This window comes from Photorhabdus aegyptia (assembly GCF_000612035.1).
GTDB classification, from domain to species: domain Bacteria; phylum Pseudomonadota; class Gammaproteobacteria; order Enterobacterales; family Enterobacteriaceae; genus Photorhabdus; species Photorhabdus akhurstii.
The window spans coordinates 1-57,671 of record NZ_JFGV01000011.1; the positions used below are offsets into that span (position 1 = coordinate 1).

Here is a 57,671-nt window from a genome sequence, read left to right on the forward strand (position 1 = left end):
AGGGAAAGCCTTATTATTCTGAATACTGGTATATTGGTGAAGTTAACTAAAGGTAAGAATTTATGTTTTAAATATAAATCTCGGCCAACAACGCCGAGATTTTACTTTATATACCAGCTAATTATCCTTCATTAGCCAGCCGGATAATCAACTGCCCCCGTTCAACGGTGATGTTCACCGCCTGTCCGGTCGCAAAGCCCGCTTCTTGCAGCCAGTTCCCTTTTAAGTGCACACTGACAATGGCCCGGCGGGAAAAACTGGCCTTCGGGGGCGAAAAGCGTGTCAGGGAGTTTTAGGTTCGGCGACAAAGCAGCACTGGAAAAAATGGGTTGTAACTGACTGAAGGCATTAAGAAAATCGTCGTTCGGCGGTCAACTTCGCAATGGAATGCGTTGTTGTGGACAATAATCATCTAAGCGTTGACCAAAATCGTTCAAGGAGTTAGGAACTGGTCAACTGTCAGGAGGATACCAGTTGTCGTTCTGTTGTCAGGGATAAGTATCGCCAAGAGGTAACTCTTTTTACTCAGAACATTGGTATCTTGGTGAAGTAGACAATAGATGCTAATACCTCATCGATGATGAAAGTTATCTTGAAAAATGCCGTTAAAGAGCTAGCTTCTTCGCGGTAATACGCAGTTTAAGGATAAGTGAGCATGATTGCATATATTCCGTTGATTTTGATGGTTTTGAGTCTGTTGGGGTTTCTTGCCTGCTTCATCTGTTTTGGCTTGAGCAGGAAAGTTTCACTAAGAAGTGTAAAATCTCCATTGCTCTTTTTTGATTTTTGTTTTTTTAATAAAAACAAACTTACTAATTTTTCCATGATAATATTATTTGTTATTTATATATCTGGAATTTGGTTTGAATTTATTAAAAATGGAAACTTAATTTCCTTTGCTGGCTATTTTATTGGAGTATTTGCAATTCTTATTTTTCTTATTCATTGCAGGTTTTTCTCAAAAAGAAAATTTGCACATAGAAATAATATTGAATTCATAAAAGAGTTTGTTTTTGAAATGGAAATAAGCCTTCAAAATACGTCATTATGGTTATCTAGGTTATTTTATATTGTTTGGCTTTATTTGTTTTTTTCTACGTAATTGTTGTAGACAGTAATGCATTTAATATGGGAAGTCTGTTTGGTTATAAAGGAGGAGAAACTCAGTTTGATCTTATGGGGCAAAGGACCGATACATTTACTAATGAACGGGCTATTCAAAAAAATAGGAGAACAAAATGGTTATCTTAGCTAACAATAACAAGATTAATATCAATAGGCACTTAATTATACTTAATCGAAAAATCATTAAAGCGATAGAAATTGATAATGGTTCTGTTCTTGTCTTAATTGATATTCCTATAGGAGATGATGGACTAAATAATTTATTTTCTTATACAAAGAACGGAGAGTTTCTTTGGCAAATAGAGCCCTCGAATTTACAAAAAGAAGGTCAAACAAGTTACCCATACGAAGGGTTGAATGTTGTTGAAGGGCAATACTTTGTTGTTGATTTTTATGGAAGAAGAATATTTTTCGATCCTTATACTGGTCTATTCTTATCACGAGATGTTGTAAAATAAGATATGGATAATAACGCATTAGCGATCAGTTTGATTCATACATGAGCTAATATAGGTATTTAACATACTTCTAATGGTAGTATTAATTTCAATTATGTTGTTTTTGTGCATTGGACTGGCTCAAGCTATGTAAAATGTGAGGTTTAAAGAATGATCGAGTAAAGTTTTTCTTTATTAAAAATATCATATGGATATTAGTTATATTTTTATGAATCTAACTATTCCTTTATTATCAGATTATTGTCTTGGTTTTTTATAGATAGAATATTTATTTTCACCTGAAAATATAAATAATTCCATTAGAAATAGGGGTATTTATCGAACTAATAAGTTATTGGTTTATATACTATCACCTGTATGGTTTACGTAAATTAATAATCAATCTTTTGATTGAAGTTATTATTTGGAGGAGTTTTATGAAGTGTATTAAATGTGAAAACCCAGCATTACATGAATCAGAATTTTGCGCAGTATGCGAAGAGAAAGAACTGAATGGAATTGGTGGATTTCTCTATTTTCCGGCAATAAATATTATCTTTTCAATATTCAGCTCTTTATTTAGTGCATATAAAACAATGACAATCTTGATCTCTGGTTATGACTTTCTAGGTGAATTACGTATCCTTATAGAATTTGAGTTTATTTGTTTTACCATTATTTTTGGAATTGCACTTTATACATCTATTATTTTCTTTAAGAAAAAGAAAAGAACACCTTTATTTTACATTATCCTTTTAGTTTTTACTTCATTATTTGTAATCACTGATTTAGCATTAGCTCATTATGTATATGAAATAAAACTGGATTATAATTATCTCTTCTTGCTTTTTAAAACCATGATTTATTCATGTATATGGGTTCCTTATTTTATTATATCTATTCGAGTTAAAAGAACATTTATAAAGTAATGATTAAAATTAAATTATTTTGCAAATAATATTCAATAAGAGTAAGTGAATTTTTTGTAATTAATATTTATACCCAATGGATTTCAAGATGCATCGCGACGGCAAAGGAGCGAATCCCCGGGAGCATAGAGAACTATATGACCGGGGTCAGTGAGTGCAGCCAACAAAGAGGCAACTTGAAAGATAACGAGTATATTCAAAAAATATGATAGTCAAAACTACCTTGGTCTTATGAATTGTTCCCCGAAATTAAACAATTTAAATCACGCGTTCATTAAGGTCTGAATCCTGTATTTTACTGGGCTCAGACTGTTTAATTTCTACTTGATTCGTAAGCGTGCGGCGAAAAATCTTACTCATTCTTATTAATCAGTGAACAATTTACCCAAGAACGATAATACTCTTGCGGGATTAAGATGGCTCACCTATCCAGTGAGCCATTTTTACTTTTATTACTTAGCGTTATAGCAAATTAATCAGGCAAATTTCCCCTTGCCAATTGTGGTATCTGCCCAAGCCGTGGTAATAGCCATTTTCTCCCTGCTATCCAACCCTTCGATAAAACCGTTATCACCGGCTGTTGGGGCAAAACTGCTCATTGCCTGAATCAAGGTGTCAACTGCATTGTCTGAAAGTGCCGTAAATTCACGCTCTCCTGATGCATCCTTACGCCCCATCTGCATCACTAATTTGGCACGGTTGCCATTAAAGTAATGACTAAAGGTGACTGAACCCACCGATTCAAACAGGCTCTGAGCGGTTTTATCCTGAGTACGGCGATTCACTGATAACACGAGATCGTATCCACTGCGCTGGAACCACAAGTTTTGCCAGTCAATATCGTTAAAGACAATCATATCTTCTGCATTGATATCATCAATCTGACCGTCAATCACCTTACTACTGACCACAAAGCTGTCTACCCCCGCACCACCCCGGAAGTGGTTCTGGTATCCACCCAAAACCAGTAGATCTTGACCATCACCGCCATCAAACTGGCTGAATTTCGAAATTGTGGCCGCGATCAGGTGGTCATCACCCTCTCCACCATTAATTACCGCATAATAGCCCATCAGTTTAATTACATCGTCACCCATGTTGCCGTCAATTCGGTTGTCATTACCAAACACCCGGCCAAAGTCATTGCCTTCACCTAGTTCAACCCGGTTGTTATTACCGATAGTCACAGCATAATCCTGTCCTTCCCCAGTATCTACCCGGTTGTAGTTACCAGAGGTGACAACGTAGTCCTGCCCGTTACCGGCATCAATAAAACCATCTTCGCCAAAAACAAACGTCTGATCATTACCTTCTCCCATAAAGACTTGGTTAATGCGTCCAGCTACCACTGCGGTATCATCGCCGCTACCGCCAAACATCCAGTTTTCACGTCCCATCAGAACGCCGAGGTCATCACCTTCTCCGCCGGTAAAGATGTTGGAGGTGCCGATTGAGTAATAAACATCGTCACCGCGTCCCCCCCAGAAGTTGTTGTTATCTCCCAGATAAGCACCGAGATCTTTACCGTCACCGCCCCAGTTGAAGTTGTAGTTCCCCAACGATATATGGATATCGCTATCCCCTTGCAAATGACCGCTGTTACGCAAGAAATCAAACGTTTTCTGCTCCATGTTGAGCAAATCTGCGGTTAGATTCTCTTTTAAGTTGGTCACTAACGATTTCATCTCTTGTTGTTTATCTTGGCTGAATATCGTCGCAAACAGGTTAGGTAAGTTCAGCGAATTAAAGCCCAATGCACGCTCAGGTTTGTTATTAGCCTGAATATTCCCACTGTTGATGGCGCCCGGTACGCTTTTTTCCCGATTTTCATCAGGCGCTTTCTCTTTCAGCCCATGACTGACAAGAAATGATTCAATACCATCAGCACTCATATCTGCGTGCTGTTTCAAACCATCAATCAATTTATCCGGATCAGTGAAGACACGTAGTTGCTCACCACCAAACTTGTGAATAACTTCCAGCATCTCTCGCAAAATAGCCTTGCCATCAACCGGCTCACCAGTACGGGCGACAATCTGCCCCTCCGGGGTGTAATCCACACCAAAAATATCCGCTAAAGTGGTATCTGCATTCACACTGGATAACCGACCAAGCAGTTTGTTTTTAAGCTGACGCGGTAAGTCCTGTAGATTGTAAGTAAATGTTGTCTTCGCCAGACCCGTCGTTGAATATTGCTGCGTCATCAGACCAAACAGAGAACCTAAGTTGGTATCCAGAATCGATTGAATATGGTCGCCGAACATAAAGTTCCAGCTACCGGTTGTAACCTGAATGTCCGCCCCCTGACCACCTACCGCAAAATTGAAGGCTAATTTTTCATTGACCTGACGAAATTTATCCGCACGGCTCATTTTACTGGTATCAATATTGCTGCCGTGACCACTTAACCATTGGTGGTATTTTTTGTTCAATGCCGCTTCCGTGTCACTTTTCAAACCACGGCTACTGCGCTCAAGCTGCGAATCCAGATCAACCAAAGTCTTGTAATCCACACTGCTGGTTTGGTCTAAACCAGACATATCCCGCACAAATTTTTTCGCGCCAGATAGCGTCCACTGTTGATTCTGCGCCGCCAACCAATCCCACTCTTCGCCGGAATGAGCAATAGATTTCAGTACACCGGTAATACGAGCAGCGCCATCAAATGGATTAACTAACGGCGGCGTAGGGATGGATTTATCCATCATGACAATCAAGTCATTACTGCGACCTTGGTTGAAGCTGACGTTACGGTTGCCAATAAACATCTGCGCCCCTTCAAATGCTTGATAACCACCCAGATTAACGCTGTGCTTACTGTCACCATCCCCAATGTGAACCATCACATTGTTGTCGCCAAAGGCCAGTGACTTAAAGCCGCCAGTACCTACTTTGATACCTACGTTTGATGTTCCCCAGTTGATCGCGGTAAATTCACCGTCACCCACGTTTACCTGTATATTCCCGGCGTAATTCAGCGACTGATCCGATTGAGGATTTGAACCGAGCGCTATCCTGTTTTTGCGCTTCCCTGGCGCGGTGAAAATATCATGGTTATTCGCAATTGCCCCTTTGGTTACTGAATCAGCTTCTGTGTACCCCACTTTGGCAAGGTTGATATCGCTTTCAGCCACGCCACGACGCAATTTTTCTGTTGTAGTCGTTAGCTCACCCTGTTCATTCCAGCGTAACACCAGTTTGTTATCGTTCAACTTGTTAACCCACTGATTATTTTTATCACGGGTAAATTTACGACCTGTTGCATCAACTGCCACTTCACTACGACGCGCTGAAACATCACTACGGATGCCCTGTTTATCTAAAGCGGCAATAAAACGATAGGCAAAACCATTCCGTTTATCATCACTAATCAGTGAACAACCCACGATGCTGATACGATCAGGTTTACCTGCCTGATTAAAGTTCTGACTGAACTGTTTTAGTTTTATTGCCAATTCATCAGCACTATAACCACTCAAGCGAGTGTTATTTTGTGCCGATTCGTTACGGCCGTGACCAACAATCTGCCAACGTAATTTGCCTGATAATCTGGCAGGATCACCATAAATGACATGATATTTGCCATCAGCATCAAGTTTAACCACTACGCTGGATTCTGGGTGTTTACCCGCCAGATTGATCGCTGCTTTTGCTACAATCGGGTCATTTTCCATTTGAATAATGAGCTGACCATCAAAACGTGTCCCACGATTGTCACTCTTTTGCAGCGAGTTATTCACCACAGCCCGATTTTTATTTTGAGAGCCGGAGAGCGTTGATACAATCCTATCAGCATATTGGCTCATCAAAGCACCGCTCTCGACATGACCATAAAAGGTTTGTTCACCCGATACGCGATAACCAGAAGCGGTCAATCTTGTACGCAGCTTTTCCCCTTCATGCCCTAAACCTTGATTGTCGGTTAACAACATGATCGGCGTATTGATCGGCAGACCTTTGAGGTTTTTTTCCACTGAAAATTGTCCATTCATCGCTTTTGCCAATGCCCCAATTATGCCGCCAGGGTTTGGTATGTCATGGGCGGCTATGGTTTTAGTCATACTCGATATTGGCCTGTCGAGTAACAGCCCTGACACCGCTTGATTATTTTGCGCCGCATATCGGGCAAGATCAGCCGCCACCGGCCCACCGACGGAATAACCATGAATGATAATATTACCCGGCTTAATACCGCGATCTTGCACCAAGTAGCGAAACATTGTCCGGGCATCCTGATAGAATCCTTGTTCACCGGGGCTACCATCACTACCACCATAGCCGCGCATGTTGATAGCCAGCATATCAATGCCCTGATTTTGATAGTGGCTTTGGATATCATGAGCTTGCTCTTCCGCAGATAAACCTGAGCCATGAAGGAAAAGCACGACTTTTTTCTCTGTTGTTGTCGAAGCATCACCTGATTCTATGTCACCCTGATGATAATATCCGGTTAAACGCCCTTCCTCGCCTTTCAGGGTGATTTTGCTTGATTTGTCGTTAGCAACCGCATCATTAAGCATAGCCTGTGTTTCATCGCTGATATGGCGACGATCTTCTTTAAAACCATGCAGTTCGTTGTTAAAGAATCGGGTCACTGGGTTTAAAGAGTCTTTATCCTGTGGTGAAGTATCATCATTCTCAATTAATACCGACTCTGGCGCTCCATTTTTGCCCGATAACGCCTGCAATACTTCCACCTGAGAGTCTTCCACCGGAGAGCCGTTCTGCTCTCTCTCCGGGGTATTTGCTCGATAAAGGTGTTGGGTTTTCTCAAACGCATTATTTAATGCCTGATTTATCCATAGTTTCCCTTTATCCCCGGCAATATCCATCAGATCCCTATAACTCGCGGTGTAGTTTTGCAGTACCTGCCTACGATTATCACCGGTCTCCTGCAATGCTTTGTAAACCACCAAACTTTCATTAACCGAATGACCACCATCAAATACCAAGAACACCAAAGTATTAAGATATGCCTGCTCCTGCGAGAAAGTGGGATCTTGACTAGCAATATAGTTATTAAGATGAACCATGATATTGGTCGATCCTGATGCTCCCGTCACCACGGAATGCCCTTGTGCCAAGGCATTACGCTCAAGCGTTGTTTCCCGTCCAGGCGTTAGTACTCTGCCTGCCGCCACCTTTCTGCCATACAGAAAATCTTCATATTGATCACCAGATGGCTGGTAAGGCAGTGCAATACCATAATCGTTGGTTTTCTGTTCAGTCAACTTCACTTTGTAGGTAACATCCGCCATATTCGTTAACTTACTACTGGTGGAACGCGCCTTATAGATCTGATCCCGATAGAAAATGTCCGCTTCCGCTTTCCATTGAGATAAATGTAATCCCATGCCATCAGTGAGCGACATTTTTACTGCCAGAAATGGAATTTTGATCATTTCAAAGCCGTTATCCACCTTGGTCATCATGATTTTAAAGTTATCAAAGGTCGGTTTTTGCAGGAATGCGGTCAGTTCAGGCACTCGACTGAACCAAGGGCGGATATCCTTTTTAATTTTTTCGGCGAACGCTTGCATCCTGATAGCAATCTGTCCGTCGCTGACGGCTGAGTCAGAAGTACTTTGCATATACAGCTCAAACTCCTGCACCAGAAACTGACCTATCCGCCTGGAGGTAGCTATCGCATCTGGCGACACAGTTTTCACTAACGTATGCGCCAACTCAGAATCAAAACGACGGCCAAATAAGTTGTCAATATATTGGGTAGTCGACTTTTCTCTGTGAGCGTCAGCCTGTAATGACAGTGCCAAAGCATGTAATTTAGGATATGCCTGTAACTGGTTGACAGCATCATCAAACAACCGGACGGTTTCTTGCGATGTGACTTGCCCAGTGAGCCAAAGTTCCCTAGCCCGTTTGATCAAAGGCCCCGCTTCCGGGATATTCTCGGCGTCTAATCGGCTCATGAAAACAATGAGGCTTTCACTTTCAGTCTTAGGCGCCTCCCGTTCAGCCGTTGAGTTCTTTCGCGTTAAAGGTGTAATCTGCCATTTAATAAGTTGATTAATTTCGTCTTGGGTGACGCTACCTTTCAAACCAATAATACGTCCGGTTCCATCAAATATAACTCGCTGCTTAAGATGTTCAGCATGTTGAGGAGCCACAGCGATCCCAAGCACGCCAGCGGATTCGGCTCGCTGGGCCTGCAAGTGTTCCATCATCCGGCCCATCCTAAAACGGATTAAGTTCACTTGACTGACACGCAGAGCAAATTCTTTTGGGTTACGCTGTTGCCAATGTGAAAGTGCCTGCTCAAACTGCAACACATGCTCTTCATCAAAATGGCTCATCGTTTTATAGAAAATATCACGTACAGCAATAAGCGCTTTACTAAGCTGCCTTTTCCGCCCCAATGTTCGTACATTAGGGTTGATAAATAGCTTATTTCCCTCTTTCAATAAATTAAATTTCGCACTTTCAAATATAGCGGAATTTTTCTGCTCTACTTTGGCATCATTCCCCAACGATTCCAGATTAATGCCTGAAATCCGCGGCACTTTTCTGACATGCTCGCCTAAACTGTTCGACCTTGGCGTCACCATATCGTCAGATTGTACTTTGTTGTCAGATCGTGCTTTGACCAACTTTGAAGTAGTTAAAACGCCGGTATTTTCCGCGCGGATACCGGCATTTATCTGTAGACGATCAACCGCTAGTTTGGCGCCATCCAGCGCTTGTAACTCTTCTTCGGTCAATCCCTTGTAGAATCTTTTTTCAGCTTTCAGTATTAATTCGGGATCAACATAGCTACCGGTTTCCCCTGCGCCTGTCGATTCGTAGGCATTGCCAGACAAACCACTACCACCGGCACCGGTACGATCAGGTTTGGAATCGCTCTGTTTTGCCCTTCTGGCATCTTCTTGTACCTGAGCAATCTTATTTTCAGCCGCTGCAATATCACGTTTACCCCGATATTTCGCCCCCTGATAGGCGATATTTGCGTCATTTTCCGCTTCTTCGGCCAGTTGTTGCTGCAATAACGCCTCTTCTTTCCTTAACGCGGCTTTTTCCTGAGTCTCTGCAATGTCTTGTTTTACACTGGCATGGTGCTGTTCACTCTGTGCTACGCCGACTTCGGATTTCGCAACCGCTTCTTTTACTTGTTGTTGATTATCCGTAATAGACCGTAGAGCATTAGCTAATTTTTTCTGGGTAATAAATTTGGTGTAATTCAACTCATCCTGGGCACGGCTCAAAAATTGGGAAGCAAACTGATTGCGCCACTGGTCGCCTGATTGGCCGCTGTAATTGGCACCGCTGTAGTTGGAATAGTCATTAAGCACCTTCAGACCTTGTGTCATGGAAACCAGTTTGTCAGTCTCCACCTGCGCTTCTGCTTCTATCGCGTTACGTTGTGTCAGCCCATTTCGGCTAAGTGCTTCCTGATCCGTTAATTCCAATTGGGATTGAGATTTTGCAATCGCTGCCAGTTGTTTCTCTTTTTCCTGTTCTAACAGTTGGCGATCTTTTTCGGCTTTTTCTTTATCACTTAGCGCATTTTGCGCCGCTTTATCCTGTTTCACATGTTCGGTAATAATATTGGCTTGTAGCGAGCTTTCAGATTTTGCAATAACGTTATCCAGAATATAACCTACGCCGTCACTCAAACCAGTTCCTTTAAACTCAATTCGATTACTGCCCGCTTTTGCTGTCAGCTCTAGCGTTTTATTTTGCCATTTCGCCGCGTCGCCAAAAGTCGAGAATACAAGTTTGCCGTTCCAGAAAACATCCATACCATTGTCGGCTGAATAAGAATCGGGACGATTAGCAAAATCAAAGCTTAACGAAATCACTTCTCCCTCGGAACGATTTTGCAGGTCCTGATAAATAGTGGTGTTTTTATCAACATCAAGTTCACTGACTCGTTCGCCATAACGGGTATTATTAGGTCCATCAGTACTCAATGGGCTATATGCCGCAATATCATTGGTTGATTGCCAATCTAATTTACTTTGCTTAAAGTCATTATTGACAATCAGTGACGTTTCAGATTTCACAACGATATTGTCTAAGATGTAACTAAATCCATCATCCTGACCTGTACCTTTAAATTCAATCCGGTTAGTACCTGCTTTTGCCATTAAATCGAGTTTTTGGGTGTGCCATATAGTTCGCTGCCCAGAAGTTGAGAATACCTGCTTACCATTCCACAACACCTTTATTCGATTGTTATTCAGATCATTACCCATCATTTCTGAATGACTCATAAAATCAAAAGTCAGTGAAACTACTTCTCCTTCAGATAAATTTTGCAATTCCTGCCAAATTACGGTGTTTTTATCAACATCAAATTTACTGACTCGTTCACCATTACCGGTATTATCAAGACCATAAACACTTGCCGGGTTATATGCCTCCATATCATTGGTTGATTGCCAACCTTGATTACCTTGTTCAAAGTTACCATTGACGATCAGATTTTCATTCTGATCCGACTCCGATCGCGTTTTTTGACTCAAAGCACCTTCTATTGAACTGACGTCAGGCGTCTCCACGGCTGTTATAGCACCATTGAGACGATGGTTTAAATCTGAACTTACCGGCGAAATTTCATCCATTTGAAAGCCATCAATGGCAGATACTTCCGCTAAATTAATCGCGCCTCTGCCTTCATGGGTGCCCGACGTGTTAGCTTCCTCCCCATGAACCAAATAGTTGATTGCCTGACTGCCTCCCACTCCGAGTACAGTTTGTTTGATATTGTCGAAGAAAGAAGCAAGTTTGTTGCTTTCTGTATTACTCGATGCAACAGCCAAGCTGTAGAAATCACCATTACCAATCTTAACCACCGCGTTATTACGTGCATAACAAGCATTGATACCCAGACCATCACCAACATGAATATTGGCATTGCCTTTACCCTTCATAACAGCAATATTAAGGCCATCCCCAACTTTGGTATTGACGTTATATTTCCCCCACGCCACGTTAACCGAAACACCATTACCTACGTGAGTGTTAATGTTAGCGTCACCATGAGCAGCAGTGACATTTAAGCCATTGCCTACTGTCGTGGTCACGTTAGCTTTCCCTTTTGCCGCCGTAATCTGCATACCGTCACCCACTTTAGTGATGACATTGCCTTCGCTCCACAAGGCATTAAAACTGTCGCCCTTACCCACCTGGGTGACAATGTTAGCCTTGCCTTTAGCAAGCACCACATTGCGTCCATCTCCCACCTTAGTAATAACGTTGGCTTTGCCCCAAGCGCCGGTGTAATCATCGCCGTTACCCACATGGGTGATAATGTTGGCATCCCCCTGAACCACCGTAACTTCTTGTCCATTCCCCACTTTGGTAATGAGATTAGCTTTACCTTTCGCGAAGTTGTAACGGTCGCCATTTCCCACTTGAGTCAGGATATTGGCTTCCCCCCAAGCCGCATTCACTCCGGCGCCATCGCCAATTTTGGTGATGATATTGGCTTTACCTTTGGCAAAACCCACCGTCGTCCCCTCGCCGACATGGGTCATCACATTACCCACATCAGAAATAAGCAGACCGACCGTGGGACCGTTTCCTACTTTGGTCAGAATATTGCCTTTACCAAGCAAAACAGCCGCCGTCGTTGAGTTGCCGACATGGGTAATCACGTTCGCTTTCGCCGCCGCAACTACTCCCATAAAATCATCACCCACTTTGGTAACAATATTGGCCTCACCCAGTGCTAACACGCCGGTTAAACCATCCCCGACATGGGTCATAATATTGGCTTTACCAAACATGGCCGCCAGTGTCGTACCCTTACCGACTTTGGTCATCACATTCAATTCACCGGCAAACAAACCGATACTGGTGCCATCACCCACATGCGAATAGATATTGGCTTTCCCTATCATTAAGGCGGCGGTCAGGTCATTGCCAACTTTGGTCAGCACATTGGCGCCGCCAATCATGGCGGCAAAGGTATTGCCATTCCCGACGTGGGTAAAGATATTGGCTTTGCCGATCATCGCCGCCAGAGTCATGCCATTACCCACTTTCGTGGCGAGATTGCCCTTTGCCAGCATTAGCGCAACACTTGCTCCATCCCCAATATGAGTAAACACATTGCCTGCGGCTACCATTAATGCCAGCGCGTCACCGTCACCCACTTTGGTAAAGACATTCACTGCGCCGCCCATTAACGCCCATGCATCCCCTTTGCCGACATGGGTAAACAGGTTGCCCGCGCCAATCATGGCGGCAATCGATGTACCATTCCCGACTTTGGTGAAGATATTGCCTGCCGCAGCCATCACGCCCAGTGTCAAACCGTCGCCAATATGGGTCAGCACGTTGCCAATGCCGAACATGATGCCGGCGGCATCACCCTTGCCGACTTTGGTCAAGATATTAGCGCCACCGAGCATAACGCCCGTGGTATTGCCGTCACCGATATGCGTAAGGACGTTCGCACCGCCGCCCATGACCGCCAGTGCATTGCCTTTCCCTTTCTTGGTAAAGATGTTAGTTCCGCCCAATGCAATAGCAGTGGTGTTGGCCGTTTCGCTCTCATCACTGAGATGGGTGATAATATTGGCGCCGCCGAACAGACCGGCAATCAGATCTCCCGCACCGAGTTTAGTCAGTACGTTAGCACCGCCTAAAAGTATGGAAGAGATATCCCCTGTTCCCGCCTGAGTAATGACGTTAAACCCCCCCGCACCGGACCAGTTCCCATTGCCATTACCGATTTGGGTATGCGTGTTGTACCCGCCTAGCATCAGCACCCGGCTGTTACCACTGCCTTTGTGGATCGAGATATTGCCATAGGACAGAAGATGAGCCAGATATTGTCCATCCCCGACACGCACCAGAACATTTACCGCGCCGCCAGCGTAAATATCCATTTTCCCGCGCTGGCCTTGGTGAACCAGAACATTGGCTAAACCCGCGCCATGAAATGTCAGATCGCCCTTTTCACCGCTTTTTACCACGACGTTAGCTGCACCAGCGCCATCAAAATTGGTATCGCCGAATTTTGAGCCGTGCAGAATAATGTTAGCCGCGCCCGCCCCTGTGAAATTAATATTACCGTGCGTCACATTGGATGTAATAACATTGCCGCCACCGGCACCGATGAAATAAATATTACCGGAGCTATCACCGCCATTCTTTGATGATTTGATAAGATCTTGCTCTGAATAACCTTCAAGATCAGTTAAACTATCAGAAATATCATCTATTACATTTAAATCATAGTGAAGTTGGCTTAACGTATAACCAGCCCCCATTGATTGATAACCGTGAGGATAGGAAAAACTTTCATCTGCTAAACGGTCAGTATGGTCACCTGTTTTATACCAAGATTTTGCAATATATTTCAGCTTCCCTGTTTCATAATCATTGGCTAATTTAACCTCAACCACTTTGGTATAAGGGGCCAAAAATATTGCATATACATAAGTATTTGGTTGTTCGTTTGACTTTACCGGCGAGACATCGATTTTCAGGCCATTAGAAGAGATCGCATATCCTCCTATTTTGGCACTGCCTAATGTGACATCTTCCGCCTTAACGTTGGCGCCGCCAGAATAATTTACCCATTTGTCGTTTAATAATGCCTTCTCAACACCTTGTATCGTGGTTTCTTGTCGATATATAAAATTAATATTGCCAAGCGTAATAGCACCTTCGCCTTTAACAGGGATAAATCCATTATTTACATTGATATTTTCTTTAGCGATATCCTTAAGATGATTACCTTCCTTATACCAAGAAGTGGCATAATAACGGAGCTTACCAGTATCAGGATCATTTTGCAGCCGTACAGCGACAACTTTAGTATTAACATTATTGGCAAAGGCAAAGAGATAAGTATCAGGCTCTACTGCGGATTTAATCGCTTTAACTTGTTGAGATTGTTGAATCCAGCTTCCCTCCATTGTTGCTGATGTCATAACAATATCTTTAGCCTGAGCAAATTCTATTTCATTTTCCGTACCTGCTCGGGTAATTTCATTATAAGCCCCTGCGCCTGTAAAATGAATATTACCGTGGGCGACATCAGAATAGAGTCTGTTATAACCCCCCGCGCCTTCAAAAGTAATATCGCCCTGCGTCTGTCCATACCCATCTTCACTGTGGCGTATACGTTCAATACGATTCGCGGCCCCCGCTCCGTGCAAGGTAATATCCCCTTCTCTACCTCTACGTACAACATGATTATCAGCACCAACACCATTCAAAATGATGTCACCGCTTTCTATCCGTGAATCGATACTATTTGCAACGCCTGCACCGTTAAATGTCACATCTCCTTGAGTGCCTTCATAATGATTATACCAAGTACGGTCAATTTTATTAGCCGCTCCTGCACCGGCAAAATAGACATCTCCCTGATCAGTTTCATGCCATAATTTATTGTATCCGCCAGCGCCTTTAAAACTTATATCTCCAGATAAACCTTTACGAGCCAGTTTGTTATAACCAGCAGTACCCGAATAATATAAATCTCCCGTTTCACCCGTGTGATCAATAAAAGCCGCACCTGATGCGCCGGCAAATGACAGACCGCCATTTCCCGTTTTGCTAATACCGGTATAACCTGATGCTCCCTTTACTGAAAGTTTACCAGTTGTATGGTATACATCTACTTTTAATGAACCAACCGTAACATCATCATCTCCGCCATAAGCATAAACTTCACCACCGACACCAATAGCAGTAATACTGTTGCCGTCATTATCGTCGTAATATTTTCCAGTAAAGAAGTACTCGGTACTTCTATTTGATGATTTTCCCATAAATAGCCCTTTAATTTATTATTGAGGTTAAGCAGAAAACCACTGCACCTAACGGATAGGGCAGTTATTTTGAATATTCAAGCTCTCATCTTCTGAATTTTTAATAGCAGAAAATTAAATAAAGGATAAAACCGCCATTAAAATTAACATCAGATATTGTTTACACGAATTTATCAGACATACTTTTTCCCAAAAGTAATTTATTAATAAAACGGATATAACAAGAAGAACACCTATTTCAGAAAAGTTTCAACTTGATGCATTTACAAACACCTTAAAACAAATTCATTGAATGAGATAAATAAAAAATTCAAAAAAATCGTTAACGCAGATATTTTTTCCACGATAATATTGAAAATACAGACAAGATAATAAAGTAATGACTAAACTAAGATATAAAATTTTATCAATTACGATCAATTGTTTTATTCCATTTCCATAAATAACCACACAGATTATAACGATTAAAAAAATATAAGTAAATGAGATAATAATATCCTACTTTTTTAGTCAGGAAATAATAATGATAAATAAAATTTACCAATAAATATAACCATTAATCAACAAACAGCCAATAATATAATGAACATTTGTTATTCAGCCGTAAAAATAGCTCACCAATTGTGTGAGCCATTTTTATTACTCATTTTACTTTTATTCTAGAGAATTAATTATGCAAACCGCGCCTTACCAATAGTAATATCTGACCACGCCGTTGTAATGGCAATTGTCGCCTTATTGTCCAGATTTTCAATAAAACCATTATCACCCGCTGTCGGGGCAAAACTGCTCATTGATTGGATCAAAGTATCAACCGCATTATCCGATAGCGCCGTAAACTCACGCTCTCCCGATGCACTCTCATCCCCCATCTGCGCCACCAATTTGGCACGATTACCATTAAAGTAATTGCTAAAAGTGACTGAACCTATTGATTCAAATGCTCCCTGAGCGGTTTTATCTTCGGTATGGCGGTTTACTGATAACACCAGATCATATCCGCTACGTTGGAACCACAGGTTTTGCCAGTCAATACCATCAAAGACAATCATATCCTCCGCATTGATATCATCAATCTGGTTGTCAATCACCTTACCGCTGACTACAAAGCTGTCTACACCCGTCCCACCCTGAAAGCGGTTCTGATAACCCCCTAATACCAGCAGATCCTGACCATCACCACCATTAAACTGGCTGAACTTAGCAATAGTGGCCGCTATCAGGTGGTCATCGCCTTCTCCACCATTAATCATCGCATGGTAACCCAACAGTTTAATTACGTCGTTACCGGCGTTGCCATCAATTTGGTTGTCATTACCAAATACTCTGGCAAAGTCATTCCCTTCACCTAGCTCAACTCGGTTGTTATTACCAATAGTCACGGCATAATCTTGATCTTCCCCGGTATCCACCCGGTTGTAGTTGCCTGAGGTGACGACGTAATCCTGGCCCTTATCGGTATCAATTAAGCCACCTTCGCCAAAGACAAACGTCTGGTCATTACCGTCCCCCATGAACACATGGTTAATACGTCCGGCGACCACTGCGGTATCATCGCCATTACCGCCAAACATCCAGTTTTCACGTCCCATCAGGACGCCCAGATCATTACCTGCACCACCCGCAAAAATGTTGGAAGTACCGATTGAGTAATAAACATCATCTCCGCGACCACCCCAGAAGTTGTTGTTATCGCCCAAATAGGCACCCAGATCTTTACCATCACCGCCCCAGTTGAAGTTGTAGTTCCCCAACGATACATGGATATCGCTATCCCCTTGCAGATGGCCGCTGTTACGCAGGAAATCAAACGTTTTCTGCTCCATATTGAGCAAATCCGTGGTTAGATTTTCTTTCAGATTGGTCACTAATGACTTCATCTCTTCTTGTTTATCTTTACTGAACATCGTCGCAAACAAGTTAGGCAAATTCAGCGAATGAAAACCAAATGCATGTTCTGGTTTAGTACTCTCCGTCTCCACAGTCGCTGGCGTGCCGCTCTGCCTTTCCTCATTTTCATCAGCATCTTTCTGTTTCAGGCCATGACTCTCAGCAAAGGATTTAATGCCATCCGTCCCCATATTAAGGTGAGATTTCAGGCCATCGAGCAATTTATCTGGATCAGTGAAGGCTTTCAGTTGTTCACCACTAAATTCCCCTATGACTTCAATCATCTCTTTTAGAATAGCCACACCATCCACAGGTTCGTCTCCACGGGAGACAATACGACCATCCGCAGTGTAATCCACACCAAAGATATCCGCTAAAGTGGTATCTGCATTCACACCGGCTAACCGACCAAGTAATTTGTTCTTAAGCTGACGTGGCAAATCCTGCGGATTATAGGTAAACGTTGTTTTCGCTATACCGGTTGTCGAGTATTGCTGAGTCATTAAACTAAACAACGAACCCAGGTTAGTGTCGAGAAGCGACTGGATATTGTCACCGAACATAAAGTTCCAGTTACCCGTAGTTACCTGAATATCCGCCCCTTGGCCCCCTACTGCAAAGTTGAATGCCAGTTTTTCATTATCCTGACGAAATTTATCCGCACGGCTCATATTGCTCATATCAACGCTGTTGCCATTCTTGCTTAGCCACTGGTTGAATTTCTTATTCAGCGCTGCTTCCGTATCACTTCTCAGACCACGGCTACTACGTTCATGTTGAGAACCCAAATCAACCAGAGTCTTATAGTCAACGCTGCTGGTTTGGTCCAAACCAGACATATCCTGAACAAATTTTTTCGCACCAGCGATTGTCCATTGCTGATCTTGCGCCGCTAGCCACTCCTGCCCTTCACCAGAACGGGCAATGCTTTGCAATACGCCGGAAATACGGGCTGCGCCATCAAATGAATTAACCAACGGCGGCGTTGGCAGGGATTTATCCATCATCACAATCAGATCATTACTACGGCCCTTGTTGAAACTGACGTTACGATTGCCAATAAACATTTGCGCCCCTTCAAGCGCCTGATAACCGGCAATATCGACGCTGTGTTTACTGTCACCATTGCCGATGTGCACCATCACATTGTTATCACCAAAGGCCAGTGATTTAAAACCTCCAGTACCTGCTTTGATGCCAACGTTCGACGTCCCCCAATTAAGCGCAGTAAATTCACCATTCCCCACATCCACTTGAATATTACCTGAGTAACTTATCTGGTTATTCGATATATGGCTTGAGTCGGTTTCAATTTTATTTTTGCGCTTCTCTGGCGCAGTGAAAATATCTGCATTATCCACAATCGCACCTTTGGCTGGCATATCTGCATTCGCTATACCGACACGAGAAAGATTGATATCGCTTTCAGCAATATTGCCACGCACTCGCTCTGAGTGCGTTTCAAGTTCACCTTTTTCATTCCAACTCAAGACAACTTTGTTATCAGTCAGGTTATTGATCCATTGATTATTTTTATTCTGGGTAAATTTACGGCCAGTGATATCAATGGCAACCTCACTACGACGCGCCGAAACAGTCGTGTGAATATCTTGCTCTTTTAAGGCGGTGATAAAGCGATGAGCAAAACCATCTCGTTTGTCATCACTAATCAGCGAACAACCCACGATGCTAATGTGGTCTGGTGTACCGACCTGACTAAAGCTCTGAGTAAATTGTTTGAGTTTTATTGCCAGCTCATCGGCACTGTAACCACTCAGACGAGTATTATTCTGCTCTGATTCGCTACGACCATGCCCGACAATCTGCCAACGCAACTTGTCCGATGGTTTAAATTGAGATGAATCACCATAGACAACACGGTATTTACCCTCAGAATCGAGCTGAACCACTACACTAGAATCTGGATGTTTACCCGCCAGATTTGCTGCTGCTTTAGCAGCTACAGGATCATCCTCCATCTGGATGATGATTTGACCATCAAAGCGGGTTTCTCGACCATCGGTTTGTGGTGTGACTGAAATGCGTTCCCAAGATTCGACATCTCTGTTTTTTAGAACAGTGTCCGACGATAATTTTTCCAGCACAGATATCGTAGCATCACCATTCTTCGAGCCTTTCAGTGTCAATTTACTGACGGTTGGGTCAGCAAATATCTTACCAATATTCAACTGTGCGAAACTGGCTGCTTGCTTAAAGTTGTCGCTTTCAACTTCAACAGAAACCCTTTGGCCTTTCTCATCCATAACGTCCAAAGTGACGACATCTTTCCGGTAATCCGCGATCCACCCTTCAACACCTGAATCCAGCGAAAACATTATTCCCCGCTCTTTCAGTGCGTGTAATACATGACGTTGTTCACCCTCACGTGCCTGTTTCCAAGTATTGTCATAACCCGTAATAGCGCTATCTTCAAATGTATTATAGTTAATATAGAAGCTCGATTTTGCACTGTCCTCAGGGCTGGCAGAAGCATATTTATAACCTATAGGAGATCGGTAACCCGTGATCAGGCCCTTATGGAAAGAATCCATAAAACGGTGAAAATCATCATAGTTATCAAACGATTTAGCACCAAAATTAGGATCAAAGAATGACCAGATTGTTTGAGCTTCACTCTTATGTACAACAACCGACATGGCGTGATCTTCAGACATAAACATCATATAAGTCGATTGCTTCACATTGCGCAGTTGCTCCATAACAGACTCATAGCCATCAACCTCATAATTCAGCGGATCACCAATCCTCGCCCCTGTTAACCCATTTGCTTTTAACCTTGCGCTATAATCAATATTCCCCTTCGCTTTCTCGATCAAACTGCCAGCATCAAGCTGTTGAAAATGTTGTATTGACAACAACTCTTCTATAGCCGGGCCGACTTTCTGACGGCGATATCGGTTAAGCAAAGAGGATTCAATAGAGTTGATATCTGTTTTCTTATTCACGGAGTTGTCATTGTAGGCTTTAACTACATCCTGCAACCACTCTATATAAGCTTTTCCCCCTCCCACGCCATTCACACGTTCTTCCATCATATAGCGGGAAGACAGAGCAAAGCATATTCCTTCCAGAAACTCTTTGGACTGAACGTCATTACCATTAGTCACGAGCACATTACTAATTTCTGGAATAAGCTTCTTAAGCTCCCCCAACAAATCCTCATTCTGACTGAAGTGGAATGAATAATCAGCCAATTGTTTTCCATCTGCTTTAAGGTCAAAAATGGTATAACCCACTTCCTGGAATAAACTTTTCTTTTCCACATTATGATCTTTGCTCTGAGATCCAGAAGGGGTCGATATATTCTCAATCGCCTGATGGATCTTTCTTAAACCAGACACGTCAATGCCTTTACCATCTTGTGATAAATCGTTGGCTTTTAGATTTGAAAAGACAGCATCTGAGACATCTTGACCATACTCTTTAATAACCGCTGCTTTGACTTGCTCAACCGCTTTATCAGAACTTTCCGCTTTCTGATTAATATAAATATTTGTCTTACCGCGAGTGACAAAATCACCATTTTCATCAATATAAAGGTGTTTTGAATCCTTAAGATTGGCATTGACAAGCTTATCGTACAAGCTACTGAAATCGCCTTGTTCTGCGATCCTCACTGTAGACTCAGCAAATATCATCGACTCTTCAAAGCGTGTGTTAATTTGAGACAACAACGCCTTCATTGCCGGTACACGATCTGAGTCAGGATGACCTAAGAGATAACCTTCAACCTGTTGACGCAAATTGGATAATTTTTTAATCACATCCAATTCATCGTCTTTCCTTCCTTGTCGGATATTCTGATAACTCTCTAGTGCATTAATGACTTTTTGGTAACTGTCACCACGCATTTTACCCAAAACAGATGCGGTTTGCTGGAACTCACTCACCGACATCAATTTTGGCACGGGCTTCCAGATGCCATTCACTTTCTCAGTAAGAATTCGGGTATGTCCCTGATGACGGGATATAATCCGATCTGCGATAAAATATAACTCGTCAGGTAATTGTGCATAATTGTCATAATTAGCAAGAATAAAACGTTCAACTGCTTTAAGCAGATTATTACTGGCCGTATTTTTTACAATAATCTTCTTAAATTCATTGCCATTACCCGGCCATGAACGCACTTCAAATCCTTCATCGCTCTTTTGCACTAATAAGTTACGTTCTGTACGTAATCCATAAAATGGCAATGCCTGATTCAGCATAGTGTCGACAGCACTGAGCTTAATATCGAGATCAACAATGGTATCGGCTTTATAGCCGCCGGGGTTAACCGCCAGCCGTTTTTTCTGCTCTTCAATAGTCAAAGCATCAAAGCGCGCCTGCACGGTAATACCCGCCTCGGTTAAGCTGCGGCCAATAGATTTTACAGGCAATCCTTTATATTCGATTGCCGGCTTATCCAGCAATCGAATTTCACCCACTAATCCTTCACGTTGCAATTTACGCAATACAGGTAATTCAACATTCCAGAAATAGTTACCAAGACGTAAGCCACCCTCAGAGATCAAATAAACATCACCACGTGATCCTGCGGCATAGACCGAACTCCAGAAACCAGTGTTGCTATACGTAGCAGCATCAATTGCCGCTCTTAGCGCTCTATGTTCATTATTTTCAGGATCGGCAAGATACATAATTCCCCAGCGCATAAGTTGCTGGTTAAGTTGAATCGCAAAAGCGTTTCCTTGCACATCAAGATCGTAAACAATTTTCTGACCATCCGGTTGTGCTGCCTCAAGAACATCTCGATGTCTTCTAAAAGTCTTCCCGGACCAGAATGAAACAATATTCTTATCACCGCGAGCAGGTTCAAAGCTATAGCCATAGCTGTCTATTTTGGCAATAAACTCAACTCGTTTATCCCAGTCATAATTCAGAGTCGCGTCAACAAACAGCTTCGCTAAAGATGAAGCTTCATTCTCTGGTACATTGTTTTTAGCATTCTTGATATGTCTTTCAACAAAAGCCACTATCCGTTGTCTGGTTTTATCAGAAATATCTGCGTTAACACGCTTGAATCCGGGAACAGGAATATATCTGTCCGATACATTATCGTTGCCATTATCAAGCCAACGGTAGATGTGAGCGACTTTTTGTGCGCGACTAAGTACGGAAGAATCGATCGCCCTCTTTTTACTTCCCCCCAATCCTTCCAGATTAATACCAGAAATTGTCGGCATTTTTCTGATGAGTTCACGCGTCTCATGCGAAGGAGGTACCAGAATGCTGTCAGATTTTGTTTCAACAGACCGAGGAATAAGCGAAGCACCGGTATTTTTTGTACGAATTCCCGCGTTGATCTGCAACCGGTTAACAGCTTGTTTAGCACTCTCCAACGCTTGCAATTCTTCTTCGGTCAGCCCTTGATAATATCTGTTTCTCGCTTCTAGCGTCGATTCAGGATCAATATGGCTGCCGGTTTCTCCCGCTCCTGTTGACTCATAGGCTTTTTCTCCTGACAAGCCGCTGCCGCTTGCACCAATGCGAGCCGGTTTGGAATCGCTTAATTTCGCTCCCTTGGCATCCGCTTGAGTCTGAGCCGCTTTACTTTCCGCCGCTGCGGTATCACGTTTACCACGGCTTTCTGCATTTTGATACGCAATATTGGCGTTATTCTGCGCCTTTTCTGCCTGCTGCTGTTGTGAAAGAGCTTCTTCTTTTTTCTGATCCGCTTTGAATTGCGCATCTACACCATCAAGAATCGCCTTGTCACGATTTTGTTTACCTTTTTCCGCGCCCGCTTCTGACAGCGCCACGGCATCTTTTACTTTTTGCTGTGTATCAATCGTATCCCGATGTATATCTGTCAGCCGTTTTTCTAATGTCGGCTTGAGGTTATCCAACCGTTTCTGGATCTCCTCAGAGATTCCACCCGCATAGTCGAGATAATGGCTATCTAACTCACGACTATCATCGGTTTCATCTTTAAGTTGCTTAAAGTTGTCAGCTATTAAAGTCAGCTCTTTAGTCACTGCCTGAGCTTCCTCTTTTATCGCATCACTCTGCTCTTGCCCACTCCGACTAAGCGCTTCCTGATCCGTTGATTCCAATTGAGATTTTGATTTTTCAATCGCTGCCAGTTGTTTCTCTTTTTCTTGTTCCAGGAGCTGACGATCTTTTTCGGCTTTTTCTTTATCGCTTAACGCATTTTTGGCCGCCTGGTCTTGCCTTGCATGTTCAATAACACTATTGGCTGGCAATCTACCTACAGACTTTGCAACAACGTTATCCAAGATATAGCCAATACCATTATTATCACCGATACCTTTAAATTCGATGCGGTTAGTACCTGCTTTGGCGATTAATTCCAGTGTTTCACTTTGCCATCCAGTATCACCATTAGTAATGGTAAATTTGCTTTCACCATTCCAAAGAACTTCCATGCCTTCATTATACGTAGTGCTATTTGCACGCTTTGCAAAATCAAAGCTTAATGAAATGACTTCACCTTCAAACCGGTTTTTCAGATCCTGGTAAATAGTGGTACTGACATCCACATCAAGTTCACTGACTCGCTTTCCATGACCCGCATTATTAAGGCCGTAAGCATTCGCCGGATTATATGCCTCAACACCATTAGTTGACTGCCAATCTTGATTACCTTGTTCAAAGTCACCATTGACGATCAAGTTTTCGTTCCGATCCGATACCGATCGCGTTTTTCGATTTAGCGAACCGGCTAAAGAACTTTCTATTGAGTTAATATCAGGCACTTCTACCGCTGTTACAGAACGACTCAGACGACCACTTAAGTCCGAACCAACTTGATCAATTTCCTCCATCTTAAAACCATCAATGGCAGAAACTTCGGTTAAGTTAATTGCACCTCTGCCCTTGTGAGTGCCTGACGTGTTAGCCTCATCCCCATGTACCAGATAGTTGATCGCCTGACTGCCTCCCACTCCGAGTACAGTTTGTTTGATATTGTCGAAGAAAGAAGCAAGTTTGTTGCTTTCTGTATTACTCGATGCAACAGCCAAGCTGTAAAAATCACCATCACCAATCTTAATCGCCACGTTGTTGCGTGCGTAAGAAGCGTTAACATACAAGCCGTGACCAACCTGAATATTGGCATTACCCTGGCCTTTCATCACCGCAACATTGAGGCCATTGCCAACTTTGGTATTGACGTTATATTTCCCCCACGCCACGTTAACCGAAACACCATTACCTACATGAGTGTTAATGTTAGCGTCACCATGAGCAGCAGTGACATTTAAGCCATTGCCTACTGTCGTGGTCACGTTAGCTTTCCCTTTTGCCGCCGTAATCTGCATACCGTCACCCACTTTGGTGATGACATTGCCTTCACTCCATAAGGCGTTAAAGCTGTCGCCCTTACCTACTTGGGTGACAATGTTAGCCTTGCCTTTAGCAAGCACCACATTGCGTCCATCTCCTACTCTGGTGATAATGTTGGCTTCGCCCCAGGCGCCGGTGTAGTCATCACCGTTACCCACATGGGTAATGGTATTGGCATCCCCCTGAACCACCGTGACTTCTTGTCCAATCCCCACTTTGGTAATGAGATTAGCTTTACCTTTCGCGAAGTTGTAACGGTCGCCATTTCCCACTTGAGTCAGGATATTGGCTTCCCCCCAAGCCGCATTCACTCCGGCGCCATCGCCAATTTTGGTGATGATATTGGCTTTACCTTTGGCAAAACCCACCGTCGTCCCCTCGCCGACATGGGTCATCACATTACCCACATCAGAAATAAGCAGACCGACCGTGGGACCGTTTCCTACTTTGGTCAGAATATTGCCTTTGCCGAGCAGGATACCGGCGGTCGTCGCGTCGCCGACATGCGTAATAACATTCGCTTTCGCCGCCGCAACCACTCCCATAAAATCATTACCCACTTTGGTAACGATATTAGCCTCACCCAGTGCTAACACGCCGGTTAAACCATCCCCGACATGGGTCATAATATTGGCTTTACCAAACATGGCCGCCAGTGTCGTACCCTTACCGACTTTGGTCATCACATTCAATTCACCGGCAAACAAACCGATACTGGTGCCATCACCCACATGCGAATAGATATTGGCTTTCCCGATCATTAAAGCGGCGGTCAGGTCATTGCCGACTTTGGTCAGCACATTGGCGCCTCCAATCATGGCCGCGAAGGTATTGCCATCCCCGACATGGGTAAAGATATTGGCTTTCCCGATCATCGCCGCCAGAGTCATGCCATTACCCACTTTCGTGGCGATATTGCCCTTTGCCAGCATCAGCGCAACAGTTGTGCCATCCCCAATATGAGTAAACACATTGCCTGCGGCTATCATCAATGCCAGCGCATTACCGTCACCTACTTTGGTAAAGACATTGACTGCGCCACCCATTAACGCCCAGGCATCCCCTTTGCCGACATGAGTAAACAGGTTGCCCGCGCCAATCATGGCGGCAATCGATATCCCCTCCCCAACTTTGGTGAAGATATTGCCTGCCGCGGCCATTACGCCCAGCGTCAAACCGTCGCCGACATGAGTCAACACGTTGCCGATGCCGAACATGATGCCGGTCGTGTCACCCTTGCCGACTTTGGTTAAGACATTAGCGCCACCGAGCATAACGCCCGTGGTATTGCCATCACCGATATGCGTGAGAACATTCGCGCCACCGCCCATTACCGCCAACGCATTGCCTTTCCCTTTCTTGGTCAAGATGTTGGCTCCGCCCAACGCAATAGCGGTGGTATCGGCAGTTTCACTCTCATCACTGAGATGGGTGATAATATTGGCGCCACCGAACATACCGGCAACCAGATCTCCCGCACCAAGCTTAGTGAGCACGTTAGCACCACCCAAAAGTACGGAGGAGATATCCCCGGTTCCCGCCTGAGTGATGACGTTAAAACCGCCCGCACCGGACCAGTTGCCATTGCCATTACCAATTTGGCTATGAGTATTGTACCCGCCCAACATCAGCACCCGGCTGTTACCGCTGCCTTTGTGAATTGAGATATTGCCATAAGCCAGAAGATGAGCCAGATATTGTCCATCCCCGACACGCACAAGAACATTTACCGCGCCACCAGCGTAAACATCCATTTTCCCGCTCTGGCCTTGGTGAACCAGAACATTGGCTAAACCCGCACCATGAAATGTCAGATCGCCCTTTTCACCATTTTTTACAACGACATTAGCGGCACCAGCACCATCAAAATTGGTATCACCGAATTTTGAGCCGTGCAAAATGACGTTCGCCGCCCCTGCGCCCTTAAAATTAACATTTCCCCGCGTGATATTAGATTTAATAATGTTTCCACCACCCACACCGTTAAAATTAACGTAACCACTGCTTGTGGGTGACTTTACAAGATCTTGCTGACTATATTCTTCACTATGTACTAATCGATGGGAGGTACGGCGCACTGTATTAACGTTATATTGAAGCTGGCTTAACATGTAACCGGGACCAATAGAGGTATATCCGTTAGCATAGGAAAGCTCTTCATTAGCCAAATTACCCGTATGATCGCCTGCTTTGTACCAGGCTTCTGCTCTGTATTTCAGTTGCCCTGTATCAGGATCGTTTTTCAACTGAACTTTAACGATTTTGGTATATGACCCCATGACCTTGGCATACACATAAGTATTGGGTTGCCGGTTTGATTTAACTGCGGAAACATCGACTTTGCGACCATCAGAGAAGATCGCATATCCCCCCATTTTGGCATCACCGAGCGAGATATCCTCGGCTTTAACCACTATGCCACCCGCATAAGTTACCCACTTATCTATCAGCAGGCTTTCCTCGATAGCATGAATCTCAATGGGCTGTTGATGCTCAAAAACCAAACTGGAGAGGCGGTAAGCGCCATTAGCGTTTACCGCGACAAATCCATTGCCTGACGAAATTTCTTTCGCGGCAAGATCTTTAAGGTGATTACCTGCTTTATACCAAGAAGTGGCATAATAACCGAGTCTACCGGTAGTAGGATTATTTTGAAGTTGGACTTTGCTGATTTTAGTGTACATTTTGTCAGCAAACGCAAAAAGATAGGTATTCGGTTCGACGGTTGATTTAATACCTGTAACTTGCTGAGACTCCTGAATCCAGCTTCCTCCCATCGTTGCCGTCGTCAATACGATTTCTTCGGCTTTAGCAAATTCCAATGCTTCACCATCAAAATCGCTATCCGCGCCTATTCTGGTGATTTCATTGTAAGCACCCGCACCGGAGAAATTAATATTGCCATGTGCGACATCAGAATAGAGTTTGTTATAACCACCCGCACCTTCAAACGTAATATCACCGCGGGTCTGTTCATACCCATCTTTATTTTGACGTACACGCTCAATGCGATTCGCTGCCCCCGCACCACGTAAGATAATATTACCTTCTTTACCTTTACGTACGATGTGATTATCAGCACCCGTCCCATTAAATGTAACGTTACCGCTCTCTACTCGTGAGCTGATGCTGTTTGCAGCGCCTGCGCCATTAAAAGTCACATTTCCCTGTGAATCTTGATAACGGTTAAACCAGGTATGGTCAATGTCATTGTATGCCCCTGCACCGGCAAAATCTAAATTTCCCCGGTTGGTTTCATGCCATAACTTATTGTATCCACCGGCCCCTTTAAAATTTGTATCACCAGACAAACCCTTACGAACCAGTTTGTTATAACCGGCAGCACCCGAATAATTTAAATTTCCCGTTTTACCTGTGTGATGAATAAAAGCCGCACCGGCGGCACCCGCAAATGACAGACCACCATTTCCCGTTTTACTAACGCCGGCGTAACCTGAAGCTCCCTTTACCGCAAGGTCACCATCTGTATGGTATACATCGACTTTAAGTGAACCAACAGTAACATCATCATTTCCGCCATAAGCATAAACTTCACCACCAACACCAATAGCAGTAATACTATTACCATCATTATCGTCGTAGTATTTTCCAGTAAAGAAGTACTCGGTACTTCTATTTGATGATTTCCCCATCAAAAAATCCCTTTAAATTAAACAAAAAACCACTGCACTTGACGAATACAACGGTTGTTTTGGACATCAAGTTTCCCGCGGACAGTACACGCTTTTTGACCTTTCCACGGCAAAAAGACACGACGGCGCAAATCCCTGGCAACTTCACGCCCATGACCAAAAGGCGCAATCATTTCGGGAAAAAAGATATGTGGACCAGAGCGCCAGTCTGTGTGGGTAAGCTCTCTTTCTCCTGAAAGAAGCTCTTCTCGATTCCGCTCAGATAAAAAAGCCCAATTACAAAAGGCGATCGGATGCCCGTGTTCATCTTCGTAATAGCAAAACTGATTCAGCTCAAATGCAGGCAAGATACGCTGTTGCCACTCGGACACCAAGTATCTCCGATGCAGAGGAGAATGCTGACTCAGCAACATGACTCCTCCAATTATCGTTTGAATTTCTGCGTTATTCAGTTTCACTGGTTGATGTATAATCGCCATGCGCTAATCAACCATGAGATCTTATTTTGTATTTTTAGATGGGCGTTTTTTAGCATTATCAGACTCTTCCGCTACAGATTCTGATGCAATTTGTTCTTCGGCTACTTGTGGAACTGGTAAAAATCCTGCTGCAACCAACTTGTCAAATTCAGCCGCCATCCGTGGATCTTCCAACATATTTTTAACCATCGAAACCATATACATAAATCCCGATGCTGGCATATGGATAACTTGCTTTAATTCAAGTTCATTATCATTTTCTGCCATTATCCCATTCGCCATACGATTTGGCTCTTGACCAACGAAATAAAGAGAAAAAACACCTTTGTTATAATTAACGCTAGAGATAGTTTGTACAAATTTTTCAGACATATTTTTATTTACCAAAAATAAACAATTTTTTAATGAGACTATGCAATGTTCACAACAAGAAAAGCATTCAATTCAGGGATATCCTGAGTTTGTATATCTATAAATACATTAAGCGTAAATGAATCAACAAATAATATAGAGACAAAACTCAAAATCAATATTTATATACAAAAAGTCCTTTTACCCCCCATATATAGTCCCATTTACCCACACTGGTACTGGCAATAAATATAAGATAATAATGCAATACTTAAATACTACACAAATCAACATAATATTTTGTTTTAATTAATATTTTTTGTGAATTTTAAAGATGTTTTTTTCATGAATAAAATTGAGAAATCGACCATAGCATCATTAAGATTAATATTGATGATATGTAATGGAAAAGAAAATATTACTGATATTGATAACTTAGAAATCTCTGGTTGTTACCATTCCTATATAAAGGATATAGAGAAAAAATTTAACTTATCTCTTTCAAATAAAAATTCCGTAAGCAAAAAGCATCATAACATACCTTTACCCGCAATCTTGTTTGATAATAATGGGCGACCTTTTGTTTTAGCCAAATCGAATAAAGACAACTCATTGATACAGAGGGTTGATAAAGAAAATCCCGAAATATGGTCCGAAGAAAGGCTAATAAAAGAGTGGAATGGAAAATGGATTAAAATTAAACAGAAACAAGCCAAATTTAACATTAGTTGGTTTATTCCAGAATTCCTGGCACAAAAGAAAAATTTGGGTGAGATACTGCTATTTTCCTTTGTGTTACAGATTCTTGCGTTAATTTCACCTTTAGTTATTCAGGTGGTTATGGATAAGGTCTTAATCCATCAAGCGTTATCGACACTTGATGTATTAGTCTTTGGCTTAATTATTGCCGGCATTATTGAGGTGATTTTACGCGGATTGCGCGAATATCAATACGCACACACTGCCAACCGTATTGATATCAGATTGGGATTAAAATTGGTCCAACATCTGTTCGGGCTGCCTTTACTCTTTTTTAAATCCCGTCAGGTAGGAGCAATTGTCACACGGGTGCGTGAACTGAATACCGTCAGAGAATTTCTGACCGGTTCAATGTTCACCTTATCTGTCGATCTGCTGTTTATGTTTATTTTTATCTATGTGATGACGCTGTTATCCAGCACACTGACCTGGGTTTTTCTCGCTACTTTCCCTTTTTATGCCATTTTGGCATGGTGGCTGACTCCGCGCATGGAAAAAGCGGTTGAACAACAGTTCACCCATGCAGCAATAAATACCTCTTTTCTGACTGAAACGGTTTCCGGTTCTGAAACCCTAAAAAGTCTGGCGGTAGAGCCAAGATTCGTTCGTCGTTGGGATCGCCAGACTGAGAAGATGGTGGATACCAGTTATGCGGTACAGCAACTGAGTAACCGCTCAAATCATATTGTGATGCTACTGCAAAAAGTCACCAATGCTGCGATTCTCTGGTTAGGCGCGTCAGAAGTTTTATCACTGCAAATGACCATTGGTCAGTTGATCGCCTTCAACATGATGGTAAATCACACTTCCCAACCCTTAGCCCGACTAGTGGAGCTATGGGGACAATTTATTAGAACGCGGGTAGCCGTCGATAACTTAGGAGATATGTTAAACCTGCCAACCGAACAGCAATCCGGTCAACAACAAATCACGCCGCAAGGAGCGATCTCGTTTAACCATGTTGTCTTTCGCTACCAACCTGATATTCCACCAACGATTAAGGGATTGACTCTCCATATAAGAGCCGGAGAAACCATCGGCATTGTAGGTGCTTCCGGTTCCGGGAAAAGTACGTTGGCGCGTTTATTACTCCGCCTTTATACCCCAGAAACAGGCGCAATCACCTTAGATGGGATTCCATTGCAAAATATAAATATTGCAACACTCAGGCAGCAAATTGGCGTGGTTCTGCAAGAAAATTTCTTATTTAACAAAACAGTATATGAGAATATTGCCCAATCAAAACCCGATGCCAATCTGGAAGCCGTCATTAAAGCGGCCAAACTGGCGGGCGCTCATGAATTTATTCTCAAGCTCCCAATGGGATATGACACAACTATCGCAGAAGGCGGGCAATCTTTATCCGGCGGTCAGCGTCAGCGGCTTGCCATTGCCCGGACTATCCTGGCTAACCCCAAAATTCTCATTCTTGATGAAGCCACCAGCGCCCTTGACGATGAATCTCAATCACTCATTCAATCCAATATGGCGGAAATTGCTCAAGGCAGGACGGTTATTACCATCGCACACCGCCTTTCAACTGTACGTCATTGTGATCGCATTATTGTTCTTAAGCAGGGAGAAATTATCGAACAAGGCTCTCACGCTCAATTGCTTAGCCTCGGCAAGCAATACCGAAAACTCTGGCAATTACAACAGGAATTGAAGCAGGAAGCGCCCCACCATGATTAAGTCTATTAAGAACAAAATTAAAACACGGCGGCGCTCTTGCCCGCGACACTATGAATTTTTACCGACACACCTGGCGTTATCACAGCGTCCGCCCTCGCCGTTCGCTCGTTATACCGCAATCACGCTCAGCATCGGTGTCATCATAGCCTTGCTCTGGGCCTATCTGGGCAAGCTGGATGTTCAGGCTACGGCAACCGGCCGTCTGATCGTCTCAGGTCGCTCTCAGATAATTCAAGCTTATGAACAGAGTCGGGTGACAGCTATCCATGTTCAGAATGGACAGCAAGTAACAAAAGACGCCCCACTGCTGACATTGGACACACTCGGTGTTAATCAAGATATCGCTCGGTTACTCAAGCAGATCGAATATCAAGTCCATGAAAAAATTCGTTATCAGGCTTTAACTGAGGAACAAAAGCCAGAAGAACAAGCACTATTTCAAACATTGCCGGTATCTCAACAAGCACAAGTTGTTGAAAACTACTCCCGGGAGAAAAGAGAGTATGAAGCGAACGTAACAAATCTGAAAGCAGAGATGAACGTCAATCTCTCTTCTCAACAATCACGGAAAAGCGATATCAACGCGCTCACTAAGCTCCGGCAAAATATTAGCCAGCGTTTAAAAGCGCGCCAGACTTTAAGTCAAAAACAGGTGATCAGCAAAGTTGAATACCTTGAACAGGAAAAAGAGTTTCTGGAAACAGAACGTCTGATTACTCAACAAAATGCAGAACTTAATGTGCTGCAATCGCAATATATCAGTCTGGAAGAGCGCTTAAATAGCCTGAAAACACAAAAAGAGCGTGAATGGTTTGATAAAAGAAAACAGGCCGAAGTTCAATTGGTTGTTTTAGAGCAAGAGCTGGCAAAAGCTCAAGTGCGAGAACAACTTGAAGTTATTCGCTCTCCCGTAACAGGAACCGTTCAACAACTCAGTGTGCATACATTAGGCGCAGTTTTGCAACCAGCGCAAAACTTAATGGTGATCGTCCCTGATGACAATGTGCAACTGGCAGAAGTGCAAATTCTCAATAAAGATGCCGGATTTGTGCATCCAGGACAACAAGTCACCATCAAAGTAGACGCTTTCCCCTATACGCGTTACGGCACGATTGATGGCGAACTGTTGAGTATATCCCGAGACTCAACCACCGATGAACAGTTAGGGTTGGTCTTCCCTGCTCAGATAAGCCTTAAGAGTAATAATATTGTCATAGACAACACACGTGTTGACATTACCCCCGGTATGTCAATCGTCGCTGAAATCAAAACTGATCAACGCCGCGTTATCGATTATCTCCTGAGCCCGATCAGAGAGTATCAATCTGAAGCCTTGAGGGAGAAATAATCGTGAACATATTACCCTCTTCTGCTACCGATTCCGGTAACAACACCCATAATCAGGCACTGGACTGCATTGTCTATGTGGGAAAACAATTTCATAAGTCAGCCACTATCGATCAACTCCAACACAGCCTGGGTTTTGATTCTTTACATTTAAATGAGTTACAACTACGCGAAGCCGCCGATGCTATTGGGCTACGCAGTAAAATTGAGCAATTAACTGCCAATACAGGGCCAACGTTACCCTTACCGGCATTGATTGAACTGGAACAGCAATGGTGGGTACTGATTGGAGTCAGCCACACTCATGTTACTGTTCTCGATCCTACGACTAAACAAACGCGGTCGCTCTCTTTATTTACTGATAATAAAGAGCACGCCTATAAGATTCTGTTGATCGCCGATCAGGAATTAACTAAAAAACATATCAAATTCGGCCTGGGCTGGTTTTATCCCTCCATTTTCCGCCAGAAAAGTCAGATAAGAGATCTCTTTTTATTTGCCATTGTTCTGCAATTATTTGCGCTGGTCAGCCCGATCCTGTTTGAAAACATCATCGATAAGGTATTGGTAGGACGAAGTTTATCCAGCCTGCATGTATTAGGTATGGCTATGCTCGCTATCGCCCTTGCCGAACCCTTGTATAGCTTTATGCGCAACACCGTGTTTGGGCATATGGCAAACCAGATAAACTCTGAACTCTCCGGGCGACTGTATCGCCATCTGACAAGCTTGCCACTGCAATATTTTAAGCAACGGCAAACCGGGCAGATTATTGCCAGAGTCAGAGAAATGTCTCAAATCCGCCAGTTTTTGACGGGTTCTACCCTGATGCTGCTGTTAGATCTGATTTTCGTTATCATGTTCATTGGCGTTATGTTTTACTATGCCAAGATATTGACCTGGATCGTTATTGGCTCACTCTTTGTTTATTTCGTATTCTGGCTTATTGCCGGGCCAATTATTCGCCGCAAAGTGGAGGCAGAATATGAAACCGATGCGAATGCAACGAGCTTTCTGACCGAAGCTGTAACAGGCATTGAAACCATCAAAACCACCGCGACTGAAAATCGTTTTTTACATCAGTGGCAACGCATTCTCAGCCAACAATTAACTAAAAGCTTTGCGGCACGGAAAAGCGGTTTAATTGCCGGGCAAGGCATCGATTTTGTCCAAAAATTTACCGCCGCAATCCTTTTATGGTGGGGAGTGACAGAAGTTTTACGTGGTGAACTGACGCCGGGACAACTTATCGCTTTTAATATGCTGGCCGGACATGTCACCCAACCAATCCTCCGGCTGGCACAGGTTTGGCAAGATTTTCAGCATACGTTAATCGCTCTGAAACGTGTGGGGGATATTCTTGATGAACCAATGGAGAACAGTAAGCAAGGATTAGCTTCTGTACCTGAGCTGGCAGGTCAAATTGAATTCAGAAACATTCGTTTCCGCTATCATGACGACACACCGGAGGTTCTGGCAAATTTATCGTTGTCAATAAAATCTGGTCAATTTATTGGTATAACCGGACCATCGGGTTCAGGTAAAAGTACGCTCGCCCGTTTACTACAAAGGCTATATGTACCTCAACATGGACAAGTGCTAATTGATGGGATGGATCTGGCTATTGCCGATCCTGTCTCTTTACGCCGCAATATGAGTGTTGTGCTCCAGGAAAGTATCCTCTTTTCCGGCAGCATCATCGATAACATCCGACTATGTAAACCCAACGCCACTGATGCAGAAGTCTATCGCGCGGCTGAGTTATCTGGCGCCATTGAATTTATCCAATCGCTTCCTCACGGTTTTGCTCATCCGGTCGGGGAGAAAGGGGCAAATCTCTCTGGTGGTCAAAGGCAGCGCATCGCATTAGCAAGAGCCCTCTTGGTCAACCCGACTATTCTGATCCTCGATGAAGCTACCTCAGCATTAGATTATGAATCTGAAGCCGCAATCATGGCAAATATGGATGAAATATGCCGTAACAGAACGGTTATTAGCATTGCTCACCGGCTCAACACAATTCGCCATGCCGACAAAATTTGTGTGTTAGATCAAGGGCAAATCGTCGAATTTGACTCACATGATCAACTACTTCAACAAGGCGGTTTATACGCCCATTTATGGCACCAACAAATTGGTGAAAGTTGAATTGACATTCAGCTTAATTTCTTAAGAAGAGGAAGCATAAATTTTGACTCGAAATGTGTCTATTTTTGTTTATTTGATTAATAAATTAACAAAATGTAAATAAATTATTTAAATTGTAACGTTCAGTTATTAATATGTTAGATAAATTAAATATCTTTATACATCTTAACTTTTAAGTTGGAGAACTCTTATGGATAGGAATCCAGTTTCGTTAAGCGCTTTGGCATTTTCAGGAGGATCTCTAACTTCGATTACCGGCCCGATAGAAATTTTAACCACCGCCGCTCACTTAGCCGGAGCACCGGAACCAGAAATCAATATCATTACCCAAGATAATCAAGATGTTATCGGGCTAGGCGGTGTTCGGCTAAAGCCCAATAAACTCATAGGAGAAATTAAACAAACAGATATTGTCTTGGTGGGGGCAATCGGACTCCCCTATAACGATCTCAACTCTTGCACGCAAGAAACCTTAGATTGGCTGCAAATGATGGAACAAAAAAATATCCCTATCGTCTCTATTTGCTCCGGTTCATTTATCCTGGCTAAAGCTAACTTACTCAATAACCGTAAAGCCACCACCCACTGGCTGTTTACCAACTTATTTAAGGATATGTTTCCACAAGTACAGTTACACTCGGAAATAAAAGTCACCAGAGATAACAATATCTTTTGTACTTCTGGCACCTATGAATACAACGATGTCATGATGCACATTGTTGAGCAGATATATGGTCAAAATACCCGGGAAACCTGTAGTCAGCTTATATTTGGCGATATGGAAGGTCTCCCTTCGCACACTCTGGCAAGTTTTGTCCCCTATCGCCAACATTCAGATACATTAATCCACAAACTACAAGACTGGATGCATTCTGCCCCATCGGACCGATTATCAGTTGGTAATTTGGCCGATAAAATTCATCTGTGTGAAAGACAGATGAAGCGGCGTTTTAAGACTGCAACCGGCCAGACGCCTATTCAATATATCCAACAGATTCGATTATCTCTGGCGAAATGCCGGTTAGAAAAATCGAATAAGACCATAGAAGAGATCAGCCATGAAGTTGGCTATGAAGATACTCGTTATTTCAGAGAGTTATTCAAGAAACTTAATGGGTTAACACCAGTAGAGTACCGTAGAAAATACCAGCACCGCTAAAACGGAAACTCAATCACAATCCTTTACGGATAAGCAATGACGCCGCTTTTATCTTTGTCAGGCAGTAGCGATACACTAGAAGCTGGGGTATCATGGCGTGCTATATTTTATGGTATACGCCCTTTATTAATTGAATTTATGGCAAAAGAACAAATGGATCGCACCACTCTGGATTTGTTCGCAAATGAACGCAGACCGGGGCGCCCAAAAACCAACCCACTTTCCAGGGATGAACAACTCAGAGTCAACAAACGTAACCAACTTCGCCGTGATAAGGTGCGCGGTCTGCGTCGTGTGGAACTGAAAATAAATGCTGATGCAGTAGATGCGCTTAACTTTCTTGCACAGCAACGCAACATCAGCCGCAGTGAACTCATCGAGCAAATTTTGCTGGCCCAGTTAGCAGAAAGCAACATCGCGACTTGATAGCATTGAAGGCACGAAATCACACAAACTTGACAGAATTGTCCTGACTGTTTAGTCAAAATAGGATTTTGTTTTTTTATTAATACAATCAGTACCTTTTTCACTGATTTTTAACATTTTATACGTATATCTCATACAGAAATACACAAATAAAACAAGAGGTTATATTATCCTATGGCAATTATAGGTATATTTTTCGGCAGCGATACCGGCAACACAGAAAATATTGCCAAAAAGATCCAAAAAATTCTGGGTTCCGACATTGCAGAAGTCCATGATATTGCCAAAAGCAGCAAAGAAGATATCGAACAGTTCGATATTCTGCTACTCGGCATCCCTACCTGGTACTACGGCGAAGCGCAGTGCGACTGGGATGATTTCTTCCCTACTCTGGAAGAGATCGATTTTGAAGGGAAGTTGGTCGCTCTTTTCGGTTGTGGCGATCAGGAAGATTACGCGGAATATTTCTGTGATGCTATGGGAACTATCCGTGACATCATTGAACCCCGCGGCGCCATTATTGTTGGTCATTGGCCAACTGAGGGCTATCACTTCGAAGAATCAAAAGGTCTGGCTGATGATAACCATTTTATCGGGCTTGCTATTGATGAAGACCGCCAACCAGAATTAACAGAAGAGCGTGTTAATGCCTGGACCAAGCAGATCTACGAAGAGCTGAGTTTGTCAGAAATTCTTGCAGGATAGCGGCCTATCCCATTAAGCGCAATTGGTGCAGGCTATTTCTTATCAATAGTGAACCCACGGTAGGTGAGAAGTGACTCGCTTCACTCGCCCTGTGGGATCGCGTTCAAAGGCTATTGCTTTTATTAGAACACTGCTTAAATCCGCTTTTTATTACGAAGAATGGCAAAAAATATCCTAAACACGATAAATAGTAAGGTTATTCCTGCCTTTTATAAATGATTATTCTGGCAAAATGTGTAATGAAAGTTCAGGTTAACGTGGTTTTCATTTTCACTAGCCATGCCTATAATCATAATCTGATAACTAACTGGTACTTTTTGAAGTATCGCTAAGTTCACTTTACTGAGTAACAGGACTGAATCCGCATGACCGACAACAACAAAGCATTAAAAGATGCTGGACTTAAAGTTACACTTCCTCGTCTGAAAATACTGGAAGTGTTACAGGAGCCTGAATACCACCATGTCAGTGCGGAAGATCTCTACAAAAAACTGATTGATAACGGTGAAGAGATTGGACTTGCTACTGTCTACCGCGTGTTGAATCAGTTTGATGATGCCGGAATTGTCACCCGTCACAACTTTGAGGGCGGCAAATCGGTTTTTGAACTCACTCAACAACACCACCACGACCATTTAATCTGCCTGGACTGTGGTAAAGTCATTGAATTCAGTGACAAATATATTGAAAGACGCCAGAAGAACATTGCTGAGCGTTATGGGATTAAACTTTCAAACCACAGCCTTTATTTATATGGTCACTGCTCCGCCGGTAATTGCCGCGAAGATAGTAGCGCACATGACGAGAAGTGATTCACGCCTGAACCGCTAATTTTTTATCTACCTAGAGGGGAACCCGCCAGGGTTCCCCAAACCGCTAACAAATCTCGCTTAAAATGAACTACGCCTCAATTTTACCTTGGCTACACGGGAGTCACTCCCACATCCAAACATAACAACACCAAAACGTTGCAATTAGCAGCGCTATCTTCTTGATATTTTGTGGTGTTACTATCGGCAGGCATTACATCTGAATTTTCATCAATTCCCTGAACCGGGCAGAATGACATCATGCTTTATTGCACTATAATGCAATTTGCATTATAGTGCAAAATTAGAGGAATTGAGGGGATATCATGTTTACCGTCATTTACCATGATGAAGTGGAGAAGGAGCTGAAATCATTACCACCAGTCGTTTCTGCAAAGCTGGCACGTCTCATCAGTAAACTAGAATTAGATCCTACCAGACTGAGAAAACCAGATACTAAGCCAATAGGTGATGGTTTATTTGAAATCAGGACTATGGGAACAGATATCGCCAGAGGCCTTTGGGTATATCAGAAAGATCAACAGATATTTATGCTAAGAATTTTCATCAAGAAAACGCAGAAAACCCCGCGTAGTGAAATTGAACTTGCATTCAAACGGTTAGAGGAAATGTTAAATGGCTAAGTACAAAACGCATACTCAGATAATGGCCGAAATGATGGAAGATCCAGCGTTTAAAGCGGCCTATGAAGCAGAGCTTCGCAAAGAACGCCTTCAGAATACGCTGGAACAATGGCGAACCAGCGCGGGATTAACCCGAGCTGACCTTGCAAAGATCTTGGGTGTAACACCCTCAACCGTATCACGCATGGAAAAGAATGTAACCAGAGCCTCTATTGATACACTGGCAAGATATGCTCAGGCTTGTGGAATTGAACACCCATCTATTTCTCTGTGATACAACCCGCCTTTAACAAATCTGCGGAATTCTCCCTCCCGAATACTAATTGGACTGTTAGCATTAGGAGGGTAGTAGAAAGCAAACCTTATTCAAAAGATCAGGTTTATTTTTTGGTCATTGAGGAACCCATCAGGGTTCCCCTCTTGCTACAACATCATCATGCCTTTACGTTATCAATTCGGCTGTAACGTTTACCATCCGGGCTGACAGAACGGATTAACACATCACCTCTCACTCTTGGGCGTTTATGGTTGTTATAAACTTCCCAGTTACGACCGCCATCAGTCGAATACTGAATGACCAATCCAGGCAGAGCAACATTAGCCCGCAAAATGCCACGTTTTACCTTAGCCCCCGGAACCGGTAAACGGTAAGCAATGCCTGCTTTATCCAGTTTACTCAGTTCACGTTGCCCTATCAGGTTAGCGAATCGAGTCCAGTCACGATTAAGCGCATCTACATCGACTTTATACGTTTCTCCCCGCTTATATGTCTGACCCGGAACATAATCCAGTTCCCAACCGGCCCGGTGCCATGCTCGTTCTGCCAGCGGCAACAAGCGCGGATAAATCATATATTCCATCTGCTCATCAGTACGAACCGTTTCACTCCATCCTTGACCTGAAAGCCCATAAGCGCCCGGCCACGGTTTATCACTTTTCGCACGGAATGCATTACCATCACGGTCAACGGAAGTTTCAGCATTTTGTGGCATGTTATTAGGCGCAAAACTAAAGATCTTAGCTTCATCGTTAAAACGGGCCGCCCAATAATAGCCACGCTCCTGTGGATGAACTTCATATGGCATATCCAGATAAATATAATCTGGATTAGATATCACCACTTCATAGCCCTTATTTGCCCAATCATTGACTGAATCAAAACCGCCATCGTAGAGAGTATCCCAGAAATTCACTCCAACACGTTTAGTGGCAAACTCTTTAGCACTGCCAGCATGTTTTAAACCATCCTGCCACGCCTGCATCCTCTCGATACCATTAGCGTTCACAATTTTGCTTACTTCAATTGCGAAATAACTGGCAATATGATCAATATCTTTCACAACACCCTGTTCTATCAACTTCTGACAAACCTGAGATTTAGACCACGGTTTATCTTCCGCACTTTTATCAATGATGCCCTTACCCGGTACGATAGGACCATTTTTATCCTGGAATCCATCTCCCAAACGGATATTCTTCGCCTCATCTCCGCCGAAATGCCAGGTCTCCAATGGTGAGCCAGCAGCTTTATGCATAGCGGCAATTTCACCTATGACTTTCTCAACAAACCGTTTTGAAGAATCCATACACGGATTTAAATAACTGCGACGATCATAGAGCTGAACAGAGGTTGCTCTGGTGGTATCCGCTGGGTCCAGCAAACGATACTCATTCGCTCCTTTCACATTCCCCTGAGCGATCAATTTCTTATAACGGGCTTCCATAGAAACAACGGCGGCACGAGCATGGGCAGGCATATCAATTTCAGGAATAACATCGATATAACGCGCTTTGGCATATTTCAGAATATCAATATAGTCTTGACGACTGAAATACCCGCTACCCATATTGTTGTTATCAGGACCTGAACCCAGTTGTGGCAACAAACATTGAGTTTCATCTAAATCATGACACCGCTGGCTGCCGACTTCCGTCAACTCAGGTAATCCAGGAATTTCCAAACGCCAACCTTCATCATCAGTCAGATGAATATGGAATTTATTCAACTTGTAACTTGCCATTTGGTCAAGCAAACGCAGAACGGCCTGTTTACTGTGGAAATTACGCCCTACATCAAGGAGAACCCCACGATATTCAAAGCGGGGCGCATCTTTTGCCGCCAAAGTAGCAATCTTCCTATCGCCATCAACAGGAATTAATGACAACAGAGATTGAAGGCCGTAAAACACCCCAGATTGGTCAAAAGCAACAATTTGCGCCCCATTCTGGGTAATATTCAGACGGTAAGCCCCTTTAACCTGCCAATCACCAGTAAAATCTGAAGAGACAATTTGGGTCGCAACGGGATAACCACTATTCTCTAATTTAATTCCTTGATCAGTAAAACGTTTTCTGACAAGAATAACTGCCTCGTCATTTAAACCACCTAATTCCAGTCTCACTCCGCCAGATAAATCAACATCCTCGGTAAAAATCTGAACCTCTTTTGGTGTCGGGATAATTTGCCCACGCAATTTTTCTGATCCAACCTTTTTGACCTGCAAGTTTTTCATATAACGATTTTCAGGCGTCATCAGAATATTGTTATCTGTCTGCGTGCGTTTCCACTGATCGCCGGTAAAAGCAGATAAAAATTGGCTCAGATCTTCTGTATCCGTATTAACAAGTACTTTAGGTTTCGCGTCACCCGACGTTGCATACCAGCGGGGCAGAAAATCAGTACTGTAAATCTGCCAGTATTCTCCAATAAGCGGCAGTTTTACCTGCTCATTAACTTTAATGCCGGTGAATTTTTCGGTTGGCTCCAGTCTATGTAAATCGCCCGTGATACGTGTGATTTTGAACTGTTCATTATCCACACTCAGAACCTGGCGGATACTGTGGAAATAAATCGCCCAGTCAGAAGAGTCAATCGCCTGACTACCATTGGTTAAAGTAATATCCACTCGATTACATTTAGCCCAATCTGCCCCCAGTACCGCACAGTTAACGCCGTGATCTCCCGCCTGATTATCAACAACCTTATAATTAACTTTTAATTGACTCAGTGCATCAACCACTTGTTGAGCTGTTTGGGAAGCATATACAGAGCCTATAAGTCCAACTGTTGCAGTCAGTGCTGCTAATGTATGCAATTTAAATTTCTTCATTATTACCTCTTTCAAACACAAAAGTTATGTAAGGTAAGCCGCTGCTCAGAAACACTAAGAGCAACAACAACGAGCCATGAGAAGACAATAAATGACTTGATGACGTTGAATTTAATCTCTTTCTCACTTTAGAAAAATAAATGCCAATCTTGCGCATATGTAACCATAAAATTACTGCTAAAAATGTAAATCGATTTATAAAATAAAAAACCTTACATTAAGAAAGAAAATTAAAATCACTTAATCAACATCTATAAAGACTATTTTTCACATCATGAATTATCAATGAAAAAAAAGAAATTTTTTGTAAAACATGACAGAGAACACATTACAAAGAAACACGAGGCAAGTTATATACATCATTGATATAAAAATAAAAAATAATACAAAACCGAAAGATTAACAATATGAAAAACGTACTAAAAAATAGATTGATTAATACATCTATTTTCCAACTAAAATAGATGTAAAATTATTTATCAATGATAATATTTAAAAAAATAAACTATCAGTTGTGATTTTTTATATTATAGACAATAGTTAAACAATCCGGATTCAATTTAATAAAAACTCAGTAATTGAGGTGAAACCCCTATTTTTCTCAGAATTAAATTAGAGAAAATTAATACATATAAAATACCGGGATATTGCTAATAAGCTTTTATCCCGGTTAAATCATTATCTGTTTTTAAGTACAATCTATACAACCTATATTTACTTGAATTTAAAGCTCTTCACGAACAGCAAGACCTAAGTTTTGCAACATTGGCGCATTCTCACATGCAATATAGAATACTTCATCAATAGCACTACTGTTAACATGTTGATGCCATGCCCACACAGGCACATATATCGCATCACCGGCTTTCCATGAAACATGTTGTTCACCAATGAGTGAATACCCTTCACCATCAACAATATATATTATGGTTTCATAACTGTGTCTATGTTTACGGGTTGATTGTCCAGGTTGTAATCCTCCCAGAGTCATACTGAGAACTTTACTGGGTAAATTAACCATAGCCACTTTATGGCGCCTTTCATTTGAGAAACTCAAATCTTGACTCAATTCAGAATTCAATACATCTTCATGAATCAATTTAGCAGGCTTATCTTCAATTAATTCTCCGGGAACTTTGCCAAAGTCTCCAGATGAGAAAAACGTTTCTTTCACTATAATTACCTCCAATATTGTAGCTTATTGTAAAATTTGCATTCTGAAATAACATTCGCAATACTTTATTTTACAAAGATCTTAGTCATCATTTCTGTCTATACATCTATTAATTCTGAAAAAATAGCAAGCAATCACATCAAAATTACCGATAAATTCTTTAATAATATTAAACTGCATCATTCCGCATAATAGTAATAACAATGGTGGTTGAACTATATTATCGTTCTATGCACCCCACTCTTTCCACAGATGCGCCTCCCTTAATGCGCTAATACCAGCACCCCAAAAAATCATCTCTTATTTACCTGCCGACAATTTTATCCAATATTGAACCTATGTTGTCAGGAACCTTATCACCTCTCCAAGCAATATATTGGTCTGGCCTCACTAACAGTAGCCTGATTTGATATAATTGCCAAGCATCGTGACCGGGAAGATCAATAATCTTGACCGGAATTTTACGTTGATATGCTTGAGCTAACAATTCAGATATATTTGGAAAATGAGATCCTACCCGCAGCAAACTAAATCCAGTGCCTAAAATATCGAACAGAGATACCCTGACGCCAGGAATAGGTGTAAGCCACAAATGTGGCAATCTCCCTCCAGGTACGCTACTCGGTTTATAATTAAGCCAATCATCATCCGGTACTGGATCGCTATTAATAATATGAGGAGAGTTATTATATCGGGCGCCAAGTTCAACACCGATAGAAGTAAATTGACAACGAAAATTACTCAGCTCAATACCAATTTTTTCACGCGCCAAATCACCCGCAGAATCCGCATCTTCCAGATTCTCAGGCACGTATAGTGATGCTGTCTGCCGGGTATAAGAGCGTGCAGCGGCAGTATTTCTCAATGCAATTGGGCGACGCTCGCTTTCATAAGAATCCATTAGCGCATTGCCCGCCCAACCATTTATAGACGCAACAATTTTCCAGGCTAAATTGCTAGCATCGTCGATCCCCGTATGCATGCCAAAACCACCAGTAGGCGAAAATAAGTGAATAGAATCGCCTGCTAAATATACCCTACCCTCAGAATATTTATTAGCAACGAGAGCAACACCACCTTTCCATATCGTATTGCCAAGGACTAATATCTCAACATCTGAACCGATTCCTGCCTGCGCTATGCGAATAACTTCCGAATCATCGATAACTTTCCCATCTTTACTTTGGGTCACAAATAAAAAATCATCTTCACCGTCTAAGCAGATAAACAACATATGCTTCCCAGGTGAGATAATATGGTACATCAAGGATTTTTTGTCTCGTAATAATCCTTGATGAATTCCTGGAACCCGGATATAGCTGGAAACCATTCCACCTGTTAGAAAACCTGCCTTAGCTTCAACTGTTCCTTCGTATGCGATACCAAGCTTAGATCGAACAAAGCTCTGCCCGCCATCGCACCCAACCATATATGCCGCCTGCCAGACTTCATTAGCATATTTTCCATCAACATGCTCCGCATAAAGTTTTACTTTGTCTTGATACTGGATAAAATCTTTAACACGCCAACCATATCTTATTGTAATATTCGGACGACTCCTTGCATGTTGTAACAAAAACCGTTCAGCATACATTTGATTTACACGTAATATGGGCTCTGGTACCTGATCTGTCGAAGCCGCATTGTCGCGCATAGCCATTTTCTGCATTTCCGACGGTAAGGAGATCCGTGCAAGTTCCCACCCATTAAACTTGGTAAAATATGACGAATCCAAAGGGAACTCTTTTGGCAATCCTAATGACCGAATAGGCTGAGATATACCTACACGACGATAATGCTCCATAATACGGGCACTATGGGTAGTGCCTTTAGGTTGCCATCGAGTTTCTTCCTCCAAATTAAAGATAACGGAACGAACACCATATAAATCTAGGAATAAAGCCAACATCAGGCCAACGGGACCACCACCAACAATGGCAACAGGTGATACAGAAATATTTTCCGAAGTCAAAATATATTCTCCTTAATAAGGATTTATAGCAATAAACATTTCAGGCCAAAGATATCAATTAAAAATTTTTGTATGTTTTTGAATTATCGTCTTTTCTTCTCTCTTCATATAGAAAAATAGTTATAATCATGCTTTATGAATTATTCATTAAACATTATTTTATTTCCCTAACAGCTAGCCCCCACAAGCCTCTTTGCCTATAAATTGAGATACTTACCTTGTTACTTTCTTAAGAAAACATTTATATGTTATATCTTCTGGATTGTTAAGCGTATAATCAGTTTCTTCTCGAAAAAAGTCACTTTCAAGAATAAACGGAAGATTATAATTCAAAAAAATAGCATCAAAGTTTTCACTATTTTCTAATATTTCATATATATTGCCATTTCTCACAGAAACGAATTATGTCGCATTATACTAAACAAGGTATAGTTCATCGTTTCTTCAATATCATAAGCAACAAATGGACAATATTCCTCTAATGCTATCATGGCAACAATAACTCTTACGCTGTAACCTAATTCCAAAAAAGAGGCAGCTTAAATTCTTAGTAAAAATACCGGTGGGCTGAAAATGAGTTGGTGGGAACACATCTTTGTGAATGTTAAAGAACCGCTCCATACGTTCAAACTCAGAAACATCGGGAGATTCAACAAGAATCAATTTTTCTTACAACTTTGATAATAGCATTCTCATGAAAAACTCAATTCATAATATATTACCTTACTTATAATCAATTCTAATTACTGGATATGTAATTAGCGGTTTTTAGAATCCTATATGAAACTTTTTTATTTCTTTAATATTTATCAAGAATTTTAGCAGAAATACTCCTTAACTTATGTTTCATAATTTTACTTATCGTCCTCATAGAAATTTTATCAAAGCTATTAACAACCACCACACATTCTCTAATATAGTATTTCTTCTCAGACTTTTCCAATATTAGTTACATAATTTGTTGTCCAACAATATTTACATTTAAAGTTAACTTTCCATTCAATAGAATAGTCAATGATTAATTTCTTTTTTTATTTTTGATATCATATGAATTCAACGCAATAATTATTACGTTATATATGATCGCAAACGTTTGTATTGTTTCTTTCACCATAAATATATCTATCAACACTTTATGCTGATATTTCACCACTAGAAACCATATCAAGTACTTTTGCTGCACATGTCATTATGACGCAAAGTATCTCAATCACATTCGGATAAAAGCGTTACATCTGTATTTACCCCAATATTGCTTTGATATAGTTCATTAAGCATCGCAATGCGAAAACGCACCATTTCTTCACCCACTGCAATAACATCCACCCTCCGGTAAGGTTTCTCCTCAATCATCCGATCAATAATTTTCCTCATCGCAATGGCATGATCTTCATCTTCTTCAACATGGATTCTAAAGAAATGCAATGCATCATCAGGTGCCTTTATGAATTGCAAAGCATCCAAAATTGGGCCATAAACCAAAGGTACAATCGCCTCAGCTCCTAAACACAGTGCCGCAAGCCCTCTTAGAGAATCATCACTGCGGCAGTGGCGAAACATAGCATCAATCAGTTGCTGAGTGCTGTTAAGAATCGGATCACTTTTAGGAACAGCGTTAATAGCTGCCATCGCCTTTTTATATAACTCTGCGTGAGATATCTTTGCAGCATCGGTTCCTGTTAGCTCTTCCAACAAATTGTGAGAAAGCAACACAAAATCTTTTTGGTCTGCTAAACCTCCCATCAATGAACAGAGATAGCGGGTAAAATATTGTGAATAATGATGGTGCTGGATCATAAATTTTCTTAATAAATTCTGCTCCACCTGTCCAGAGCGGCAAGCGACCAGAAATATATTTGAATTAAGCTCCTCCAATAACTCTTTAGAGAAAACGTCTTCCCATAGTGGAGATAAAAAATAACCGGTTTCTTTTCTAAGTTTGTTTTGAGTGTTGATAGCGAGTTCCATAATAAACCCTTTTAGTAACATTCAACCGATGAAATAGATGATATATAGGCTCTTCTCAAGCCAAAAATAGTCGTTCTATGTTTATGCAATCCTATCAGTCTGTTAGCACAGATTGTCGCAATACCGTAGGTAAGAATATAAATGTTAATGGCCAAACTCAGCTCTACTGTGCTCCCATTACGCACGGTATTCAAAGGAATGACCACGGTCATAAGACAAGACGAGTGAAATTTTATTTACACTCGATCCCGTATCTATTTTGGTTTTCATGACCATTTCGATTTTCGCCCTTAAATATGTACTGTGCATCGCTATATGGCAGCGAAAGCAAAATGAATTTTATTTCATACTACAGATTCGCTAATAGTGGATAAATAGACCTAAAATCACTTCTGAAGTGACTTTCTTGTCACCAATAGTGACCTAAAAAAATCCCAGGAGGCCAAATGAATAATTTGAGTGGATTTATAATCTTCATCCATGTAGCCGAAGCTCGTAGCTTCGCGACAGCAGCCCGGCAACTCGGACTCTCTCCTTCGTCCGTTAGCAAAAGCATATCCCGCTTAGAAGAGAAATTAGGTGTCCGCCTGCTCCAACGTAGCACACGTAGTGTCAGTTTGACGGCTGAAGGCACACTGTTCCTTGAGCGCTGCAAACGTATCCTGGACGAGATTTCCACTGCGGAACATGAACTATTAAGCTCCATCTCTGCCCCTCAAGGCCGCCTGCGAGTAAGTTTGCCATCGCTCAGTAACCTGATGTTGCCCGTATTATCCGCTTTTGCCACCTGTTACCCACAGATAGAGCTAGAACTGGATTTTAGTGATCGATTAGTTGATGTTATCGATGAAGGGTTCGATGCTGTGGTTCGCACCGGAGAACTCAACGATTCACGACTCATGAATAAACGTATAGGGTCTAGCCGTCTTGTCTATGTTGGCGCTCCAAGCTATTTTGCACAACACGGTAAACCATCACATCCCGGAGAGTTATTACACCACGCCTGTTTGATGCACCGTTTTCCCACTACCGGCCTGTTGGAGAAATGGCCTTTGCGCTCAGGAACATCCGAAGTAGACATTCATCTCCAAGCAAAGATAACCAGCAATCACGTCGAAACATTGCTACACATGGCGATCCAAGGTCACGGCATCGCCTGTTTGCCTGATTTTACCGTTAAACAAGCCTTGGTTAGCGGTGAATTGTTAACCATCCTGGATAAGTGGGCGGGTACTTCAAGCACTTTCCGTGTTCTCTGGCCATCTAACCGTTGGGTATTACCTAAAGTCAGAGCTTTTGTCGATTTCATGGCAGATAATTTATTCCCAAAAGATAAATAAAATATTTATCAACAACTTATAGAGGTGTTTACGTATGAATTAATACTTTTGATTTTATCCTGTAATCCTGATAACCCGTTTACCCATAGCTTAGCTTTCTCTAGTAATGACAAATTTAGCCATAAAAAAACTGCACCTCATGCTGGATTAAATGTCCAACTTGTGAGGTACAGTTCATTATCTTAATTAATCCTGAGAAATTTTTGCCCAGGTATCACGCAGACCAACGGTACGGTTAAATACCAAATTTTCGGCGCTGGAATGACAACTATCAGCACAGAAATAACCTTCACGCTCAAACTGATAAGTTTGTTCTGGTTTAGCATCAGCTAAACTTGGCTCCACAAAGCCCTGACGAATCACTAGCGACTCTGGGTTAATTGTCGCCAGAAAATCATCTTCCGCCCCTGGGTTTGGTACGCTGAACAGACGATCATACAGACGGAATTCCGCAGGAACTGTATGAGCCGCGCTAACCCAATGAATAACACCTTTCACTTTCCGACCATCCGCTGGATCTTTATTCAACGTTTGATCATCGTAGCTGCAATAGATCGTCGTGATATTATCGTCAGCATCTTTCTCAACGCGCTCCGCTTTGATGATATAAGCGTTACGCAGACGGACTTCTTTACCCAATACCAGACGCTTATATTGACGGTTCGCTTCTTCACGGAAATCTGCCCGGTCAATGTAGATCTCACGGCCAAATGGTACTTCACGGCTGCCCATCTCAGGTTTGTTCGGATGATTAGGCATACTCAAAATCTGCTCCCCTTCCGGCATGTTTTCGATCACTAATCTGACCGGATCGAGAACAGCCATTGCGCGGGGGGCATTTTCGTTCAGATCATCACGGATGCAAGATTCCAATGCTGCCATTTCCACATTGTTGTCCTGCTTGGTGACACCAATACGACGACAGAATTCACGAATAGACGCGGCAGTATAACCACGACGACGCAAGCCCGAGATCGTTGGCATACGGGGATCATCCCAACCTTCAACAATCTTATCTGTCACCAACAGATTTAGCTTACGCTTAGACATGACTGTGTATTCAAGATTCAAGCGCGAGAATTCATACTGACGCGGGTGACAATCAATAGTGATGTTTTCCAGCACCCAATCGTACAGGCGGCGGTTATCCTGGAACTCCAGCGTACACAGCGAATGTGTAATACCTTCAAGAGCATCAGAGATACAGTGGGTAAAATCGTACATTGGGTAGATGCACCATTTTTCACCGCACTGATGATGTTCTGCAAATTTAATACGGTACAAAACTGGATCACGCATCACAATGAAAGGTGATGCCATATCAATTTTGGCACGCAGACAAGCTTTACCTTCGTCAAATTCACCGGCACGCATTTTTTCGAACAACACCAAGTTTTCTTCAATACTGCGGTCACGATATGGGCTGTTTTTACCCGGTTCTTTCAACGTGCCGCGATATTCACGGATCTCTTCGGGACTCAATTGATCAACATAAGCCAGACCTTTGTTGATCAATTCAATAGCATATTGATACAGCGTATCGAAATAATTAGAAGAGTAGCGAATATCGCCGCTCCACTCAAAACCTAACCACTGAACGTCATTTTTAATAGAATCGACGTATTCAACATCTTCCTTAACTGGGTTGGTATCATCAAAACGCAGGTTACACTGGCCCTGATAATCTTTTGCAACACCAAAGTTCAGGCAGATAGATTTCGCATGACCAATATGCAGATAGCCATTGGGTTCAGGCGGAAAGCGAGTATGTACCGATGTATGTTTACCAGTTGCCAAATCTTCGTCAATTATCTGACGAATAAAGTTTGTCGGGCGGGCGTCTGCCTCACTCATTTCTTATACCTCAATAATGCAAAAATGCGTCACATAACCGCCTATAATCCAACAAGCAGTGCTGAGAAACAACCGTTTGTTCATGTAAAATGGCGATTCAGTACAAAGTTGGAGCGAAAAAACAACTCTCCGCCAAAAAAGGAACTGCTTTTATAATTTTTTACTGAGAAATAAGCATGATACTTAGCAATCCAAACCCATTTATCCATGCTTCCACAATCTCATATATAACAAATAGTTACGAAAAAACCTTTATTAAGATCGAAAAAGCACTCAACAGTGGCATAGTCAACAATACAGCATGCTTTATTTATAATTATCCGTAAAAATGAAGGAGCATTGAGTAATTTGCAATATGAAATAACTCATGAAACTATTTTCAATCAATATTTCATTCAACCATAAAAAACATTATCGAATAATAACCATCCAATTTTAAAGAATAAATAATTGACACTATGTTTGTCATAAATAACCACTTGATAAAATGAACATAAATCTATAATTTAAATTTACAGATTACCTATTAATCGATGCTTTCACTCTGTAAATATAAAAAATAATTATACATATCAAATTTACGATTGAAACACCATTAATGACATTATAAATTAAATTTTTATATATAAAAAACCAAGAATAACAATAAATTAATCTCATAATCAATTCTGATAATTCAGTATTTCACCATCATGATTTTATCTCTATTACACCACTATTCTCTAACGGGTATTTGTTTGAAAATAAATTTATAACCAAGCCAATAAAATAAACTAAAGAATAATAAAGAGTTACGTTACATACACGCATTTTAATGTTTAAACCATCGTAAATAAACAATAAAATACTTTGCAATTTATTATTAAGGTAATAATATTATCAGGTATCTTATGTGTAATAAAACTATCTAAGTATAGTATGATACACTTAATCAATCCTAATCATTCTGAATATTAAACTAGAAAATTAACACATGAAAACAATGCTCAATAATTTCATTTATTTAATAAAACACCCTAAGGGAAATAAGAATGCCAAATATAATATCAAGCAAGAAAGTAGCAGCAGCTCCAGCAGTAATAGTCATTAATGGCAACTACATATCAAATGATTATCATTCTGGTTTTAAAGTTGGAGCGACATCCTTCGCACTAAAAGTTGCTGATTATTTTACAAAAAGAAACTTACTTTCTGGTTTTATACTCTACAAAAGAGATGAATCATTAATTTCACCTAAAATAACCGAGGGTATAATTAAAGATATAAAATGTATAAATATCTTTTTTAATTTCTCTATGAAAATTTCAGACATAAGAAATATGCTGGAAAAATGTATCTCAATATTATCAATAGAAAATGATCAGACAGTTCCTGCAATAGTTTATTATCAAACAGATACATTATTATCCTATCACCCTCCCCATATACCTTGTTGTATAACGCATCATGGCCCTTTCGTAGAAGACTTTCATCAACACTATTCTCTGGAAAAGACATATGATGCTTTTGAAAATAAAAATAAGGCTCAACATCTTAATATTCAACAAATGAAAGGGATTGAGACATTAATTGATAAAAAATATTTTGTTTTCCAACATTCAAAATTACAAGGTAATTTTTTACTCAAAAAAGGAATAAACCCAGACAATATAAAAAACGTTAGCCCACCTATTTTCTTTGAAGAAAATACTGAATTGAACATAGAAAATAAATATATTAATGATTTTATTAAAATTAATAAAAATGAATTATTATTGTTTACTGCGGCAGCCAGATTAGATTATTTTAAAAATATAGAACTATTAATCAATTCAGCAGTTGATTTACTGGATAAAAGTATTCCCGTTAAAGTTTTCATTGCAGGTGATGAAGAGAGCAAAAATACCAGAAGGAATAAATTGATATCTATGGTTCCCCCCAGATATCAGTCACAGTTTTTTATATCACATAAGTTATCCCAAACAGAGTTATTCAGCGTTTTCAATAGCATAAAAAACAAATCTATTTTTGTATGTACATCACGCTATGAAACTCTTGGCATTACACCATTAGAAGCGGCATTAAATGGCGTATGCACAATCTTACCCAATTTAAATTTAATTGAAGCAGCTTCTTATTTTTCTTCAGAGTATAAATTTACATATAATATAGATTCTCTTACTGAGAAGATAATATCAATATACGAAAAAAATCTATTTACCACTAGTCAACAGTTACAATACATAAGTTCTTTAATTTCAAAAGCATACTTCGAAGATAGTATGGAAAAAGCATGGGAAGAAATCTCAATAAGTTATATATCAAACCAAAACTCTGTCTCTTAATGTCTAATCATAACACTTAGACTATCCACTAAATCAATGGGCACATACAGATGCCCATTCCTAAGACTCTTATTAATTTATCCGTTTTTCATTATCAAGTTTTATGTCACTCAATCTATTTCGATAGCTAAAAATCAAATAAATCACTATGTTAATTCAATTGAAAATCTGCATCCGTTTACTACACATGACTTAATTTATGCAATTCTAAACAATATCGCTACAGTGATCACAATTACTCACTTATGTGTAGCTTTTTATTATTTTTCAACTAAAAATAAGTTGTATTGCTGTTGTTCATAGCGAGCTATTTTTTCAATAAAACATCCTACAACTAAAGGTAAGCATTATGGGTATATTCAACTACTTGCAGCGATTGGGAAAAGCATTGATGCTTCCCATTGCTACACTTCCCGTAGCCGCGCTTTTGCTACGTTTCGGCCAACCCGACGTATTTAATATTCCTTTCATCGCCAGCGCTGGCGGTGGTATTTTCGAAAACCTCCCACTGTTATTTGCATTAGGTATCGCAGTGGGCTTAGCAAAAGATAATGCTGGCGCTGCCGCACTGGCAGGTGTAGTTGGCTTTTTAGTACTCACTAAAGCCACGTCAGTCATAGACTCGACTATCAATATGTCTTTTTTCGCCGGTATTATCGCGGGTATTGTCGCCGGTCATTGTTATAACCGTTTTTCAGATACACGCTTGCCAGAGTTTCTTGCTTTCTTCGCAGGCAAGCGATTAGTCCCTATCATGACAGGCATTATTTGTCTGTTCATTGCATGGATATGTGGCTATGTCTGGCCGTATGTCCAGCACGGTATTGATTCTTTCAGCCTGTTAGTATCAAAGAGCGGCATGGTCGGATGGTTTACTTATGGTGTACTTAACCGCTCTCTCATTCCATTTGGTTTGCACTATATCCTGCACTCTGTTTTCTGGTTTAGTCTGGGTGACTGCCTGAAAATTACTTATGATTTAGCCAGCTCTGTACATAATATCTGCCTGGCGCCGGATGTTGTCCGTTCTCTGACCATCGGCGCAGCGGTTCCAGGCATTGATGGCTCAACCATTACCCAAATAGCCACCGATATGAGCCGCGGCGACTTGAACCGTTTCTTTGCCGGTGATCCACATGCCGGAGTTTACATGGCCTGGGCTTATCCTATCTTTATGGGCGGTTTGCCCGGCGCTGCACTGGCAATGTATTTCGCAGCGCCAAAGGAACGTCGTCCTCAGATTGGCGGGATGCTATTCTCCGTCGCTTTGACAGCATTCTTAACCGGTATAACTGAACCAATAGAATTCTCATTCTTATTCCTGGCGCCAGCTTTATATGTTCTGCATGCAATATTGGCTGGCGTTAGCATGGTTATCGTCAATTCATTGGGTATTCTGCATGGTTTTGGATTCTCCGCCGGATTAATTGACCTTGTATTGAGCTGGGGTCTGGCAACCAAGCCGTGGTTGTTAATCCCATTAATCGCCTTGTTCTTTGTGCTGTATTTTGTTTGTTTCACCCTCATGATTCGTATTTTCAACTTACGTACCCCAGGCCGTGAAATTGGAGAGACAACTCAAGCGATCTCTGCCGCCCAAGATAACGAAACAATCCAACATTACATTACCGCTCTTGGTGGCGCACAAAATATTCATACGGTAGACGCCTGCATTACCCGTCTTCGCTTAACCGTTGGAGACAACACTCAATTAGATGAACACCGGTTAAAACAATTAGGTGCAAAAGGCGTCCTGAAAATAGGTAAACAGAGCGTTCAAGTTGTATTAGGTCCCCAGGCAGAAAGCATTGCCGGGCAGATACGCACTCAACTACATTCAGAGAGACCACACAAAAGGTCATAGCTAAAAACACCTTGAATTTAAAAGGGAACTCATCTCTCGTTCCCTTTTATTTTCCTTGCGAAATAAGATGGCTTAATAAGTGACAAAAACCGTAAAATTCATAACTTTTTCTATTAATTATCTGGCTATTCTTTACATCTTATTTTAAGATAAAAAATATCTTTGAGGTACAGCATATCTCTGCTCATACAAATGATTTAGTATTCGCACGATAAGAAGATTAGTTAATCAGTTAATTTATCCAACCGCTATAATTTCTTGTTTTAAGAGGCACTTATGAGGCTGATCCCCCTAACGAATGCAAGTGACGTTGGTAAATGGTCCGCACACTATATCGTTAGCAAAATCAATGCATTTAACCCTACCGCCGAGCACCCTTTTATTTTGGGGTTGCCAACCGGCAGTACACCACTGGCAACTTATAAAGAGTTAATTATTCTGCATAACGCAGGGAAAGTCAGTTTTAAACATATTGTGACATTCAATATGGACGAATATGTTGGTATCGCCGAGAATCATCCACAAAGCTACCATAGATTTATGCACCAGAATTTCTTTGATCACATTGATATTCCAAAAGAAAACATCAATCTGCTCAATGGTAATGCCTCTGATGTCGAAGCGGAATGTCAACGTTATGAAGACAAAATTAAATCTTACGGTCAAATACATCTATTTATGGGGGGTGTCGGTAACGACGGTCATATTGCCTTCAATGAACCGGCATCATCTCTGACTTCCCGTACACGCATTAAAACACTTACCGTAGAAACCCGCACAGCTAACTCCCGCTTCTTCGATAATGATATTAATCAGGTGCCTAAATACGCCCTGACCGTCGGCGTAGGCACGTTAATGGATGCAGAAGAAATTATGATCCTTGCAACAGGTCTCAATAAGGCTCAAGCCATTCAGGCGGCAATCGAGGGCAATGTCAACCATATGTGGACGATAAGCTGTCTGCAAATGCATCCTAAATCCATCATTGTTTGTGACGAACCGGCAACAATGGAATTGAAGGTAAAAACAGTCAAATATTTCCACCAACTGGAAGCAGATATTATCGGCGAATTCGCCAGCAAAAATTAACAATCTACACAGCCTGATGCCTCTCTCGCAGGCTGATTACCATCATTATCTTCAATCATCATCTCCCGATCCCATAGGAGGCTAAGATGTATGCTTTAACCAACTGCATTATATATACCGGTCACAACAGACTAGATGAGCATGCCGTTATCATTGCAGACGGCTTAATTAAACGAATTTGCCTAATACAAGAGTTACCCGAACAGATTGAAAAACGTGATCTAAATGGCGCAATTCTTTCTCCCGGCTTTATTGATCTGCAAGTTAATGGCTGTGGTGGTGTTCAGTTCAACGATCAGTTGGAAAATATTTCAGAAAAGACGCTGGATACCATGCAAAAAACCAATGAACGCTCTGGCTGTACCAGTTACTTACCCACTCTAATTACCAGCACAGACGAATTGATGATGGCCTCTGTTGAAGTCATGCGCACTTATCTTAAGCATCATCAGCATCAGGCTTTAGGTCTGCATCTGGAAGGTCCTTATCTCAATCCGGTAAAGAAAGGCACTCATAATCCAGAGTTTATCCGTAAGCCTACATCTGAAATGATAAATTTCCTGTGCGATAACGCTGATGTCATCACTAAGTTGACTCTCGCACCGGAAATGGTTGAACAAAAATATATTCAGCAGTTAGTAGAAGCCGGTATTGTCATTTCCGCCGGTCATTCAAATGCCAGTTATGAAGAGGCCCGACAGGGATTCCAAAACGGAATTACTATCTCAACCCATCTTTATAATGCCATGCCAGCTATTTCAGGCCGCCAACCCGGTTTGATTGGCGCTATCTTTGATACACCTGAAATTTATGCTGGAATCATCGCTGATGGTTTACACGTTTCATGGCCAAATATTCGTAATACCAAGCGTTTGAAAAACGATAAGTTAATTTTAGTAACAGATGCGACGGCCCCAGCCGGACTCGATCCGACCTCCTGTAAAATGGAGCATTTCACCTTCGCAGGTAAGACCATATACTATCGCAACGGATTATGTGTTGATCAAAACGGCGTTCTAAGTGGCTCTTCTCTCACTATGATAGATGCCGTTAAAAATAGCGTTGAACATGTTGGTATTGCACTAGATGAAGCACTGAGGATGGCAACTCTCTACCCTGCTCGCGCAATTGGCGTTGATAAATATCTTGGCGCCGTTGAAACCGGGAAAATCGCTAACCTCACTGTTTTCAGTCACGACTTTAAAATCTGCAAGACCATCGTTAACGGAAAAGAAACTGAACTTTGACGGACTAAATAGCTGATGAGTTATAACAACACACAAAAACAAATTGGTAATATTGACCTTGTGAAGCAACTTAACGGAGCCGTGGTATATCGGCTGATTGATCAACAAGGGCCAATCTCTCGCATTCAAATTGCTGAACAAAGTCAACTTGCGCCAGCCAGTGTGACTAAAATTACTCGTCAGTTACTCGAACGGGGCTTGATTAAAGAGGTCGATCAACAAGCCTCTACCGGAGGCCGCCGCGCCATTTCCATCGTTACAGAAAATCGTCACTTCCACACTATCGGTGTCCGCCTTGGCCGCCATGATGCTACTCTCGCTCTTTATGATATGAGCGGCAGGGCCTTGGTTGAAGAACATTATCCACTGCCTGAAGCGACTCAGCAAAAAGTTGAAAACCAGCTCATCAACGCAATAGAAAACTTTATTCAACAAAATCAACGCAGAATACGCGAACTCATCGCCATTTCAGTTATCCTGCCCGGATTAGTTGACCCCGATACCGGCATCGTCCGTTATATGCCTCATATTAAAGTGACTCACTGGACTCTGGTCGATAATTTGAAAAAGTATTTCAACATTACCTGTTTTGTGGGTCATGATATTCGCAGTTTGGCATTAGCTGAACACTATTTCGGCGCTACCCGTGATTGTGAAGATTCAATATTGGTACGTATCCATCGAGGTACCGGCGCCGGGGTGATTATCAATAACCAGATACTTCTCAATAATAGAGGAAACTTAGGTGAAATTGGCCATATTCAAATTGATCCACTCGGTGAGCGTTGTCACTGCGGCAATTTTGGCTGCCTGGAAACTATCGCCGCTAACTCAGCGATAGAAGCGCGAGTTCAGCATCAATTAAAGCAAGGTTTTCCAAGCCAGCTAACATTGAATAATTGCAATATCAGAGCTATCTGCCAAGCCGCTAATCAAAATGATCCATTAGCCTCTGAAGTGATAAAAAGCGTCGGCCATCACCTCGGCAAAGCCATCTCTATCGCGATTAATTTATTTAACCCACAGAAGGTTGTGCTGGCGGGAGAAATTACTGAAGCTCAGAAAGTGCTCTTACCCGCTATTCAAAGTTGT

The 57,671-nt window shown here is 41.9% G+C and carries 29 protein-coding genes (1 of these 29 running past the window's edge); 18 read left to right on the plus strand and 11 right to left on the minus strand.

Annotated elements, in window-relative coordinates:
• Positions 1–121: 121 nt before the first annotated feature.
• Positions 122–232: a SymE family type I addiction module toxin gene (locus tag BA1DRAFT_RS21755; protein ID WP_235200972.1), complete on the minus strand. Its 111-nt coding sequence runs from the start codon at positions 230–232 to the stop codon at positions 122–124.
• Positions 233–655: 423 nt separating this feature from the next.
• Between BA1DRAFT_RS21755 and BA1DRAFT_RS04860 the strand changes: the two genes are divergently transcribed.
• From BA1DRAFT_RS04860 to BA1DRAFT_RS21200, 3 genes are all read left to right on the plus strand, one after another.
• The gene (locus tag BA1DRAFT_RS04860) at positions 656–1,102 is read left to right on the plus strand and encodes a hypothetical protein (protein ID WP_036776660.1); all 447 of its coding nucleotides are present in this window, start codon (positions 656–658) and stop codon (positions 1,100–1,102) included.
• 136 nt (positions 1,103–1,238) lie between these two features.
• Entirely contained in the window at positions 1,239–1,583 is a 345-nt protein-coding gene (locus tag BA1DRAFT_RS04865) for a DUF7957 family protein (RefSeq protein ID WP_036776662.1), read from the plus strand.
• A 416-nt stretch (positions 1,584–1,999) separates the two neighbouring features.
• A complete protein-coding gene (locus BA1DRAFT_RS21200; RefSeq protein WP_051560664.1) occupies positions 2,000–2,491 on the plus strand; it encodes a DUF2569 domain-containing protein in 492 nt (163 codons plus the stop codon).
• 476 nt (positions 2,492–2,967) lie between these two features.
• On the opposite strand, the gene rtxA (BA1DRAFT_RS04875) is transcribed toward BA1DRAFT_RS21200, so the two are convergent.
• The 4 genes from rtxA (BA1DRAFT_RS04875) to rtxH all read right to left on the minus strand — a co-directional run bounded on the left by rtxA (BA1DRAFT_RS04875) (position 2,968) and on the right by rtxH (position 28,969).
• Positions 2,968–15,243, minus strand: coding sequence for an MARTX multifunctional-autoprocessing repeats-in-toxin holotoxin RtxA (gene rtxA, locus BA1DRAFT_RS04875; protein ID WP_036776663.1), 12,276 nt, complete (start codon positions 15,241–15,243; stop codon positions 2,968–2,970).
• Between the two features lie 671 nt (positions 15,244–15,914).
• The gene (rtxA, locus tag BA1DRAFT_RS23915) at positions 15,915–28,118 is read right to left on the minus strand and encodes an MARTX multifunctional-autoprocessing repeats-in-toxin holotoxin RtxA (RefSeq protein WP_036776665.1); all 12,204 of its coding nucleotides are present in this window, start codon (positions 28,116–28,118) and stop codon (positions 15,915–15,917) included.
• 17 nt (positions 28,119–28,135) lie between these two features.
• The gene (gene rtxC / locus BA1DRAFT_RS04885) at positions 28,136–28,597 is read right to left on the minus strand and encodes an RTX toxin-activating lysine-acyltransferase RtxC (protein WP_036776668.1); all 462 of its coding nucleotides are present in this window, start codon (positions 28,595–28,597) and stop codon (positions 28,136–28,138) included.
• A 21-nt stretch (positions 28,598–28,618) separates the two neighbouring features.
• Positions 28,619–28,969, minus strand: a complete 351-nt coding sequence (gene rtxH / locus BA1DRAFT_RS04890; RefSeq protein ID WP_036776671.1) for a protein RtxH — start codon at positions 28,967–28,969, stop codon at positions 28,619–28,621.
• Between the two features lie 324 nt (positions 28,970–29,293).
• Here rtxH and BA1DRAFT_RS04895 point away from each other — a divergent pair, with 324 nt between their 5' ends.
• The 7 genes from BA1DRAFT_RS04895 (at position 29,294) to fur (ending at position 37,996) form a co-directional block, all read left to right on the plus strand.
• Positions 29,294–31,399, plus strand: coding sequence for a peptidase domain-containing ABC transporter (locus BA1DRAFT_RS04895; RefSeq protein WP_036776672.1), 2,106 nt, complete (start codon positions 29,294–29,296; stop codon positions 31,397–31,399).
• Positions 31,392–32,747, plus strand: a complete 1,356-nt coding sequence (locus BA1DRAFT_RS04900; protein ID WP_036776674.1) for an HlyD family type I secretion periplasmic adaptor subunit — start codon at positions 31,392–31,394, stop codon at positions 32,745–32,747. Before BA1DRAFT_RS04895 ends, BA1DRAFT_RS04900 begins: the two co-directional genes overlap by 8 nt.
• A 2-nt stretch (positions 32,748–32,749) precedes the next feature.
• Positions 32,750–34,894 (plus strand): type I secretion system permease/ATPase, encoded by a 2,145-nt coding sequence (locus BA1DRAFT_RS04905; protein WP_051560665.1) that lies wholly within the window; start codon positions 32,750–32,752, stop codon positions 34,892–34,894.
• Positions 34,895–35,084: 190 nt separating this feature from the next.
• Positions 35,085–36,053 (plus strand): GlxA family transcriptional regulator, encoded by a 969-nt coding sequence (locus BA1DRAFT_RS04910; RefSeq protein ID WP_036776676.1) that lies wholly within the window; start codon positions 35,085–35,087, stop codon positions 36,051–36,053.
• A gap of 138 nt (positions 36,054–36,191) precedes the next feature.
• Positions 36,192–36,479 carry a LexA regulated protein gene (ybfE, locus tag BA1DRAFT_RS04915; protein WP_036776802.1) on the plus strand — a complete coding sequence of 96 codons (288 nt, stop codon included), beginning with the start codon at positions 36,192–36,194 and terminating at the stop codon, positions 36,477–36,479.
• Between the two features lie 174 nt (positions 36,480–36,653).
• Positions 36,654–37,184, plus strand: a complete 531-nt coding sequence (gene fldA / locus BA1DRAFT_RS04920; protein ID WP_036776677.1) for a flavodoxin FldA — start codon at positions 36,654–36,656, stop codon at positions 37,182–37,184.
• A gap of 365 nt (positions 37,185–37,549) precedes the next feature.
• Positions 37,550–37,996: a ferric iron uptake transcriptional regulator gene (fur, locus tag BA1DRAFT_RS04925; protein ID WP_036776678.1), complete on the plus strand. Its 447-nt coding sequence runs from the start codon at positions 37,550–37,552 to the stop codon at positions 37,994–37,996.
• A 110-nt stretch (positions 37,997–38,106) separates the two neighbouring features.
• Here fur and BA1DRAFT_RS23470 read toward each other — a convergent pair whose 3' ends face one another.
• The gene (locus BA1DRAFT_RS23470) at positions 38,107–38,256 is read right to left on the minus strand and encodes a hypothetical protein (protein WP_160169989.1); all 150 of its coding nucleotides are present in this window, start codon (positions 38,254–38,256) and stop codon (positions 38,107–38,109) included.
• Between the two features lie 63 nt (positions 38,257–38,319).
• Here BA1DRAFT_RS23470 and BA1DRAFT_RS04930 point away from each other — a divergent pair, with 63 nt between their 5' ends.
• Complete coding sequence (locus tag BA1DRAFT_RS04930; RefSeq protein WP_036776679.1) at positions 38,320–38,637, plus strand: type II toxin-antitoxin system RelE/ParE family toxin; 318 nt, start codon at positions 38,320–38,322, stop codon at positions 38,635–38,637.
• Positions 38,630–38,911 (plus strand): helix-turn-helix domain-containing protein, encoded by a 282-nt coding sequence (locus BA1DRAFT_RS04935; RefSeq protein ID WP_235200973.1) that lies wholly within the window; start codon positions 38,630–38,632, stop codon positions 38,909–38,911. The genes BA1DRAFT_RS04930 and BA1DRAFT_RS04935 overlap by 8 nt, the downstream gene beginning before the upstream one ends.
• 160 nt (positions 38,912–39,071) lie before the next feature.
• On the opposite strand, the gene BA1DRAFT_RS04940 is transcribed toward BA1DRAFT_RS04935, so the two are convergent.
• The 4 genes from BA1DRAFT_RS04940 to BA1DRAFT_RS04955 form a co-directional block, all read right to left on the minus strand.
• Positions 39,072–41,747, minus strand: a complete 2,676-nt coding sequence (locus BA1DRAFT_RS04940; RefSeq protein ID WP_036776680.1) for a beta-N-acetylhexosaminidase — start codon at positions 41,745–41,747, stop codon at positions 39,072–39,074.
• A gap of 724 nt (positions 41,748–42,471) precedes the next feature.
• Entirely contained in the window at positions 42,472–42,921 is a 450-nt protein-coding gene (locus BA1DRAFT_RS04945; RefSeq protein ID WP_036776681.1) for a cupin domain-containing protein, read from the minus strand.
• A 304-nt stretch (positions 42,922–43,225) separates the two neighbouring features.
• Positions 43,226–44,893 (minus strand): FAD-dependent oxidoreductase, encoded by a 1,668-nt coding sequence (locus BA1DRAFT_RS04950; protein ID WP_160169990.1) that lies wholly within the window; start codon positions 44,891–44,893, stop codon positions 43,226–43,228.
• Between the two features lie 1,206 nt (positions 44,894–46,099).
• The gene (locus tag BA1DRAFT_RS04955; RefSeq protein ID WP_051560666.1) at positions 46,100–46,861 is read right to left on the minus strand and encodes an iron-containing redox enzyme family protein; all 762 of its coding nucleotides are present in this window, start codon (positions 46,859–46,861) and stop codon (positions 46,100–46,102) included.
• Between the two features lie 446 nt (positions 46,862–47,307).
• On the opposite strand from BA1DRAFT_RS04955, the gene BA1DRAFT_RS04960 reads away from it, so the two are divergent.
• Entirely contained in the window at positions 47,308–48,201 is an 894-nt protein-coding gene (locus BA1DRAFT_RS04960; RefSeq protein ID WP_036776691.1) for a LysR family transcriptional regulator, read from the plus strand.
• A gap of 186 nt (positions 48,202–48,387) precedes the next feature.
• Here the strand turns inward: BA1DRAFT_RS04960 and glnS are convergent, their stop codons facing one another.
• Positions 48,388–50,055 (minus strand): glutamine--tRNA ligase, encoded by a 1,668-nt coding sequence (gene glnS, locus BA1DRAFT_RS04965; RefSeq protein WP_036776692.1) that lies wholly within the window; start codon positions 50,053–50,055, stop codon positions 48,388–48,390.
• A 1,031-nt stretch (positions 50,056–51,086) separates the two neighbouring features.
• Here glnS and BA1DRAFT_RS04970 point away from each other — a divergent pair.
• The 5 genes from BA1DRAFT_RS04970 to nagC all read left to right on the plus strand — a co-directional run.
• A complete protein-coding gene (locus BA1DRAFT_RS04970; RefSeq protein WP_036776693.1) occupies positions 51,087–52,379 on the plus strand; it encodes a glycosyltransferase in 1,293 nt (430 codons plus the stop codon).
• A 349-nt stretch (positions 52,380–52,728) separates the two neighbouring features.
• On the plus strand, positions 52,729–54,243 hold the full coding sequence (gene nagE / locus BA1DRAFT_RS04975; protein ID WP_036776695.1) for an N-acetylglucosamine-specific PTS transporter subunit IIBC: 1,515 nt from the start codon (positions 52,729–52,731) through the stop codon (positions 54,241–54,243).
• Positions 54,244–54,519: 276 nt separating this feature from the next.
• Positions 54,520–55,332, plus strand: a complete 813-nt coding sequence (gene nagB / locus BA1DRAFT_RS04980) for a glucosamine-6-phosphate deaminase (protein ID WP_036776696.1) — start codon at positions 54,520–54,522, stop codon at positions 55,330–55,332.
• A gap of 86 nt (positions 55,333–55,418) precedes the next feature.
• A complete protein-coding gene (gene nagA, locus BA1DRAFT_RS04985; protein ID WP_036776700.1) occupies positions 55,419–56,579 on the plus strand; it encodes an N-acetylglucosamine-6-phosphate deacetylase in 1,161 nt (386 codons plus the stop codon).
• 15 nt (positions 56,580–56,594) lie between these two features.
• Positions 56,595–57,671 carry the 5' portion of a DNA-binding transcriptional regulator NagC gene (nagC, locus tag BA1DRAFT_RS04990; protein WP_036776702.1) on the plus strand. 147 nt of this gene lie beyond the right edge of the window, so 1,077 of the gene's 1,224 nt are visible here — the first part of the coding sequence; its start codon is at positions 56,595–56,597; its stop codon lies off the right edge, out of view.

Excerpts from the sequence above, each read along its gene's own strand:
- BA1DRAFT_RS04860 (WP_036776660.1), top strand. The coding sequence starts at position 656 with ATGATTGCATATATTCCGTTGATTTTGATGGTTTTGAGTCTGTTGGGG.
- BA1DRAFT_RS04865 (WP_036776662.1), top strand. The coding sequence starts at position 1,239 with ATGGTTATCTTAGCTAACAATAACAAGATTAATATCAATAGGCACTTA.
- BA1DRAFT_RS21200 (WP_051560664.1), top strand. The coding sequence starts at position 2,000 with ATGAAGTGTATTAAATGTGAAAACCCAGCATTACATGAATCAGAATTT.
- rtxA (WP_036776663.1), bottom strand. The coding sequence starts at position 15,243 with ATGGGAAAATCATCAAATAGAAGTACCGAGTACTTCTTTACTGGAAAA.
- rtxA (WP_036776665.1), bottom strand. The coding sequence starts at position 28,118 with ATGGGGAAATCATCAAATAGAAGTACCGAGTACTTCTTTACTGGAAAA.
- rtxC (WP_036776668.1), bottom strand. The coding sequence starts at position 28,597 with ATGGCGATTATACATCAACCAGTGAAACTGAATAACGCAGAAATTCAA.
- rtxH (WP_036776671.1), bottom strand. The coding sequence starts at position 28,969 with ATGTCTGAAAAATTTGTACAAACTATCTCTAGCGTTAATTATAACAAA.
- BA1DRAFT_RS04895 (WP_036776672.1), top strand. The coding sequence starts at position 29,294 with ATGAATAAAATTGAGAAATCGACCATAGCATCATTAAGATTAATATTG.
- BA1DRAFT_RS04900 (WP_036776674.1), top strand. The coding sequence starts at position 31,392 with ATGATTAAGTCTATTAAGAACAAAATTAAAACACGGCGGCGCTCTTGC.
- BA1DRAFT_RS04910 (WP_036776676.1), top strand. The coding sequence starts at position 35,085 with ATGGATAGGAATCCAGTTTCGTTAAGCGCTTTGGCATTTTCAGGAGGA.
- ybfE (WP_036776802.1), top strand. The coding sequence starts at position 36,192 with ATGGCAAAAGAACAAATGGATCGCACCACTCTGGATTTGTTCGCAAAT.
- fldA (WP_036776677.1), top strand. The coding sequence starts at position 36,654 with ATGGCAATTATAGGTATATTTTTCGGCAGCGATACCGGCAACACAGAA.
- fur (WP_036776678.1), top strand. The coding sequence starts at position 37,550 with ATGACCGACAACAACAAAGCATTAAAAGATGCTGGACTTAAAGTTACA.
- BA1DRAFT_RS23470 (WP_160169989.1), bottom strand. The coding sequence starts at position 38,256 with ATGATGTCATTCTGCCCGGTTCAGGGAATTGATGAAAATTCAGATGTA.
- BA1DRAFT_RS04930 (WP_036776679.1), top strand. The coding sequence starts at position 38,320 with ATGTTTACCGTCATTTACCATGATGAAGTGGAGAAGGAGCTGAAATCA.
- BA1DRAFT_RS04935 (WP_235200973.1), top strand. The coding sequence starts at position 38,630 with ATGGCTAAGTACAAAACGCATACTCAGATAATGGCCGAAATGATGGAA.
- BA1DRAFT_RS04940 (WP_036776680.1), bottom strand. The coding sequence starts at position 41,747 with ATGAAGAAATTTAAATTGCATACATTAGCAGCACTGACTGCAACAGTT.
- BA1DRAFT_RS04955 (WP_051560666.1), bottom strand. The coding sequence starts at position 46,861 with ATGGAACTCGCTATCAACACTCAAAACAAACTTAGAAAAGAAACCGGT.
- BA1DRAFT_RS04960 (WP_036776691.1), top strand. The coding sequence starts at position 47,308 with ATGAATAATTTGAGTGGATTTATAATCTTCATCCATGTAGCCGAAGCT.
- glnS (WP_036776692.1), bottom strand. The coding sequence starts at position 50,055 with ATGAGTGAGGCAGACGCCCGCCCGACAAACTTTATTCGTCAGATAATT.
- BA1DRAFT_RS04970 (WP_036776693.1), top strand. The coding sequence starts at position 51,087 with ATGCCAAATATAATATCAAGCAAGAAAGTAGCAGCAGCTCCAGCAGTA.
- nagE (WP_036776695.1), top strand. The coding sequence starts at position 52,729 with ATGGGTATATTCAACTACTTGCAGCGATTGGGAAAAGCATTGATGCTT.
- nagB (WP_036776696.1), top strand. The coding sequence starts at position 54,520 with ATGAGGCTGATCCCCCTAACGAATGCAAGTGACGTTGGTAAATGGTCC.
- nagA (WP_036776700.1), top strand. The coding sequence starts at position 55,419 with ATGTATGCTTTAACCAACTGCATTATATATACCGGTCACAACAGACTA.